General features: G+C 43.4%; 38 protein-coding genes (2 of these 38 running past the window's edge). 30 read left to right on the top strand and 8 right to left on the bottom strand.

From position 1 onward, the window contains the following. Both BLS59_RS05830 and BLS59_RS05835 read left to right on the top strand, forming a co-directional pair. Positions 1 to 1,016, top strand: the 3' portion of a protein-coding gene (locus BLS59_RS05830) for a valine--tRNA ligase (RefSeq protein WP_091146053.1). The gene continues 1,762 nt to the left of window position 1, outside the view; only the last 1,016 of its 2,778 coding nucleotides appear in the window; its start codon lies beyond the left edge, outside the window; it ends in the stop codon at positions 1,014 to 1,016. A gap of 107 nt (positions 1,017 to 1,123) precedes the next feature. Further along, positions 1,124 to 2,926 (top strand): ATP-binding protein, encoded by a 1,803-nt coding sequence (locus BLS59_RS05835; RefSeq protein ID WP_091146055.1) that lies wholly within the window; start codon positions 1,124 to 1,126, stop codon positions 2,924 to 2,926. Here the strand turns inward: BLS59_RS05835 and BLS59_RS05840 are convergent. Next, positions 2,923 to 3,378 carry a type I restriction enzyme HsdR N-terminal domain-containing protein gene (locus BLS59_RS05840; RefSeq protein ID WP_091147366.1) on the bottom strand — a complete coding sequence of 152 codons (456 nt, stop codon included), beginning with the start codon at positions 3,376 to 3,378 and terminating at the stop codon, positions 2,923 to 2,925. The genes BLS59_RS05835 and BLS59_RS05840 overlap by 4 nt on opposite strands. A 428-nt stretch (positions 3,379 to 3,806) precedes the next feature. Here BLS59_RS05840 and holA point away from each other — a divergent pair, with 428 nt between their 5' ends. Continuing rightward, positions 3,807 to 4,829: a DNA polymerase III subunit delta gene (gene holA, locus BLS59_RS05845; protein WP_091146058.1), complete on the top strand. Its 1,023-nt coding sequence runs from the start codon at positions 3,807 to 3,809 to the stop codon at positions 4,827 to 4,829. Positions 4,830 to 4,864: 35 nt separating this feature from the next. Here the strand turns inward: holA and BLS59_RS05850 are convergent, their stop codons facing one another. Continuing rightward, entirely contained in the window at positions 4,865 to 5,572 is a 708-nt protein-coding gene (locus tag BLS59_RS05850) for a DNA alkylation repair protein (RefSeq protein ID WP_091146060.1), read from the bottom strand. 903 nt (positions 5,573 to 6,475) lie between these two features. Here BLS59_RS05850 and BLS59_RS05855 point away from each other — a divergent pair. The 14 genes from BLS59_RS05855 to cfa all read left to right on the top strand — a co-directional run bounded on the left by BLS59_RS05855 (position 6,476) and on the right by cfa (position 26,869). Then, complete coding sequence (locus BLS59_RS05855) at positions 6,476 to 7,054, top strand: RNA polymerase sigma factor (protein ID WP_091146063.1); 579 nt, start codon at positions 6,476 to 6,478, stop codon at positions 7,052 to 7,054. Positions 7,055 to 7,243: 189 nt separating this feature from the next. Beyond that, the gene (locus tag BLS59_RS05860; RefSeq protein ID WP_091146066.1) at positions 7,244 to 8,407 is read left to right on the top strand and encodes a FecR family protein; all 1,164 of its coding nucleotides are present in this window, start codon (positions 7,244 to 7,246) and stop codon (positions 8,405 to 8,407) included. Positions 8,408 to 8,632: 225 nt separating this feature from the next. After that, complete coding sequence (locus BLS59_RS05865; protein WP_091146069.1) at positions 8,633 to 12,067, top strand: SusC/RagA family TonB-linked outer membrane protein; 3,435 nt, start codon at positions 8,633 to 8,635, stop codon at positions 12,065 to 12,067. An 11-nt stretch (positions 12,068 to 12,078) separates the two neighbouring features. After that, positions 12,079 to 13,563, top strand: coding sequence for a RagB/SusD family nutrient uptake outer membrane protein (locus tag BLS59_RS05870; protein WP_162842561.1), 1,485 nt, complete (start codon positions 12,079 to 12,081; stop codon positions 13,561 to 13,563). A gap of 11 nt (positions 13,564 to 13,574) precedes the next feature. Continuing rightward, positions 13,575 to 14,405 (top strand): DUF4843 domain-containing protein, encoded by an 831-nt coding sequence (locus tag BLS59_RS05875; RefSeq protein WP_091146076.1) that lies wholly within the window; start codon positions 13,575 to 13,577, stop codon positions 14,403 to 14,405. Between the two features lie 20 nt (positions 14,406 to 14,425). Beyond that, positions 14,426 to 15,850, top strand: coding sequence for a PKD-like family lipoprotein (locus BLS59_RS05880; RefSeq protein WP_091146080.1), 1,425 nt, complete (start codon positions 14,426 to 14,428; stop codon positions 15,848 to 15,850). 15 nt (positions 15,851 to 15,865) lie between these two features. Next, positions 15,866 to 16,792, top strand: a complete 927-nt coding sequence (locus BLS59_RS05885; RefSeq protein ID WP_091146084.1) for a hypothetical protein — start codon at positions 15,866 to 15,868, stop codon at positions 16,790 to 16,792. A 10-nt stretch (positions 16,793 to 16,802) separates the two neighbouring features. Beyond that, positions 16,803 to 17,747 carry a hypothetical protein gene (locus tag BLS59_RS05890; RefSeq protein WP_091146088.1) on the top strand — a complete coding sequence of 315 codons (945 nt, stop codon included), beginning with the start codon at positions 16,803 to 16,805 and terminating at the stop codon, positions 17,745 to 17,747. A 20-nt stretch (positions 17,748 to 17,767) separates the two neighbouring features. Beyond that, positions 17,768 to 18,673 carry a hypothetical protein gene (locus BLS59_RS05895; RefSeq protein WP_091146092.1) on the top strand — a complete coding sequence of 302 codons (906 nt, stop codon included), beginning with the start codon at positions 17,768 to 17,770 and terminating at the stop codon, positions 18,671 to 18,673. Between the two features lie 65 nt (positions 18,674 to 18,738). Further along, positions 18,739 to 19,878 carry a TlpA disulfide reductase family protein gene (locus tag BLS59_RS05900; protein ID WP_091146094.1) on the top strand — a complete coding sequence of 380 codons (1,140 nt, stop codon included), beginning with the start codon at positions 18,739 to 18,741 and terminating at the stop codon, positions 19,876 to 19,878. 7 nt (positions 19,879 to 19,885) lie between these two features. Next, a complete protein-coding gene (locus BLS59_RS05905) occupies positions 19,886 to 21,763 on the top strand; it encodes a protein-disulfide reductase DsbD domain-containing protein (protein ID WP_091146096.1) in 1,878 nt (625 codons plus the stop codon). After that, positions 21,760 to 22,335, top strand: coding sequence for a TlpA family protein disulfide reductase (locus BLS59_RS05910; RefSeq protein WP_091146098.1), 576 nt, complete (start codon positions 21,760 to 21,762; stop codon positions 22,333 to 22,335). The genes BLS59_RS05905 and BLS59_RS05910 overlap by 4 nt, the downstream gene beginning before the upstream one ends. Before the next feature lie 286 nt (positions 22,336 to 22,621). Continuing rightward, a complete protein-coding gene (locus BLS59_RS05915) occupies positions 22,622 to 25,474 on the top strand; it encodes a M16 family metallopeptidase (protein ID WP_091146101.1) in 2,853 nt (950 codons plus the stop codon). 279 nt (positions 25,475 to 25,753) lie between these two features. Next, positions 25,754 to 26,869, top strand: a complete 1,116-nt coding sequence (gene cfa, locus BLS59_RS05920; protein WP_091146105.1) for a cyclopropane fatty acyl phospholipid synthase — start codon at positions 25,754 to 25,756, stop codon at positions 26,867 to 26,869. Between the two features lie 718 nt (positions 26,870 to 27,587). Here the strand turns inward: cfa and BLS59_RS05925 are convergent. From BLS59_RS05925 to BLS59_RS05935, 3 genes are all read right to left on the bottom strand, one after another. Continuing rightward, positions 27,588 to 29,396, bottom strand: coding sequence for a glycoside hydrolase family 35 protein (locus BLS59_RS05925; protein ID WP_091146108.1), 1,809 nt, complete (start codon positions 29,394 to 29,396; stop codon positions 27,588 to 27,590). A gap of 119 nt (positions 29,397 to 29,515) precedes the next feature. Beyond that, a complete protein-coding gene (locus tag BLS59_RS05930; protein ID WP_091146111.1) occupies positions 29,516 to 32,662 on the bottom strand; it encodes a TIM-barrel domain-containing protein in 3,147 nt (1,048 codons plus the stop codon). Positions 32,663 to 32,692: 30 nt separating this feature from the next. After that, the gene (locus BLS59_RS05935) at positions 32,693 to 33,931 is read right to left on the bottom strand and encodes a DUF3472 domain-containing protein (protein ID WP_091146115.1); all 1,239 of its coding nucleotides are present in this window, start codon (positions 33,929 to 33,931) and stop codon (positions 32,693 to 32,695) included. Between the two features lie 1,308 nt (positions 33,932 to 35,239). Between BLS59_RS05935 and BLS59_RS05940 the strand changes: the two genes are divergently transcribed. The 12 genes from BLS59_RS05940 (at position 35,240) to BLS59_RS05995 (ending at position 54,733) form a co-directional block, all read left to right on the top strand. Beyond that, positions 35,240 to 38,212: a SusC/RagA family TonB-linked outer membrane protein gene (locus BLS59_RS05940; RefSeq protein ID WP_205411194.1), complete on the top strand. Its 2,973-nt coding sequence runs from the start codon at positions 35,240 to 35,242 to the stop codon at positions 38,210 to 38,212. Positions 38,213 to 38,333: 121 nt separating this feature from the next. Then, positions 38,334 to 39,782 (top strand): RagB/SusD family nutrient uptake outer membrane protein, encoded by a 1,449-nt coding sequence (locus BLS59_RS05945; protein WP_205411195.1) that lies wholly within the window; start codon positions 38,334 to 38,336, stop codon positions 39,780 to 39,782. 54 nt (positions 39,783 to 39,836) lie between these two features. Next, positions 39,837 to 40,511: a hypothetical protein gene (locus tag BLS59_RS05950; RefSeq protein ID WP_091146124.1), complete on the top strand. Its 675-nt coding sequence runs from the start codon at positions 39,837 to 39,839 to the stop codon at positions 40,509 to 40,511. 11 nt (positions 40,512 to 40,522) lie between these two features. Continuing rightward, a complete protein-coding gene (locus BLS59_RS05955) occupies positions 40,523 to 41,554 on the top strand; it encodes a DUF5007 domain-containing protein (protein WP_091146128.1) in 1,032 nt (343 codons plus the stop codon). Positions 41,555 to 41,589: 35 nt separating this feature from the next. Further along, positions 41,590 to 44,745 (top strand): SusC/RagA family TonB-linked outer membrane protein, encoded by a 3,156-nt coding sequence (locus BLS59_RS05960; RefSeq protein ID WP_091146132.1) that lies wholly within the window; start codon positions 41,590 to 41,592, stop codon positions 44,743 to 44,745. A 17-nt stretch (positions 44,746 to 44,762) separates the two neighbouring features. Beyond that, the gene (locus BLS59_RS05965) at positions 44,763 to 46,274 is read left to right on the top strand and encodes a RagB/SusD family nutrient uptake outer membrane protein (protein WP_240315156.1); all 1,512 of its coding nucleotides are present in this window, start codon (positions 44,763 to 44,765) and stop codon (positions 46,272 to 46,274) included. Positions 46,275 to 46,292: 18 nt separating this feature from the next. Further along, on the top strand, positions 46,293 to 47,012 hold the full coding sequence (locus tag BLS59_RS05970) for a fasciclin domain-containing protein (RefSeq protein ID WP_091146135.1): 720 nt from the start codon (positions 46,293 to 46,295) through the stop codon (positions 47,010 to 47,012). Between the two features lie 34 nt (positions 47,013 to 47,046). Then, positions 47,047 to 48,666, top strand: a complete 1,620-nt coding sequence (locus tag BLS59_RS05975) for a DUF5008 domain-containing protein (RefSeq protein ID WP_091146138.1) — start codon at positions 47,047 to 47,049, stop codon at positions 48,664 to 48,666. Between the two features lie 31 nt (positions 48,667 to 48,697). Continuing rightward, positions 48,698 to 50,425, top strand: coding sequence for a LamG-like jellyroll fold domain-containing protein (locus BLS59_RS05980; RefSeq protein WP_091146142.1), 1,728 nt, complete (start codon positions 48,698 to 48,700; stop codon positions 50,423 to 50,425). Between the two features lie 11 nt (positions 50,426 to 50,436). Continuing rightward, complete coding sequence (locus BLS59_RS05985) at positions 50,437 to 52,362, top strand: M60 family metallopeptidase (RefSeq protein ID WP_162842563.1); 1,926 nt, start codon at positions 50,437 to 50,439, stop codon at positions 52,360 to 52,362. Positions 52,363 to 52,387: 25 nt separating this feature from the next. Then, positions 52,388 to 54,088: a LamG-like jellyroll fold domain-containing protein gene (locus tag BLS59_RS05990; RefSeq protein ID WP_091146148.1), complete on the top strand. Its 1,701-nt coding sequence runs from the start codon at positions 52,388 to 52,390 to the stop codon at positions 54,086 to 54,088. A 294-nt stretch (positions 54,089 to 54,382) separates the two neighbouring features. After that, positions 54,383 to 54,733, top strand: coding sequence for a hypothetical protein (locus BLS59_RS05995; protein WP_091146151.1), 351 nt, complete (start codon positions 54,383 to 54,385; stop codon positions 54,731 to 54,733). A 63-nt stretch (positions 54,734 to 54,796) separates the two neighbouring features. Here the strand turns inward: BLS59_RS05995 and BLS59_RS06000 are convergent, their stop codons facing one another. The 3 genes from BLS59_RS06000 to BLS59_RS06010 form a co-directional block, all read right to left on the bottom strand. Then, the gene (locus BLS59_RS06000) at positions 54,797 to 55,828 is read right to left on the bottom strand and encodes a LacI family DNA-binding transcriptional regulator (protein WP_091146156.1); all 1,032 of its coding nucleotides are present in this window, start codon (positions 55,826 to 55,828) and stop codon (positions 54,797 to 54,799) included. Positions 55,829 to 56,166: 338 nt separating this feature from the next. Then, positions 56,167 to 56,352: a hypothetical protein gene (locus BLS59_RS06005; protein WP_091146158.1), complete on the bottom strand. Its 186-nt coding sequence runs from the start codon at positions 56,350 to 56,352 to the stop codon at positions 56,167 to 56,169. 241 nt (positions 56,353 to 56,593) lie between these two features. Continuing rightward, entirely contained in the window at positions 56,594 to 56,974 is a 381-nt protein-coding gene (locus tag BLS59_RS06010) for a hypothetical protein (protein ID WP_091146161.1), read from the bottom strand. Between the two features lie 198 nt (positions 56,975 to 57,172). Here BLS59_RS06010 and BLS59_RS06015 point away from each other — a divergent pair, with 198 nt between their 5' ends. Next, a protein-coding gene (locus tag BLS59_RS06015; RefSeq protein WP_091146165.1) for a metallophosphoesterase family protein crosses the window boundary here: on the top strand, positions 57,173 to 57,671 show its 5' portion. The gene runs 401 nt beyond the window's last position; the window shows 499 of its 900 coding nt (coding positions 1–499); the start codon lies at positions 57,173 to 57,175; its stop codon lies beyond the right edge, outside the window.

Genomic DNA, 57,671 nt, shown 5'->3' on the forward strand with positions numbered 1-57,671 from the left:
TGGGCTTAATTGAGCAATACGGTGCCGATGGGGTAAGGGTTGGCATGCTGCTTTGTTCGCCTGCCGGTAACGATTTAATGTTTGATGAAAGCTACTGCAAACAAGGCAGCGGCTTTGTAAATAAAATATGGAACGCCTTTAACCTTATAAAAGGGTGGGAGGTTGATGAAAGCTTATCAAACCCCAACGAGGTAAGCATCAAATGGTTCGGCAGCAGGTTTAACCAGGCCCTGGGCGAGATTGAGGAACAGTTTAAACAGTTCCGCCTGTCAGAAGCGCTTATGAGCACCTATAAGCTCATCTGGGACGATTTCTGCGCCTGGTACCTGGAGATGATAAAGCCAGTTTATCAGCATGGTGTTGAAAAGCAACGCATTGATGCCGAAACGTATAAAGCAACCATCGCGTTTTTTGAAGATATATTAAAAGTGCTTCATCCGTTTGCCCCTTTCATAACCGAAGAGTTATGGCATGACGAGCTTTTTGGTGAGCGCGGCGAAAAGGATTGTTGTATTGTTGCTCAATTGCCAAACATTGGGGAAATAAATACTCAGCTGCTTAATGAGGTAGAATTGGTGCAAATAGTTCTTACTCAAATTAGGAATATTCGTAACACAAAACAAATTTTACAAAAGGATGCGCTTAAGCTTGCAGTAAAGTCAAACTCGGGTATAAATTACCAGCAGTACCAGGCTATCATAGCCAAATTAGGTAACATAAGCGAGTTTACTTTGGTTGATGATAAGCTTAACGGCGCGCTAAACTTTATGGCATCTACCGATGAATTTTACATTCCGTTAAGCGAAAACCTTGATCCCGTTGCCGAGCGCGCAAGGCTTGAAAAGGAAAAGGAATACCTTTTTGGCTTTTTAAAATCGGTAACGGCAAAGCTTAATAATGAGCGTTTTATGGCCAACGCCAAGCCCGAAATTATTGATGTGGAACTGAAAAAGAAAGCAGATGCTGAGGCCAAATTACGGATCATAGAACAAAACCTGGACGATTTGGCTGACTAATTGCACTGTTAATTGAGGCCACCATAGTTTACGACAACACCATCTGAGTTTTTAGATTTTTTTTGCGGTAAATTATGCGTGGCATAAATTAACACTGCAGGGTAGGCATGGGTAAAAACATAAGTTTCTTTAACTTATCAATCTATAAAATTTTATTCAAGGAACATTCGTTTCTTGACCAGGCACGCATACGCTTGCTGTATTACGGCTTTTTCCTGGTGTTTGTAGCCTTGTGTACGCTTTTTATGAGCGTTTACTTCCAGGGTCAGTATCTGCTTGCTTATACCTGCGGCTTTTTAATGATAACCGTGGCGGTACTGTTTAAGTTTTTAACCTACCGGCCGCGTTTTAAACTCATTTCACACTTACTATTAGTGGCAGGTACGCTGGTTAATGCCAGCATTGTATATGTATCTGTGCAAAACCTGAATATTGTAACCGTGCAGGTGGTAATACTGATTATTGTATTTAGCTATTATATGCTTGGGCAAACGTATGGCCTCATTTACTCGCTGCTAAATACGGTGCCCATATTGGTGTTCATGATAATTGAGTATACCCACGGTTATGTAATAGGCGTAAAGCCCGATAAGGTTGATCAATCTACCATTATCATAAGCTTGTTTGCCAATTTTATACTCATTATTTTTATCCATAGCCATTTTTATACGGCATTTCTTAAAAATATAAAACAGCTTAAGGAAAGTGCCAGTGAGCAGGTAAAGCTTAACTCCAAGCTGGAAATGGCTATTGAAAAGGCCGAAAAATCGTCACATGCCAAATCCGAGTTCCTGTCTACCATGTCGCATGAAATTCGTACGCCGTTAAACGCGGTTATAGGTATGAGCGATTTACTCATCATGGGCAATCCGCGGAGCGATCAAAAGGAAAACCTGGATGTATTAAAGTTTTCGGCTAATAACCTGCTGGCCATTGTAAACGATGTGCTCGATTTTAACAAAATAGAATCGGGTAAGGTGGTGTTTGAGCGTACCCGCTTTAACCTTATCGACCTGATGAACAATATTTGCGGCGGCCAAATTATAAAAGCCCAGGAAAAAGGCCTCGATTTTAGGCTGGAGATGGATAGGTGCCTGAAAAATAAGGTGCTGTTTGGCGATCCTACCCGTATTACGCAGATCATTTATAACCTTATCAGCAATGCCATAAAGTTTACGGCAAGAGGTATGGTATGGGTTAAGGTTAACACGGTAGAAGACAGGCACAATACCGTAACCATTAAGTTTGAGGTAATGGATACCGGTATTGGTATTGATGCCAGTAACCTTCATACCATATTTGAGCCGTTTACGCAGGAATCATTAACAACCACGCGTCAGTACGGTGGTACAGGTTTGGGCCTGGCCATTGTAAAACGGCTGCTTGATTTGCAGGGCCTGCACATGGAAGTAGCCAGCAAGCCGGGCGAAGGATCGGTGTTTTCATTTAATATGGAGTTCCAGGTATCAACCGGGGTTGCCACCGAGGTTATGGATACTGCGCCGGTGCTGGAAGATGAATCAAACTCAATGTCGTTATTAAAGGTGCTTATTGCCGAGGATAATATGGTAAATGTTATGCTGATGAAGAAGCTGCTGTCAAAATGGCGCATAGTGCCTACCATTGCCGAAAACGGCGAGCGTGCTGTTGAACTGATGCAGTACGGTAATTTTGATATTATACTGATGGACCTTCAGATGCCGGTAATGAACGGTTTTGATGCCACCATAGAGATCAGGAAAATGGCCGATCCTAAAAAATCGGCTGTGCCTATCATAGCGCTTACGGCTTCGGCCCTGTTTGATATAAAGGATAAGGTTTATGAGGCCGGGATGAACGATTATGTATCAAAGCCGTTTAAACCTGATGAACTGCTGGAGAAGATCCACAACCTGGTGCAGTTTGTTTAAATGGGCTTGCTGTACACGGGCAAATCTTCAATAAAATTATAGGTTCTGTTTTCAATATCAATGTGGCAGTAGTAATGCTGCAGACCGTTGCTTACCGCCAGTAACGATACCTTGTGCACCATGTTGTACCGCGCCACCTGGTCGAAAGTTTTTTGATCAATAGCTACCGATGGTGCTTTGCACTCCACAATCATTATCCTTTTTCCTTCGCTGTTAAAAACAACAATATCTGTACGCTTTTGCAGGCCGTTGAGCTTTAGGCCACCCTCAAGCCTTATAAGCGAGCGCGGATAGTTCTTTTGCCTGATAAGGTATTGTACAAAATGCTGCCGTACCCATTCTTCGGGCGTAATGATGATATTCTTCTTACGGATCTCATCAAACAGGGTAAGCTGCCCGTTATCGTCGCTTATTTTAAAAGGATAGGGTGGGAGATTAAGCGGCTGGAGCATTTTTATTAATTCAAAATTCAAAAGTAAAAATTCAAAAATAGGATTAATGCCTTGGTTTAATTCAAAATTCAAAAGTAAAAATTCAAAAATCCGAGGGATCGAAATATTACTTTCAACATAAATGCAATTGGCACTGTTTCTCAATCCTATTTTTTTAATTTTGAATGTTAGAAGCTGTCTAAATTTGATTCAGACTATTTAAGTATCCTATAAAATTCATTGCCGTTGACTTTAGTCAACGGAACAATGACTGGAAAACGAGGGCTTTAGCCCAAATGCCACCTGGATAATTGGGCTGAAGCCCTCGATAATGCTTTCTAATACCGTTGACTAAAGTCAACGGCAATGAATAACTTTCATTTTTAGACCGTTTCTTAAAACCCCAAAAGTCATTTTGAATTTTGACTTTTAAATTTTGACTTAAAAAAATGGCTGCTCCGGATATTATAAAGGATCTTAAAAATAAAAAGTACAAGCCCCTGTACCTGCTGCATGGCGAGGAACCATATTTTATTGATCTGGTGAGTAATTATATTGAGCATAACCTGCTGTCGGATGCCGAGAAGGGTTTTAACCAAACGGTGGTATACGGCAAGGATACCGAGATCATGGCCGTGCTGAACGCCGCCAAACGCTACCCCATGATGTCTGATTACCAGGTAGTGATGGTAAAGGAAGCCCAGGATATGAAATGGGGTAAGGATGATGATAATAAAAAAAGCATCGACCCATTGCTGAGCTATCTTGAAAATCCGCTGCCCAGCACCATACTTGTTTTTTGCTATAAGTACGGCAAGTTTGATAAAAGGAAAAAAACCTACAAGGCAATTGATAAAAACGGGCTGATCTTTGAATCGGCACCGTTGTATGATAGTAAGGTACCAGCCTGGATAGAGGGCTACATCAGCGATAAAGGTTACAAAATAAACGGACAGGCATCGGCCATGTTATCTGAGTACCTGGGTAACGATCTGTCGAAAATTGCCAACGAGCTTGAAAAGCTGATGCTGAACGTTGCCGCCGGGCAGGAAATTACCCTTAAGCACATTCATGATAATATTGGCATAAGCAAGGAGTATAATGTATTTGAGCTGCAAGCCGCGCTGGGTAAAAAAGATGCCTACAAGGTAAACCAGATCATCAATTATTTTGAGGCCAACCCCAAGGCCAATCCCATTGTGCTGGTGCTGGGCAACCTTAATAACTTTTTCAGTAAGGTGCTGGCCTATCATTATGTGAAGGATAAATCGCAGCAAAACCTGGCGCGCGAGTTGGGGGTGAACCCTTATTTTGTAAAAGATTATGAGCTGGCCGGGCGTAGCTACAACTATCCCAAAACCATGCAAATTATCAGCTACCTGCGCGAGTACGATCTGAAAAGCAAAGGTGTTGACTCAAACGCCCCGCATGGCGAACTGATGAAGGAACTAATGTTTAAAATTTTGCATTGATGTTTACAGGATGGGAAGCGTAAACATCTGGCGCTTCAGCATTTTACTGTTTTCTTCTTTTTACCTATTTGACCCTTATCCTCCATTTTGGCTATGTATTCAACAGCAGAAGGTACTTTACAGGCTGTTCCGTTTTTTTCTACCGTTACGGTACCTATTTGTTTGGCGGTGGCAATAGCATCGCTGGTAAGCGCAGCCACATAACCGCCTGCCGAAATTAAAAATCCATTCATAGTATACCTTACCCTATCACTTGCCGACTGGATATTTTGCGCTGCCCTTTGCAGCAGTTGCTTTAACGCGGGTATATCCAGTTCATCATCGGGTTTAAGGGCCGCCAGGTTACTAAGCGTGGCCCATCCCGCTGCTGCAATGTGCGGTTCTGGGCTATCTATCCATTCAAGGGCCAGTTCAAAACCGTAATTGCTGCCGGCCGCAACCCAGGGAACAGTGTATTCGCTTATGTTGTTTGACACTGCCTGCTGCACCCAGGTTTGCAGATCCGCTTTTGTCATTTGTTTATCGTCGGTTATGAGGCCTGCAAGGTACATGGCATCGGCATTGCCGGTGGCGTAAAGTTCTTTAGCCAGGGGATAATCGGTTTTGGTTTTCTTTTGGATGGTTTTCAGGTGCTCTACCTTTACGCCAAAAAGAGGTTCCTTTATGCCATGTTTCAACAGTATTTTCTTGATGCTTTCGCTGCCGAATGCTTCCAGCTGGGACATTACTTCCTGTACGTTCATGAGTGTTTACTTAAAAGAGGTAAATAAAATTATAAAAAATTGATGGCTTTCCCCGTAGAGACGCAATTATGCGTCTCTACGGGAATCACCATTTTTTTTCATGTAGAGACTCAATATTTTGCGTCTCCCACCATACAGGCCTGCGATTGGTTGCGCTGACTATACGTAATTGATTTGCTTGCGGGAGACGCAATTATGCGTCTCTACGGGAATCACCACGTTTTTTTCATGTAGAGACGCAATATTTTGCGTCTCCCACCATACAGGTCTGCGATTGGTTGCGCTGACTATACGTAATTGATTTGCTTGCGGGAGACGCAATTATGCATCTCTACGGGAATCACCATGTTTTTTTCATGTAGAGACTCAATATTTTGCGTCTCCCACCATGCAGGTCTGCGATTGGTTGCGCTGATTATACGTAATTGATTTGCTTGCGGGAGACGCAATTATGCGTCTCTACGGGAATCACCATGTTCTTTTCATGTAGAGACGCAATATTTTGCGTCTCCCGTTATAAAGGTCTGCGATTGATATAGTGATTATAGGTGGGTGATTATGTTAGGTGATTTGCATGCGGGAGCTGCAAAATATTGCGTCTCTACGGGAATTGCCGATAATTGCGTTCTCCTCAATACCCCATCGATTTCCATAAATGATAAAACCTTTTATCGATTATTGTAAAAATAACAACCATTTTCTGCGGATTATGGGTTTTGTTTTATGTAACTGCCTTATAATCTTGTATTTGTAATTAAAAATTTCTGTAACACAATCGATACCACAATAATTATAAAATATTATCTTTGGTTTTGGGAGCAAGCTATTGATTAAACTTAAAAATCCCATGTTGTTTTATTTGCCGGATTTGTGCTGCGCATCTGAAAGAAAGATTAAAACACCATGATCCAGAATAATTTGTATGGTACAGATGATGCCGGGCTTTTGCTGCAGCTAAGCGAAGGCAATAAGCTGGCTTTTGATATTTTGTACAACAAATATTGGAAGCAGGTGTATAACGCTGCCTACAAACGACTTAACGATGCCGAACGCGCGCAGGACATTGCCCAGGATGTTTTTGTACAGTTATGGATAAGGGGCACCAAAACACCGATAGAAAATCTTCCGGCCTATTTATTAATTGCCGCCCGTAACGGAGTTTTTAAACACATGGAAAAGGAAGGCAAGTACGCCGCCCTGCCCGATGCTGCCCAGGAACTGGAAAGTCCGCTTGGTTTTGCAGATGCTAATATTCTGCACGCCGAGTTTTTGAAAGCTTTTAACGAATTAATAGAAACATTACCCACCCAGCAGCGTATTATTTTTAAAATGCGCTTTAATGAAGGTCTATCCAGTCAGCAAATTGCCGATCAGTTACAAATATCGCCAAAAACAGTGCGCAACCAGATGGGGAAAGCCCTCACAACTATCCGGCGGTCGCTTATTTTATTACAATTGCTGTTTATTTTCTATAACAAGTAGCTGTCGGACTGCTTAAAGCAGCTATGTTGCTTATAAAGTATGGATTATTCACTCTTTTCGCTTGTTTGTTACGTTAATTTCAGCCTTAAATGTTTGTTATTGCCTTTTTATTAAATAAATATTAAAAAAAGTTTAACAATGCGTGGGCTATTTGAATTTTTTTGACTCATGTAGTTATAATAGGCTATAATGAACGAACTACAAAAAGAGTACTTTGTAGGTATCTTAACAAAATACCGACTGGGTACAGCAACTAAAGAGGAAATAAACTTCCTGGAAACATACTATAACACGTTTGAACTTAGTGAAGATCTGATCACCGATGAAAATGAAGAAAGCTATCTGCAATTAAAGGATAGCATAAAGCTTGCTGTTGATAAGCGTATAACTCCGCGCGCCCCGGCTATTGTTACCAGTTTACGCTTTGCGTGGGTAAAATACGCGGCTGCGGCTTTAATTTTAATCAGCCTTACCATTGGCGGCTTTTTGCTGGTACGTAAAAACAATAAGCAGCAATTGGCAGCCAATGAATATAAAGGAATAGTGCCGGGCTCCAACAAAGCCATGTTAACCCTCGCCAACGGCAAACGTATAGCACTTGATGATGCCACCAAAGGCGAAATTGCCAAACAAGCCGGCATCACCATTACCAAAACCGCCGATGGCCAAATAGTTTACCAGGCTGCCAGGAACACCGGCAGCGATGAGGCATTTCAAAATACCATAAGCACCCCAAAGGGCGGCCAGTATAAAGTTATCCTGCCCGATGGTACCCAGGTATGGCTTAATGCGGCATCGTCATTAAGCTATCCAACTTTGTTTAAAGGGAACGAGCGCATGGTTACTCTTAACGGCGAGGCCTATTTTGAGGTAACCAAAAATCCGGCAATGCCATTCAGGGTAAAATCTGGCGTGCAGCTTATACAAGTATTGGGCACCCATTTTAATGTTAATGCCTATGCCGACGAAAGCACCATAAAAACCACCCTGCTTGAAGGCGCTGTAAAAATTACTGCCGGGGCCAATACCAGTATTATAGCACCAGGACAGCAAACCGAGGTTAACCAAACAGGGGAGGGCGCTATTGCCAAACACCAGGTTGATGTAGATAAAGAAACCGCCTGGAAAAATGGTGTGTTTTCTTTTGCCGGCGACGATATCCGCTCAGTAATGCGCCAGGTTTGCCGCTGGTACAACATTGATGTGGTTTATGGCGATAACCTGCCCAAAGAAAAATACTATGGAGAAATTTCCAGGAACAGCAGCCTCGGCGGCATCTTCAGGATTTTGGAACTCAATAATGTAAAATTTGAGGTTGAAGGAAAAACGGTAAAAGTATCCTCAGCCAAATAACAACCCGCTATTAGCCCTGTACCTTATCATACCACCCAATTAATTAACTAAACATTGAAAACCCTAAAACTAAACTATTGATATGATCAGACAGCTACGATAGATTCTCCCCACATATTAGCGACAAAAAAAGCCGGAAGCCTCTCACCGCTTCCAGCCTTAAAAAGGTCAGCAGCACAATGTTGAAGGCATGCTGCGTATTATTAACCCATCTTACTCAAAAGTATGAAATTAACTTTTCTTTACAATGCCGTATGCGCAATACGGGCGGTAAAGTATAAATTCCTTTTAGTGTTGAAAATCACTACGATATTATTACTTGTCGGCGCCATGCATTTGTCGGCCGCAACCTATTCGCAAACGGTTAGTATCTCTAAGAAAAATACGAACCTTGAATCTGTTTTCAAGAATATCAAACAACAAACCGGGTATTTGTTTTTCTACAGCGGAAAAGTAAATTTAAGCGGCAAAACCCTTAATATTGATCTGAAGGACGTATCGCTTGAAGAAGCGCTAACCACCTGCCTTAAAAACTACAACCTTACCTATAACATTGTTGATAAAACAATTGTAATACGTAACAAGGCGCCCGAAGATGATGTAATATCGGCCGTTAACGCCGTTATGAACAAACAGTTTATAACCGGTAAGGTAATAGACTCGGTTGATAAGGCCGCCATACCCGGCGTAAACATCTCCCTGAAAAACAGCAAAGGCTTCATAGGCCAAACAAATGCAACCGGCGATTTTGTTGTATCTGCCGATATAGGCGATGTTTTGGTTTTTAGTTTTATAGGTTATAAGCCAAAGGAAGTTAAGGTTGATGGCAAGCCCATAGTGGTAAAGCTATCGCCGCAGGTTAATGCCATTGGCGATGTTGTGGTAACCGGTTACCAGGTTATTAAAAAGGATAACTATACAGGTAGCGCCATTATTGTAAAAGGCGATGACCTGAAAAGGGTAAACCCCAATAACCTGATCCAGAGTTTGGCCACTTTTGATCCATCGTTCAGGATAGATCAGAATAACCTTTTGGGGTCTGATCCTAATGCCATGCCCAAAATAAACGTGCGCGGCTCTACCACGCTGCCATCTATCAACGGCGATATCATCGACAGGAATAATCTTTCCAGCTCGTACAATCTGCCCATATTTATGCTGGATGGTTTTTCGGTTTCGCTGCAAAAGGTAACCGATCTGGATATTAACAGGATAGCCAGTATTACCATTTTAAAGGATGCCGCTGCAACGGCTGTTTACGGTTCAAGGGCAGCAAACGGGGTTATTGTTATTACCACCAAAGCCCCTATAGCTGGTAAACTGCAAGTACAATACAACTACGATTTAACTGTTACCGCACCCGACCTAACCGATTATCACGTACTTAATGCCAAAGATAAGCTGCAGTACGAAAAACTGGCAGGCCTGTACAGTGCGGTTAATAATACTGCAAACACACAGGACGAGCTGGATCAGCAATATTACAGTAAATTAAAAAACGTGGTGAGCGGCGTAAATACCTATTGGTTGTCGCAGCCATTGCGCAACACATTTGGTCACGCGCATTCCCTGTATGCCGAGGGTGGCGATACCACGTTCAGGTATGGTGTTAACCTGCGTTACCAAAACACGCCGGGTGTAATGAAAGGCTCAACCCGCAACAGGTACAGTGGCGGCATGAATTTTAATTACAACCCAACCCGCAACCTGTTATTTAAAAACGAAGTAACCGTTACCCAGGTTGATGGCGTAAATTCAAAATACGGCAACTTTGCCGATTACGTAGCTATGAACCCGTATTATCCTATAAGGGATGACAGCGGCAACATCCTGCGCGAGGTTGCCAACTGGAAGGTTGATACCCACCAGAGCGGCGCGGCCCAGTATAAATCAATCCCGGTGTACAACCCGTTGTTTGAAGCCGGTTTGGGTAACTTTGATAAATCGGGCTACCTGGAAGTGCTGGATAACTTTTCTATCGACTGGAAACTTACCCCTGCTTTACGCCTGATAGGTTTAATCAGCGTTAACGACAGCAAAAGCACTGCCGATACATTTGTATCGCCATTCAGCAACTCTTTTTTTAACGGCCCAACTGCCGATATCCAAAACAGGGGAAGCTACACGTACACAGCATCAAACTCACTTTCGTTTGATGGTAACATCAGGTTTGTTTACAACAAGCAAATTGGCGATAACTCGGTTAACGCCGTGTTCGGATCTAACGTAACATCATCAAAAAGCGATTATAAATCATTCCAGGCCAGAGGTTTTTCTAACGATAAGTTTACCAACATTGGTTTTGCCCGTACCTATACACCAGATTCGGCCCCGGGCGGCGACGTATCTAACAGCAGGTTGGTGGGTACGTTTTTTAATACCAGTTACGCTTTCAAAAACAGGTATCTGCTTGATGCATCTTTCCGTTTGGATGGTTCATCGTCATTTGGTGCCAACCAGCGTTTCGCGCCTTTCTGGGCCGGTGGTATAGGCTGGAATTTGCATAATGAAAGCTTTATGCACGAAAATTTCCCGGCCATATCAAGGTTTAAATTAACAGCCACGGCAGGTTTAACCGGTTCAGTTGATTTTCCGCCGTATTTGTCAAAAACAACTTATACCTACCAAACATCAAACTGGTACTCAACAGGTATTGGCGCTTTGGTTAACGGTTATGGTAACGAAAACCTTAAATGGCAAAAAACTACCGAGTATGATTATGGCCTGGATATGGGCTTGTTTAATGATCGTGTGCTTATTAACCCACGTTACTACCACAAGCTTACCAAAGGCCTGCTTACCGATATTAATATAGCGCCATCAACAGGTTACACCACCTATAAGGAAAATCTGGGCGATATGAGCAATAACGGTTACGAGCTTTATGTGGTTGTAAACGCTTACAAAAGCAAGGATCTGAATGTGAATTTTACTGGTAACCTGGCACATAATAAAAACACCATTGTTAAAATTTCAAACTCGCTGAAATCATACAATCAAAGTGTTGATGATTACCAATCAAACCCGGATAATAACGCACAGGGCAGACCATTGCTGCGCTTTAACGAGGGCCAGTCATTAAATACCATTTACGCGGTAAAATCAAAAGGCATCGATCCTGAAAACGGTAAAGAGATCTTTATAAAAAGGGACGGCTCATTAACCTACGTTTATGACATAGCCGATACCCAGCCCGTTGGCGATGAAACACCCAAAGTTGAAGGCTTTTTTGGCAGCAGCGTAACCTACAAGCAGTTTTTATTAAGCTTTAGCTTCCATTACCAGCTTGGCGGCGAAACCTATAACCAAACCCTGGTTGACAGGGTGGAGAACGCCGATCCGCGTTTTAACGTAGATAGCCGCGCGCTTGACCAACGCTGGAAACAACCCGGCGATGTTACTTTTTACAAGAATATTGCCGATCTGGGCACCTCGTTTGCCTCTTCGCGCTTTGTGCAAAAGGTAAACCTGGTTGAGCTTAAATCAGTGTACCTGTCATACGATCTGAAGAAAAGCGTTGCGCAAAAACTGGGCATGCGCACTTTAAGGGCGGGTATAACGGCCAATGATATTTTCAGGGCTTCGAGCATTGAAATTGAGCGGGGGATCCAATATCCATACGCCCGCAGTTTAACATGTTCATTAACAGCTACATTTTAACAATTACTGAAATGAAGAAATACATATACATAATAGCGGTGATAATGGCATTTACATCATGCAAAAAGTTTTTGGATGTAAAACCCGAATCGCAGATTGACAGGGATGAACTGTTTAAAACCGAGCAGGGTTTTAAGGAGGCACTTAACGGGATTTATACGGCTTGCGCGTCGCGGTCGCTTTACGGCGGTAACCTAACGTTCAGCAACCTGGATATCCTTGCCCAAAACTACCAGTTTGGCAGCGATGTAACCTCGCAAATGATAGCCAATTTTGATTATACACAACCGGCTGTAATTGCTAAGAATAACGATATATGGGCATCATGTTACAGGGCCATTGCCAATTGTAACTACATACTTACCGCCATTGACGATAAGAAAAGCTTATTTACCGGCACCAATTATGAGCTGATAAAGGGCGAAACCCTAACTGTTAGGGCCTACCTGCATTTTGATTTGCTGCGCATGTTTGCAACCTCATTTAAAGCGGGGCCAAATGCAAAGGGCATCCCTTATGTAACCACAATAGGCACAACCAGCACGCCGTTTTCAACCGTAAGCGGTGCGCTTGATAAGATCCTGACCGATTTAAACGCGGCGAAGGTTTTATTAAAAAAGGCCGATCCCATTATCTCATCAAGCTATGTGGTAGGTTACCCGGGCGATGTTACAAGTACCGAAACCTCCAGCACCGATCTGTTTATGCAAAACAGGCGTCACCGTATGAATTACTATTCGGTATGCGGCGAGCTGGCCAGGGTTTACCTGTATAAAAACGACCTTACCAACAGCCTTACCAACGCGCTGGAAGTTATCGATTCAAAAAAATTCCCCTTCACCAACAAGGATGATATCATTCAAACAGATATCACTAAAAAGGATCGAATTTTCTATAAAGAATTGGTATCCTGCTGGTTTGTTGATACCAAGGATATCAATAGCCAGTTACAGGCGCTGTTCAGCAATACTGCGCCGCAATACAGTGGTACGGTAGACCAGGTAAATGATATTTACGAAAAAGCACAGTCTGGCGCCGATGATTTGCGGTTAAAGCAATGGTTTGTATCTACCGCGGCAGTAACCGGCGGGCCAGACAGGGCAGTTTTGCAAAAGTATGTTAAAAATGAGCTTCCACTTGTTAACCTGCATCCCCTGGTAGCCCCGGCCATCCGCCTGAGCGAAATGTATTATATAGCCGCCGAAGCCACTTTTGATACCGACCCTGCAAAGGCGCTTGATTACTTTAATACGGTACGCATGGCCCGTAACATTGGCAATAATGTTACTCCCGGAGATTTAACAGGTAAAGACGATTTTATTAACCTGCTGTTAAAGGAAGCACGAAAGGAGTTTTACGGTGAAAGCCAGATGTTTTACATGTACAAACGCTTAAACCACAGTGTTACTATCTCCTTAACCCAATCTCAACCGGCGTCAAATTCAATATTCGTATTCCCGTTACCGGTAGACGAACAGGCTTACAGAAACAACTAATAGCAACTAAAATGAAAAGAAATTTATTATTTGTCTTTATTATTTGCGCTGCAATGTTCGGCTGTAAAAAGGATAGTAAGCTTACTTACAATTCTGCGGATAATATTTACCTCAACTACAAAAATACCGATAACATTGTATTCTCATTTGCCTACAATCCGGGTATTGACAGGGATACCATCTGGATCCCGGTAATCATTTCAGGAAACAGGGTTAACCACGACAGGAAATTTGCCCTGGATGTTGACCTGGGCGGCACCACCGCCACCCGCGCGCTGCACTACGAACCACTTAAACCTTTTTACATAATGCCCGCAGATTCGGGTACTACGCATGTGCCGGTTATTATTAAAAATATTGATACGGGTTTAACCAGTAAATCGGTTACGTTATCGGTACGTGTATCTGGCGGCGAAGATTTCGGCAGCAGTCTGCCCGGCGGTATCCGCAGCAAAACCATCACGTTTTCAAACCGCCTGGAAGAACCGGAATGGTGGAAATACTGGGGCGATTTAGGGGCCTACAGCCGTACCAAGCACCAGCTGTTCCTGATCTCATCGGGCACTATTGACCTGGTTATCCCCGGCTCATCGCCAGATTGGTATATGGAAATTCCGCGTACGCTTTATTATATCCAGAATTTCAGGGTGTTTTTAACCTATCCGTTTGATTGGGTTAAGGAAAATCCGGATAAGGGTTATGTGCTTACAAAAAGGGCCAACGGGGTGGATTATGATTTTTATAACATAAACGCGCCTACCAAAAAATATTTGCTGCAATACTTTAAGGCGGCAGATAAGTACGTGTTTATTGACGAGAGTGGGAACCAGATATTAATATAAACCCCCGTAAAATTACGATCATGAAATTTAAATCGATTTTCATATATATGTTACTTATCCTTTCCGTTTACTCGTGTAAAAAGGATCTGGGTAATTATAAATACAACGCCCCTTCTGAACCCGTTCTTGATAATTTCGAAGGGTCGACAGTGAATGCGCTGGTAGGGGATACCCTTACCATAAGGCCCTACGTGGCTTTGGAAGGTGCCGATCCTTATAAGGATCTTTCTTTCCATTGGGATATTTTGGTTGATGAAGAAGCAAGGGAAGCAAGCTACGATGGCTATCCGCTTAAAATAGTTTATAACCTTGCCCCAAAACTGCGTACGGCAAAATTAACCATTACCGATAACCGTAACAGTATTAAGTATTTTTACAATTTTAAAATACAGGGCGGTACCCAGTTTTCAACCGGTAAAACGGTATTGAGTATTCAAAACGGTATCACAAAGCTTTCATTTATTAAGCCAGATAATAAAACCATACTGAGCGACCTGTATGCCACACTTAACGGCGAAAACCTGCCCAACAATCCCTTGCAGCTATTTGCCAAACCACTGGCTTACCAGCCCAACACCGTTGAAGATTACTGGGTAATTTGCGACGAGCCGGGTAAAAACAGCGTAATAATTGACGGTAGCACCATGCTCAGGAAAAAGTATTTTAATGAGCAGTTCTTTAGTCCGCCGGCCGTAATTGTTCCGGGTAGTTTTGAAGCATCAATGGGTACGCCAACAGCGGTTATTAATGGTAAACTGTACATCAGTATAACATCAACCGCGCCATTTGCACCAGATTTTGGTAAGTTTTCCAACTTCCAGTCGGGCACATATACCCTTTCAAAATTCTTTACCCGTGCACCGGCATTTTATTTTGGGTTTGATCCTGTTGCCCAGGCTTTTATATCATTTGATGGCGGCGGTAACTACATGGGTTCCGATTATACGGTTACCGGCAAAAACGCATTCGACCCAAAAAACATCGGCACAAGCGATATTGTGTATATGCAGGCCATCCCCGGTATTTCCTACGCGTTTTTTAGAGCGACAGACGGCGGCGGCATATTTGAACTATCCTTCAACGTAAACATGATGGATTACAACCAGCGTAAAATAGAAACCATTTACAAGCGCGTGTTCAAAGGTTCGTCGCTGGTAATGGCCGATACAAAATGGCAGCGCTCTGCGGTTGATATCTTCTACTTTACCTCAAACGATAAAATATACCGCTATAACCCGGTTAATGAAGATCTGCGCGTGCTTGATGCCAATTTTGGCGGCAAAAAAGTAACCATGCTGCAGTTAAGCCAGGATGGCAATACACTTACCGCCGGTGTAGACGGCAGCGTGATCACCCTGGATGTAAGCGTAGGTAAAAACGGTGTTATCACCAATACAATAAACGGCATTCCCGGTGCTCCGGTTGATATAATTATCAGGAAATAAAAAAACAGTAACCACATGAAATTCATACAGAAAATAATTTTAGCTGTTACCGTAATAGTAGCAGCCGGGGGCTTATCGTGCAAAAAATCAAAAACAGCAGGCCCCGTTACCGACCCTCCCGGTGCACCGCCTAAAACCTGGCAAGAACATTGGTTTCAGCATGATTTGCTGGTAAATCGTGTTTATTTTGACCAAAACGTTGCCTTTTATGAAGATGACGATGTAACAAAATCGGTAACATGGCCATTTGAAACCATGAGCAAGGTTTGGAGCTATGTAAAGAAAACCTACGGTGCCTTTGGCGATTCAACGCGTCTGTACGTTATTTTTCACCAGGGCAAACTGGGCGGCGGTCACCCCGCGTCTTACTTCGACGAAAGCCATGACTACCGCAATACCATTGATTGCGGTTTAGATAGCTGGAACCTGCCAACAGGCGAAAAAATTGGCGTTCCCATTCACGAAACAGGTCATATTGTATGCGGTGCAAGTCACGGTGTACAAGGCTCGCCATCTGATGTTTTGTGGGGCGACAGCAAGTTCATGGAGATCTACAACTATGATGTGATGATGAACATTGGCCGCGAAGATGAAGCTGCCCGTGTTTACGATGAAATGCAAACCCAAACAGATACGTTCCCGGTTGCCGGCAGCCAGTGGTTTAAAAACTGGTTTTACCCTATCTATTCAAAATATGGTCATGCAGCGGTGCTTAATAAATACTTTCAGCTGCTGGCAGATAATTTTCCCAAAGTAAAAAACGCACATGGTTACCAGTACACCCGCAATTTAAATTACGGTGAGTTCATTCACTTTTGGAGCGGTGCGGCCGGTGTAAACCTTAAAGCGCAGGCAACAATTGCCTTTGGCTGGCCGGATGAATGGGAGCAGGAGTTTAACCAGGCCAAAATTGATTTTCCTAACGTAAAATACACCAACTAAACCTACGCAAATGAAAAGTTTTAAAAATATGAGCCTCATTGCCTGCCTGTTGGTTATGGCAATATTTAGCGCATGCAAAAAAAACAACAATACCACACCCGCCATAAAATATGGCGGACCGCCGCCCGCAACATGGCAGGAACATTGGTTTGAGCACGATTCGTTTTTGAAAAGAGATTTTTACAACCAGGATGTAGCCATTTACCATGATGAAAAGGTTGATGCCAACATTACCTGGCCTGATACCCTGTTTACCCAGGTTTGGCAATACGTAAAGAAAAACTACGGCGCCTTTGGCGATTCGACACGGCTTTACGTGATCATGCACCAGGGCTTGTATGAAGGCGAAGGCCACCCGGCATCGTACTTTGATGCCAGTCATGATTACCGTAACGTGCTTGATGTTGGCGCAACCAGCTGGAAAGATAACAGCTATGCAAACATCGGTGTACCTATTCATGAGATTGGCCACATTGTATGCGGTGCCAACAATGGCGTTAAAGGTTCCCCGTCTGACTATCAATGGGGCGACAGCAAGTTCATGGAGATCTTCATTTATGACGTACTGTTGAACATCAACCGACCGGATGATGCCGCCAAGCTTTACCAGGAAATGGAGGCTCAAGACCCTAACGCTCCGTTCCCGGGTAAAATTTATCCTAATGTGCGCTGGTTCATCAACTGGTTTTATCCAATTTATCACCAGCATGGTGGTGGCGTAGTGTTAAGTAAATACTTTAAATTGCTATCGGAAAACTTCCCCAAAAGACCCATTACCGGTGGCTTTGAATACACAAGGGATATCAACTTTGGCGAGTTTGTACATTTTTGGAGCGGTGCGGCAGGTGTAAACCTTAAAGACCAGGCAACCATAGCATTTGGCTGGAGCATGGAAAGGGAGCAGCAGCTTAAAAACGCCCAGGAAGATTTTCCAAACGTTAAATACAATTACTAAGGCCGGGAGGCTAAAACAACATGAACAAAACAACAACAACCAAGGTGTTAGTATGGAGTTTGATAGCTATATCATTCTCCTTTTACTACGGTAAATGTTTACAAACAGGTACCCAGGCCGGTGATCCGCCAAAAAAATGGAAGGAACATTGGTTTGAACATAAGCTAACCGTATCGCTGGTGTATTATGATGATAATGTGGCGGTATATTACGATAAGGATGTTGATAAATCGGTTACCTGGCCTTTTAAAACCATATCTGATGCCTGGGGCTATGTAAAGCGTACCTATGGCACCTTTGGCGATTCCACAAGGTTGTACACTATATTTCACCAGGGAAGGTATGGCGGCGGTCACCCGGCATCGTACTTTGATGCCAGTCATGACCACCGTAACACTATTGATTGCGGCCTGGGCAACTGGGAAAAACCTTATGGCGAGCAAATAGGCATGCCTATTCATGAGATGGGCCACATTGTAAGCGGTGCCAGTCATAATGTTAAAGGTTCACCGTCGGATGCGCTTTGGGGCGACAGTAAGTTCATGGAGATATTCAATTACGATGTGCTGATGAATATTGGCCGCGAAGATGAAGCCGCAAAGGTTTACGAACAAATGCAAACCCAGCGGGATGATTTTCCGCGTGCGGGCAGCCAATGGTTCAAGAATTGGTTCTATCCAATTTATAAAGATCATGGCAAAGCTGCGGTGCTCAATAAATACTTCGAACTGCTGGCAGTCAACTTCCCAAAAAACAACCGCCACGAATTTACCCGCGATTTAAACTGGGGCGAGTTTGTACATTTTTGGAGCGGCGCAGCAGGGGTTAACCTTAAAGAGCAGGCAACCCTGGCTTTTGGCTGGCCCGCCGAATGGGAAGCACAATTTAAAACTGCCCAAAAAGAGTTTCCAAACATTAAATATTAATTGAACATGGGCTATTGGGCGGTAATCGTACTCATAGCAATAACCACATCCTAAAAAAAGGAATTATGAAATTTAAATTATTAATACTGGCTGCTTTGGCTCCGTTCCTGGCATCGGCACAAGCGCCAAACTTTACTATAACCGGTAAAATAGGGACTATAGGCACACCCGCCAAAGTATACTTTGATTATATGGATAATGGCGCAAGCCATGAAGATTCGGCACTGGTGGTTAACGGGGTGTTTAAATTCTCGGGCACCATCAGCGGCAATGTTACCAGCCGCATGGCTTTTGACCACACCGGCCAGGGCAAACCCCACGCTATTTATGCGCCTGGTAATGATGTTATCTATTTTTTCTTCGGTAGAGAGAAAATACAGATTACTTCTGCCGATTCATTGAGCAATGCCAAGGTTACCGGATCAAAGGTTTACGATGAGTTTGTGGCCTATAACAAACAAATTGGCGGTACAATTATGGACCTTACCAAAGCCGTAAATGCCGATTTTAACAGCGGAACCCCCGAGCAGCAAAAAGATACCGCTTATACGAAAGCGGTAGATGCGCGCTATCGTCAGAATATTGCAAACCGCAGCCTTAAACAATTGGAGTTTGCCAAAAACAATCCTAATTCATTCTTCGCGGTTGTGGCCCTGTCCGAGTCGGCAGGTACCAAGGTTGATGTGGCCAAGATCCAGCCCATCTTCAACGCGCTGAACCCAGCTTTGCGTAATAATGATTTTGGTAAAGAACTGGCCCAGCGCATAACCGCCGCCACCACAACCGGTGTAGGTGTACAAGCCCCGGCCTTTACCCAAAACGATGTGAACGGTAAGCCGGTATCATTAGCCAGCTTAAAAGGTAAATATGTTTTAGTTGAGTTTTGGGCATCATGGTGCGCTCCTTGCCGCGCAGGCAATCCTAACCTGGTAAAACAATACCAGTTGTATAAAGATAAAGGCTTCGAGATTATATCTGTATCGCTTGATAGTGATAAGGCAAAATGGCTGGATGCTATAGCAAAAGACGGTCTGCCGTGGATCCACGTATCCGATTTGAAAGGTTGGAACAATGAAGTTGGCCGGTTATACGGCGTAAGGGCCGTACCGCAAAGCTTTTTGCTTGATCGCGATGGAAAGATCATCGGCAACACATTAAGGGACGAGTCGCTTAACCAGAAGCTGGCCGAAATAATGAAAAACTAATCATCGTATGAAAAGGATAGTTTCTATTTTGCTGTTGCTGTTTGCCTGCACATTAGCATTTGGCAGCACATTAAACGGCGCAGCCAAAATACCGCTGAAGGTATTATATGTAGGTTACGATGCTGCTAAACCTATGCCCGCCAATGTGGTGTATTACAGTACATCTGTCCCGGCGGTTGAAAAGGTTTACAAAACCCGAATGGCCGATTTTAAGGCTTTTTTGGAAGAACGGTTTGATAAGGTGGAAGTGGTTGACGTACGGGATTACCAGCCATCCATGTCAAACAACGTGGATGTTACCATTATGGATGCCGGGCCGGTAAAACTCCCTGCCGATTTTGATCGCCCCATGATACTCATGCACGCCATGGCGCCGCTTGTAGGTTTACCCATCGGCTTAAAATTTGATTGGTATTGCCAGTGTCTGGAAGACGATGCGCTGAACATCAACACCAAACATGAAATTTTTAACGCACCCAACAAGGTAAAGCTTACTATGGTCACCAGGCCTACGCCCGGTTCGTTCTTTAACGGCTGGCAAGGTGCCAAAACACCAAAAGAAATGCCTATGTGGAAGGTGGTAAAGGAAGATCCCGCGTTTAAGGATAAATACATTATTGGCATGGTTGCGCATGGCGAAGGCTTTAACGATTCGCCGGATGCCGAGGCTATCTCTGGTGGTGTATGCCTTAAAAATGCCGAGGCCGTGGCTTTGGGCAGGCAGGGCAACTACTTTATGTGGGGTTTCTCGGCTTCGCCGTATTACATGACCGATGAGGCTAAGGATGTATTCGTAAACACGGTTTGCTACATCAAAAAGTTCGATCACATGCTGCCTATCGTAAAAAAAGTGCAGATTGAGAACCGCGAGTATGCCAATGAAATGATCTTCCGTACGGATAAGGCTTTGTATGAAAAAGCGATTATTTCCCGTCGCGAAGGCAACGCGCGTTTATTGAAAATGCAGCAGGACCTTAAAGATCGCAAGGCAAAAGGTGAGGACATAGGCAGGGGCAACGAAATGTTCCTGAAAATGCCCGTTACCAATGATATGGAAAGCTTTGACGACTATCTGAAAACCTGGGCCGGTAAGGATATGTTTGAAAAGTTTGGCAATGATACCAAGCAGTACCACAAATACTACCGCGATAACTATGAATATTTTTATCCTGCCGACGCTTATTCGTTACAGCTTGATACCGATGCAAAAAAGTTAGGCATCTCTAACCGTAAGGTAGAATTATTAGAGAAATGCATCCAACTGCTGGAGAAGAATGAAGATGCAGCTTTGGCCCAGCGCGTACTGGAGCGCTACACTACCGAAAAATTCAACACTGCTGCCGAGTGGCGCAACTGGCTAACCAAAAACAAGACTAACCTGTTTTATACCGAAGCAGGCGGCTTTAAATTTATAGTGAATACGTATAAAAACACCACTGCTGCAGTAAAAACGGTTTCGCCCGTAGCAACAAATATGGCGGGGGCGGCAGTACCCACCACGGCCGATCCGGTTGTGGTAACGGCACGATTGGTTGATGGCGCTACTGCCGGCAAAAAACAGGTTGTTGTTGATGCTACCATTTTAAAGGGCTGGCATATTTACGCCTTTGTGCCGCAAAACAGTCCGTTCATACAAACGCAGGCCATTCTTGAAATGCCTGCCGGTACCGGGAAAGATGCGGAGTGGCAAAGTTCGGCAGGGATACCTTTTACTGGCGGCGAGGGGATGTATGTTTGGGAAGATAAAGCCAACTTTAAAACCGACGTAGATACATCAGCATTAACCCCCGGTTCGGTAATTAAATGCGGATTGTACTACCAGGTTTGCGACAACAACAAATGTTATCCGCCTAAAAGAAAAATAGTGGAGCTTAAAGTTTTATGAGGAACGGTTCAATAAACATCGGCATAAAAAAAAGCCTGGTACTGGGCTTGCTTATTGCGTTTGCAGCTGTAAGTAATTGCAAAGCCGCAGTTGTAAGTAAGGCTATTACCCAGGCAGATACCGTATTGCAAAATCCCAATCTCGCGGCAGGAAAATCCCTGCCCGAAATTATCATGCAAACGGCCGATGGAAAACCCCTGAAATTATCATTCCTGAAAGGCAGGGCCGTACTTATTGATTTTTGGGCATCATGGTGCATGCCATGCCGGGCATCTATTCCGCATCTTAAAGAGCTGTACAAAAAATACCACGATAAGGGGTTTGAAATTGTAAGCGTGTCCATCGACCAAAACGACAAGGCCTGGAAAAACGCTATGCAAAAGGAAGCCATGCCCTGGCAGCAGCTTATTGATAAGTATGAGGCGGGCAAAGATATATCCGTTGCTATGGAGCAGCTGGGTATTCAATCGGTACCCTTTGCCATACTGCTTAACGCCAATGGCACTGTACAAACCATTAACCCCGAAGCCACAACGTTGGATGGAGAGTTGAAAAAGGTATTTGATAAATAATAAGTATATAGAAGTGGAGGGGGGAATGTGCGATTCCCTCCCAACGGGAGGGTGTAGGGAGGGGTGCTGCACAAACAAGGCGAATAGACCCCTCCCTACCACTTTACAGCCCAATACAGGAAAATAGAGAGCACAGTAAAGTCCTCTCCTTTGGAGAGGATTTAGGTGAGGCCAAAGAAGCTTTAATTAGCAGTGTAAGTTCAGTTTAGTTAATTATGGGGAGCCGGCGCTATGTCGGCTCTTTTTTAACACCGGGGATTTTATATCTTTAGGTTTATTTAAAACGATGAAAAATATAGGAAATAAAATTTTACTTACCGGATTGGGCCTTGCCCTATCATGGTCGTTTTCGGCCAACCACGTAGCCGCGCAGGTTGCCAAAACAAAGCCTGCTAAGGTAGCAGGCGTAAAAGCATTGCCCCTTGATGCCGAGGTGCGTACGGGAAAGCTGCCCAACGGCTTTACCTACTACATAAGGCATAACGAGGAGCCCAAAAAACGTGTTACCTTTTACCTGGCCAACAAAGTAGGTTCGGTATTGGAAGATGATACGCAGCGCGGGCTTGCTCACTTTATGGAGCACATGAGCTTTAACGGTACAACCCACTTCCCCAAAAATGAACTGGTGAACTACCTTCAAAAATCGGGCGTACGTTTTGGTGCCGACTTAAATGCTTACACCAGTTTCGACGAAACGGTTTATCAGTTGCCAATCCCGTCAGATAATCCGGAGATTCTGAAAAACGGTATCCAGATCATGCGCGATTGGGCACATGGCGCAACGCTCGATCCTACAGAAATAAACAAGGAACGCGGCGTAGTACTGGAAGAAAAACGCCTGGGCAAAGGCGCGCAGGAACGTATGATGCGCGAGTATTTCCCGGTTATCCTTAACCATTCGCGCTATTCGCTGCGTTTGCCTATCGGTACCGATGAAGTACTGAACAATTTTAAACCCGAGGCTATCAACCGTTATTACCATGATTGGTACCGCCCGGATCTGCAGGCGCTTATCGTAGTGGGCGATATTGATGTAAACGAGATGGAGAAAACCATCAAAGCCAAATTTGGTGATCTTAAAAACCCGGCCAACGAAAAGCCGCGTACAAAATATACCATTCCGCTTACCGGTAAAAACCAGTTTATTGCTGTAACCGATAAGGAAATGACCGTTACCGTTGCACAGGTAATGATCAAACAACCGGCATTAAACCTTATCACCGCTGCAGATTATCGCCAGAGCATCATCCGCGAGTTATTTAAAAGAATGATTGGTGCCCGCTATGCCGAATTACAGCGCCAGGCAAACCCTCCGTTTATACAGGGTGGTGCCGATTTAGGCGAATTTTTAGGCGGACTTGATAACTACAGTTTGTTTGTAGTTGCCAAACCCGGCGAACTGGAAAGCGGCTTTAAAGCCACCTGGCGCGAATCTGAAAAAGTTAGGCGCTTTGGCTTTACCCAAACCGAACTTGACAGGGCTAAAACAAGCTACCTGAGCGATATGGATGCTTCTTTAAAAGAAAAGAACAAAACCAACTCTGATAGCTACGTGAACGAATACCTGCAATACTTTTTAAAGGGTACAGCCGCACCGGGTATCAGCTATGAGTATAACCTCGTTAAAAACGACCTGCCGGGCATCAACCTAAGCGAAGTGAATATGCTGAGCAAATCGGCCATAAAAACCACTAACCGCGATGTGTTATTGCTGGCACCCGAAAAAGATAAAGCCACCCTACCATCAGAAGCTACGGTTAACAGCTGGATAGCAGCTGTGGAAGCCGAAAACCTTACCGCGTACAATGATGAAGTGAGCAAACAGCCTTTGCTAACTGCACAGCCAACCGCCGGTAAAATTGTATCTGAAACCAAGGATGCGGCTTTAGGTACTACTACGTTAACCTTAAGCAATGGCATAAAAGTTATACTTAAACCAACCGATTTTAAAGATAATGAGATACTGTTTGCAGGCTCGGCACCCGGTGGTACTTCGTTGTACAGCGATGCAGATTACCAATCGGCATCAAATGCCAGCGGTATGGTATCGTCATTTGGTGTGGGTAACTACAATCCAACCCAGTTAGAAAAATACCTTACAGGCAAGCAATTGGGCGTTAGTCCGTACATCAGCGAGCGTTCACAGGGTATTAACGGCAGCGCCACGCCAAAAGACCTGGAAACAGCTTTGGAGCTATTATACGGCTATGTAACCGAGCCCCGTAAAGATGCCGACCTGTTTACCGGCATTATAGCACGTTCAAAAGCGGGCTTGGCCAACAGGGCAAATGATCCGGGCAGCGTATTCCAGGATACTGTTACCGCTGTTTTAGGTAACCACAGCATCCGCCGTACCGGGCCGTCAATTGCCAAGGTTGAGCAAATTAATCTTGACAGGGCTTACGATATCTATAAAGATCGTTTTGCCGATGCATCGGGTATGACATTTACTTTTGTGGGTAGTGTTGATATCGAAAAGATAAAACCACTGATTGAAAAATATATTGCCTCATTACCAGCCACGCATAAAGGCGAAGAAGCCAAAGACCTGGGCATCCGTATTCCCGATGGCCAGATAACCAAAGCGGTTTACATGGGCACCGAGCCAAAAGCTACTGTTGATTTAGTATGGTCTGGCGTGTTTGATTACACCCCAACCGAAAAGGTAACGTTAGATGCGCTGAAAGAATGCCTGGAAATTCGCCTTATTGAAAGATTAAGGGAAGACGAAAGCGGTGTTTACTCGCCGGGTGCTTACAGCAGCGCCGGTAAATTGCCAACCCCGCGTTATTCGTTAGTAGTTAACTTTGGCTGCGGACCTAAAAACGTTGACAAACTGATAGCCTCTACCTTAGATGAGATCAGCAAACTAAAATCGGCCGGACCAACACAAGTTAACATTGATAAATGGCGTGCCGAAAGCCTGCGTACCAGGGAAACCGGCATGCGTACCAATGGCTGGTGGTTAGGTTATATCAGCGGTCAAACTACTGATAAGGAAGATCTGCACCAGTTTGATAGCTATACTAAAGAACTGAACGCCGTAAGTATTGAAAGCGTTAAAGCCGCTGCTCAAAAATACCTGAGCGGTAAAAACTATATCCGCCTAGTGCTTTTACCGGTAGAGGGTACTAAGTAATAAATTATACTTTAAGATGGCGGGCCCCAAGCCTGCCATCTTAATTTTCTGTCATTCTTATACCACCGCGTCAAAGACGTATTGGGTTATCGTCCTTAAAAAAGGTGTCATCCTGAGCACCGTCGAAGGATAGCGGGTAAAGGCCTCTGCGCATGAGTCTTCGACAAGCTCAGACTGACAGGCTCTCCACCTGATAATGAACCTTTCCCACCTAAATATCACCCCTTCCCGGCATATTTAATAAAAAACATATAAATTCAACCCGTAAACTCTCTAACTATGGGCTCATCAAAAACACTCGTTGAAAATATGTTTGCAGCGGGCGGCATCACAATAAACGGCAGCAATCCCTGGGATATACAGGTACACAACCCCAAAACTTACGACAGGTTGTTGAGCGGCGGTTCATTAGGTTTTGGCGAAGCCTATATGGATGGCTGGTGGGATTGCGAAGCCTTAGATGAGTTCTTTTTTCGGGTGCAATACCATAGGGTAGATAAAATGATTCCGCGCGATTGGAATACCATAAAATATGTTCTTAAAGCCAAGTATTTTAACCGGCAAACAAAATCCAGCGCTAAGGAAGTGGCATACAAACACTACGATATAGGTAACGATCTGTTTGAAAAAATGCTGGATAAACGGATGACGTACTCATGCGGTTACTGGAAAAATGCCCAAAATTTAGATGAGGCCCAGGAAAATAAACTCGATCTGATTTGCCGGAAGCTGAAGCTTAAACCCGGGATGCGCCTGTTGGAAATAGGCTGCGGCTGGGGTGGCTTTGCTAAGTATGCCGCCGAAAAATACGGTGTATCGGTAGTGGGTATAACTATTTCTGAAGAGCAGGCGGTTTTGGCCAGGGAAATTAATAAAGGCCTGCCGGTAGAGATAAGGATACAGGACTACCGCGACGTAAATGAAAAGTTCGACAGGGTGGTTTCCATCGGCATGCTGGAACATGTGGGTTACAAAAACTACCGCGCTTATATGGAAGTTGCAGAAAAAAACCTGACCGACGATGGCATTTCTCTTTTGCACACCATTGGCGGCAACTATTCTACAAAAATTACCGACCCCTGGATAGAGAAATATATATTTCCCAATGGAATGTTACCCTCGGCAAGTCAGCTTTCAAAGGCATGGCAGGGCTTATTTATTTTAGAAGACTGGCACAATTTCGGTGTTTATTATGACCGCACCTGCATGGAATGGCTAAAGAACTTTGAGCAAAGCTGGCCGCTGATCAAAGACCAGTACGATGAAACTTTTTACCGCATGTGGCGCTATTATCTATCGGCCAGCGGTGCATCGTTCCGGTCGAGGAAAAACCATTTGTGGCAAATTGTATTAACCAAGCCCAAGCACCTTGGTTTGTATGAAGCAGAGCGGTAAGTAAAAAGCAGATCAAAAAGCATGGGGTAAGTGCGATTCCCCTCTTGAGAGGGTAATAGCCCATGAATAGACAGAGATATCATAAATAAGTTTGATAGGCTACATGCCCGCCCCTTCGGGGCTACGTGTTTATAGTTTAATATAATAGAGGCTTGGCTCCGTAGGTGCCTCCTTATTTAACAGGAAGATTTAACAGGAAGCTCCTATGGAGCTATTGATACTCATAAAATACTATAAACATGATACTCCTACGGAGTTAGAAAATCTGATTACGTTTTTATGGCTATTGATGGGCTATTACTCTTGAGAGGGGTGGAGGGGTGTGTTTCTTGCCGCAGAACACACCCCTGCCATCGCGCAATTCCCCGCGTAGCCCATGAAAAGACAGAGATATCATAAATAAGTTTGATAGGCTACCTGCCCGCCCCTTCGGGGCTACGTGTTTATAGTTTAATATAATATAGGCTTGGCTCCGTAGGTGCCTCCTTATTTAACAGGAAGCTCCTATGGAGCTATTGATACCCATAAAATACCTATAAACATGATACTCCTACGGAGTTAGAAAATCTGATTACGTTTTTGTGTCTTTTCATGGGCTATTACCCTCTCAAGAGGGGAATTATTAACAAAACCTTTTAAGGCAAAGGTTATCGCCGTAATAAAAACACAAAAGCCACCCCAGAAAACTGAGGTGGCTTTTGTGTTTAAGTCTTAAATTTTATTTAAGCGTTGCTACGGTTGCAACATCGGCCGGGGTTGACGATTGCATATCGAAAACAGTGATTTCGTTTTTACCTTGTTTTAACCATGATGCAGGGCAATACAAATGCTTTTGCGGACCGCGGTTCCAGTAACGGCCAAGGTTGTGGCCATTCACAAACACCACACCTTTGGCATATTTACTCATGTCAAAATAAGTATCGCCGGTTTTGGTGATGGTGAACTCTCCCTTAAAGAAAGTGCCTTTGTTGTTTGGCGCGGTTTCGGCAGATGTTTTGAGATTGCTTATAAACTGCTCATCAAGCGGTAACTTGAAAATGTCCCAGTTCATCAGCGTCATGCCGTTAAGTACTACACGGTCGGTAATACCTTTTCTGTCAATAATGTACTGGGCAAAGTTAATGTGGCCCATACCTTCAACCAGGATATCCAAAACAGGATCTTTGACATCGCTTTCGGGCAACTTAACCGACCATTTGCCGCCATCGCGGTACACACTGTCAATATATTTTCCGTTTAAAAATACCAGCGCGTAATCATGCGGCTCGGTAATGGTTAACCAGCCGCTTTTGTGGCCTATTAATTTGGTACGATAAAGTATCAAACCCTGGTTTTGGTCAAACGCTTCCATTGGTTTTGGCTGCGGCGACTGGATAGCCGCAGGCAGGTTTTGCCATATATTGCTATACACCTGCATTTTAATAGCCGGGGTAACAATGGTTTTAACCGGCTTAGGAACGTCAGGAATTTTATAACCAACGTACTGACCGATAAGCTTGCGCATCATGTAATATTTAGGTGTTGCGTTGCCTTGCTCATCTATAGGTGCATCATAATCATAGCTGGTAACATCGGGCTGGTATTCGGTTGCTTTGCCGGCGTTTGCGCCTGCTGTGTAGCCAAAGTTTGTACCGCCATGCACCACATAAAGGTTAAACGATTTTTTGTTTTTTAACAGGTAAGTAAGCTCTTTCCTGATGCCGGGGGTATCAGCAGTAGCCCAGTTTTCGCCCCAGTGGGTTAACCAGCCCGGGTAGGTTTCGCTGCTGAACGCTGGCGCTGTTGGGTCGGCTTTTTTAGCTGCATCAAAATCCTCGTCGCCGCTGCCGCTGTCAAGTCCAACTGCTGCGCCGGTTACGTGGCCGGCATCAAGCATATAAGGCGTGGCACCATCGGCAGTGTAAAACGGCACTTTTATGCCGTTATTCAGCCACATATCTTTAAGCGTGTTCAGGTAAGTTTTATCGTTACCGTAGCTGCCGTATTCGTTCTCAATCTGTACCATTAAAATAGGGCCGCCGTTTACGCATTGTAATGGGGCAATCTCTTTAGCCAGGCTGGTAACATATTTGGTTAATGGTTCCATATAGCGCGGGTCCATACACCTTACCTTAATATCCGGAATTTTTAGCAGGTAGGATGGCAGGCCGCCAAAATCCCACTCGGCACATACATAAGGGCCCGGACGCAGCATCACCCACATACCTTCTTCCTTACAAATTTTTATAAACTCGGCAACGTTGTGGTTGCCGGTGCTGTAATCAAACACGCCGGGGCTTGTTTCCTGGTAATTCCAGAAAACGTAGGCGGCAATGGTATTACAGCCCATAGCCTTAGCCATTTTTATACGATGGCGCCAGTATTCATGCGGAATACGCGCCGGGTGCATCTCGCCGCTGATGATCTGGAAGGGTTTGCCATCCAGCATAAAACCTTCGGGTTTTAACGTAAACTGGTGCGTGCTTTGCGCCTTAACCGTTGCAACCGCAACAAAAAGACTAATTAAAAGCAGGGTGATTTTTCTCATTTTTAATAGTATCTGTGATTAGTTTTTGTAATTATTTGGCCTCACCCTACCTCTCCAAAGGAGAGGGTTCAAATAAAGTCCTCTCCTTTGGAGAGGATTTAGATGAGGCTAAACAGTGATTAGTTTTTTACAATAATTTTTTGATCGTCCTTAACACTTAAATAATCTGTTTTTATGTGGATGATGCCTTGCTGCTCGGCAGCATTGAAATAATAACCGGTTTTAGCTTTGTTAAACTTGGCTAAATCGCGGTATACCTTAAACTTTTTACCGTTAACCAACACCTGTGCAGGGGCAGCGCTGCTGTGAATCTGTAACAGGTAAACACGCTCGGTAAGCTGGCCTTTAAACGTGCCTTTGGCCGCGTTAATGGTTACGGCGAGGTCTTTATCTTTATCGGCCTGTATCAGGGTTTTGGCAAAACCGTCGGTCTTGTAATCGCGGGTTAGGCCGTCATCTTCGTAAAGGTTAAATGACGATTTTCCTGACGGATAAATAGCCACTGTAAGGCTGTCGGTTTTCTTTTCGCCGTCGTAATTCATTACCGGGTACATCGGGATAATTGCGCCTGCCTTAACAAACAGCGGCAGCTTATCCAAAGGTGCTTCGTAACCGTTTAACCAAGTGCTGCCTTCCATGCTTTTACCGCTCCAGTAGTCATACCAGGTGCCTTTTGGCAGGTAAATGCTATCGCGTTTGGCCTCGTTCTTATAAACAGGAGCAACCAGCAACGACTCGCCGTTCATGAACTGGTATTGGGTAGCTTTACCTTGCGCAACCGGATCGGTAGGGTACTCCAGCACCATAGCGCGGGTGGTTGGCACACCGGTATCGTATGATTCGCGGCAGTAGGTGTACATGTATGGTGTAAGCTGCATTTTTAACTGCAGGTATTTTCTGTTGATGGTGGTATAAGGTTCGCCGTAAATGTAGGGTTGTTTATCTTTTTTAGCCCAGCCGCTCATGGCCATAAATACTGGGGTAAAACACTTCCATTGTAAGTCGCGGGTATAAGTGTCGGCACCGCCGCCAAAAATACCGTCAACATCGCCTGTAGCCGCATTTTGTGCCGATAAACCCGCACCTATGATGGTAGGGATGTGGAACCGGATGTATTCCCAGTTACCAGATTGATCGCCCGTCCATACGGTTGAGTATTTTTGCGTACCGGCCCAGCCCATAACGCTCCATACAAAACCACGTTCATTACTGTTACTCTCAATGCCGTTATAGGCAGATTTGCAGGCATCAAGCGCAAATTTGTAACCGGGGCCAACCCAGGCCACATCTAACTTACAAACGCGTGAACCATATTCGCCAACTTCCTTAGCTATCTTATCTATGCCATTTTCCGTCCATAAGCCGGTGTAAAAACCGCGTTTATGCAGCTCGGCAATGGTTGAATCAAGTTTGGTGTAACCGCAACCATAGCCGTCATTAGGCAAGATCCAGCCGCGAGGCATGTTGTTTTCAACATACTTATCGGCAACAAGTTTAATCACATCGGGCGTGGTGCCGGTTGTGCCTGTGCCTTTATAGTTTTTTGAATCGTCGCCTTTGGCACCACGGTTGTAGCAGTTGGCATCGCCCATGCTCAGCGCCCAGCGCGGCATTAAAAACGGGCGACCGGTAGTTTCGGTATAGCCGTTAAGAATTTGTTTTAACGATGGTCCGTAAAAGTAAAAACAATCAAAACGGTTTTCGTTGTGCGAGAATTGCAGGGTATCCTTGAAAGAATAAGCACCTACATCAAACGTGTTCCTGAATGCACCGTAACCGGCCGTCGACATGTAGAAAGGGGCGGGGTTTGGCCTGCCGCCATTGTCCCAGCCGTTGCCTTTTTCAATAAGCACGTTGGTGCCGCGGTGCGAGAAATAACCGTTTTGCATACCGCCGCCATAGAAATACTCATCGGCGTGGCGGCTCATGGTTTGTACGGTTTTAGCACCGTAAGTTAACGGTTTCGATTCTTCCCAAATAGGGTGTGTATCGCTTTCGTCATACATTGCAAAGCGCAGCGGTTGTTTGTAAACGCGCACTACACAGCTTTTGCTTTTTATCTGGTAGTAAGTCCCTTTATCTGTTGAGGTAAGGGTTGGGTTTTTTATGGCGAAGCTTTCTACAATATCATTGCCTGCGGGATTGGTAAACTCGCCATCGGGCGCCATCCAGATCCTGAAGATATCGTCTTGGTAAAATATCACCTTAAACTTACATTGACTGGCGGCAATATTGGCCTCGTTTTTATTAAGTTCGAATGCGGTGACATTTTGAACTGCAGATTCCTTGGCGGTAATTTTAAGCGAAAGCGTATTGTTGGCCGCCAGTTCATCACCCGGATAATCCAGGCTAAATTTTACGCTATGCGCCGAGCGCTGCGAAAGATCGGCAGGAGGGAATACCACGTTGTATTCTTCGCCGGGTTTTAGCGGTTGTTTTTTTGCGGGTACAGTTACCGAAAGGTTAAGGCCGTTATCTAATAAGCATTTAACTTTAAAATCGTTTTTAACGGTTTGTGTACCGTTGTTTTTTATCAGCACGCTTAGTTTATCCTGCTTGCCGAAGGTGTTGCCGTTTTCGGTATTGGAGGTAATGCGGTTGATGCTCAGATCTGTTCCGTAGGCCTGACTTAGCTCAATATCATCAATCATCCAGTACCAGCTGTAATAGCCTTTCCAGTAAAACCTGATGTATACCGTTTGCTGATTGGCGGCAACCTTGCTAATGTTAAGCTCCTCATTTATTGGGGTAAACATATCCGTAGCCGGGGCAATGTTATTTTTTACGTCAAAATCCGTCCATGTTTTACCGTCGGTACTTACACCTACGGATAGGCCTGCATCGGCTCTTGCGTGATCGGCATTGTAACGGAATGTTTGCTGGAAATGTAAAATAACCGACGATCTGTCCTTGCAATTAATAGCCGGTGTCTGGATCCAGGCATCGGGATATTCCTTTTTTTTAACCCATGAAGGCTGGTCCTCATCAATAATATATCCCGGCTGAAACTGCAGGTAATATCCACGACTTTTTGAAGCTATGGGCGGCGCCTGCTGCTGGTATTGGTACGAGCCGGGGTAGGGCTGGTTGGTAACTATCCATTGGATATCTTTTTTACTTACATCAACATTCGTCCATCCATCGGGTAGCTGGGCCTTTTTAAAGCTCTCGCTCCAAAATACCTTGGTGTCGGCTTTTTTTACCTGGGCATTTAATGACGATGCAGTGGCTGCCAGTGCAAAGCAAAGCAATTGTAATTTCTTCATTTATGTTTTTGGTGGTTGTAGGTAATAGTTTTATTGTTGTGGTAATGCGTTAAAATCAATAGCGGGAGGGGTACCATTGGCAGGCCTGGTTATCATGGTTCCGCGCGGGGTGGTGCCCACGGTTTTAAATCCGCCAGAGAACATGTAAAACCATTTGCCATCTACACCGCTGCCATAATCAAATCTTGGGTGTTTTACCTTATCGGCCGTGGTAGTGAAACGGGCGGTAGTAAGCTCCATCCATTTACCGGATGGTGTGCAGATCCATTGGTTACCATATTTTGCCGAAAAGTAATCCATCCCATTATCGCCAAAATTTTCAACGAATGAATATAGGCCGCTAAGCAGCTTGCCGCCGGTTTTGGTTTTATCCCATTGAGCTATCAGTTTCCAGCCGCCATTTTCGGGGGCGTAGTAGTAGGCGGTAAAAATGGTATGGTCGCCGGCAGGTTTTGCGCCTACCAATAATTTGTAAACAACATCTGCTTTCCAGTTAAACACCAGGTGGCTATGACCGCCCGAACCTTCGTTACCAAATTCGCCGGTGAAAACGCCTGCACCCTTTTTAATTAGGGTAATAGCGTAATCAGAAGGGATCTCCTTTGGATCGTTGGTGTTATAATTACTCCAGATAGAGAAAATAAACCGCTTCTCGTTTTTTGAATTATGCTGAATACCCATGTAGCCGCCGTTGAAACCATTAGTTTCGTAATAAGCGTTAACCGTACTGTCGGCAATTTTAGGAACCAACACTTCACTGTAAAACCATGCGGCAACGCTGTCGCCGGGTACTTTATAGGTAAGGTGGGTGGCAGGTGCGCCTTTATATTGGCTGTTGTTGAACTTTACATCCTTTGCTGCCGGGCCCGATAGGATGGCCTCAGCAATATCGGGCAGTTTATTGCCGCTTGTTTCCTTTACCTCAATAAAGTGGTAACCGCTTTTGGCAACGGTATAAGTTGCAACCGGCACAATGCTATAACCGGCAGATGATTTTACTTTTATGGTTGTTGGTTTGCCATTGGCATCTAACCGGCAAATTAATTTTGAGCCGTTTTCATCTTTTACTTTAAGCGCCACCTGCAGCGGGCCGTTTTCCTGGGTTAAGAAATAAACCCGGTAGGCATTGTTGCCAACGGTGTAACCGCTGCCAGATACAGGTACGGCAACGCTATTGGTGGTATCGGCGGTTTGTGCACTGGCCAAACCCGGTGCAACCAGGCCGGCAAAGGCAATAGCTAATAAAGAGGATGTAAATAATCGCATCATAATTAATGTTTACTTTTTAAGTTATTTACAAATGAAATCATTGCAGCCTAAATACGGCATTAAACCTTTGTGCAAACGTTAGCATAAAGTAGGCAATAAATACCAAACCCTGTTATTGCCTGCCTGTACAGGCCCCTAAATCAATAAATCAGGGAAAAGTGCAGTCCCAATTTCAATTAAAGTAAACAGCAACGGGCATATATTCATTTTATTAACTATTAGGAAGGTGGGGGTTGCCAATAATTAGTGCTGACTAAGAGCAATTTCAAACGTTTGCGTAGCAATTGTTAGTTTGTTGCGTAAACAGTTAATGCATGTTATCAGGCCTGTTTTTGATGTGTTTTTTAATAAAAGTAAAAAATGCTGCCCCATGGCCAACTTGTGCCGTAATTTTTGATATTTAAAGATAGATAAATGTAATTGCCTTTAATTAAGCTGTTTGAAGTTTTTGCAGTGCCATGCTGCCATTTCAGGAAAACACAAACGTTTGCGTTATCTTTTTACCTTTTTTTCTACTACTTGGTTAGGCGTTTAAACGCGCAAATTTTACGCTAAACCTACTTTTTTTATCGTGATAGCGTTTTTTTACCTCCTTTGGCAACATTCCGGAAATAGCTGTTTATTAACAATATCTTAAATAAATATTACCTATTTAATTTATACAAACGGTTGTGTAACAATTAAAAGTAAGCTGGCATACTTGTTTTTAATGCTATGTAAAACTCCATTTTGGCCCAAATAGTAAATTGTATTAAAAAGTGAGTATTTAACTAAAGAATAATTTTTATTCTTTTAATGACATTGATTAAATGTCATTTCTACGTCTTTTTGTTGGGGTTGACACAATAAACGAATTACGCAATTTTTATATCAATCGTTTGCGCTGACATATAAAAATTATTCTTAATGCAATTATTTAGTTTTAAATAATGCATCTGGATACTTGTGCATTATATAATAAGGTGATACAAGTTTTATCCCTCATTATATTTTAAAAAAGTATTATAAAGCCAGTGCCCGGGCAAAAAAGGCCCACGCTGGTTATAACCGAACAGACCCAACTTAATAAAACATACAATATGATTCAAACTTCTACTCTACAGAGTTCAAAAACCAACGTTTTGATCTTACAACGCCCAAGGGGCGGCATTCATCTATACGGATAACGGATATCATTTCCGTTTACATCCGGCGCTAACAATCTTACTTCAGGACCCCAATTGTCTTGTACCGTGAATTGCTATGCCCTAAAAGTTCAAAAATAGTTCAACCACGCTTTTATCAATAAATTAATTAACGCTAATGAAAATGATCCGAATTAGTACAGTCATTATTTATATGGCCCTGCTATTACCTTTTGGTATTACCAAAGCGCACGCTGGAGCATATAAAGCTGCTACTTTTAATTACAGTATCTGTTTTCAACAGGATACCGCCGATACCGTTAAAAAGAAACTGGATACGGTAATTGTTACCCCTATTAATCGTGCTTTACTTAAAGGGTTTGCCGATTCTTTAAATGTTAAGCTTTCAACGCTTACACCCAACGCATCAATTCAGCAAATGTTAAAGGGTAACATTGCCGGTGTATACGTACAGGAAACTACCGGCGAGCCTGGCACTGAGCAAAGCATGATAATCCGTGGCTTGTCTTCGCCATTGTTCAGCAAAAATGATATTTACAATCAGCAGCCAATGGTTTATGTAAACGGTGTGCCGCTGGTTCAGGAAAGTTCATTTGTATTTGATATTCAAAAATATGGCTTTAACCGTATCGGGCCCGCTACCAACTTGCTGGCTGGTTATGATATTGGCAATATAAATTCAATTGAAGTTATTAAAGACCCGCTGGAACTGGCTAAGTTAGGGCCCAATGCGGCTAATGGTGCCGTTTGGATAACTACTAAAGGTGCAAGGTCTGGTAACAGACAGTTGAGCATTAACAGTTATTTTGGCTTTGTACAGGCCAGCAAGGTAAGTACTACCAACGCGGCTTATGAAAACCAGTTTCGTAAGCCATTTTATCAGAAATACGCTACCGAAAGCGATTATCTGAACTATCCGGGGTATTTAAGAGATTCAACCAATGCCGATTATTATGGCCCGGCAAGGTGGAATGACCTGTATTACCAGAATACCGCAGTGCACTCTGTTGATCTGGGTTTAACAGGAGGATCTGACAGGGCAAACTTTCGTTTCTTCGGATCGGGAACTACCAATGCCGGCAATGCCGATAATACCGCGCTTAACCGTTACACAGCTTCGTTCCAGATTAATATGCTGCCTTTTAGCTGGTTAACCGTGTCAAGTAATGTTAACGCCAGCCGTATGGACAGGGACAGGAACCGCAGTCTGCGTGATCGCTTTGCTGAAACCCGTTATATTCCGGATTTGTACAACCCACTGCCGCCAAGCGAAAACACTTACCAGGCCTTATTAAATGAGGATAGTAAATCAATTGATAATAATAAGACTACCGCGGTTAACGGCTACCTGTCATTAGGTGTTGATTTTAACAAGTTTAAATTTGTATCGCGCTTAAGCTTTGATTACAATCAGGGTACAAGGGATGTGTTTTATCCATCAACCTTAATGGAGGGTAATAACTATGTATCAAGCTACCTGGGTTATAACCAACGTTTTAGGATAGATAACAGCTTGAATTATACCAGGGAGTTAAATAAAGATAATAAAGTAGTATTCACTGCAGGCCAATCATACCAAACAGATACGCATAAATATAACTATGCCAACGCCTACAACGGCCCCAATGATTTTATCAAGATTAACGTTGTTGAGGGTGGTACCGATTCGGCCACTTACCTGAAACCTGTAGGTTACCTGGTTTACAGGTATATTGATAAGGAGCAGGCCCGTTTGTTTTCGGTTTACGGTTCGGCAAAATATGAGTATAAAGACCTGTTATCCTTCTCGGCATTAATACGTGATGATGGATCATCAAATGCGCAACCGGGAAGCCGCTGGTTTATTGCACCAGCGTTTAGCGGTCAATGGAACCTTAAAAACCAGTTCCTTAAAGAAAGCAGCACTTTTGATGATCTTACGCTTAATGCTTCATGGTCAAGAATTGGTAAGCCATTTACTGACGATAGGTTTGCCGCCGGTCCGCAATACCGTGTAGAAATTGGCTGGGATGCCGAGCCTACTATTCCTGGTTACAATGGTGTAGCAGGAATATCAAGGCCTTATACCAGCGGTTGGGTTGGCTATAACTTAAAATGGTCATATACCGATGAACTGAACGTAGCCTTAAACGCCTCGTTGTTTAAAGGCAGGTTAAACGCATCGGCCACCTATTATATAAAGGATGATAAAAGGATGTTGCTAAGCATCCCTGTACCGCAGGAGTATGGTTTTGAAAGCAGCTATGTAAGCGGGATGGGTGTAAGAAACACCGGTATTGAGCTTGGCCTACAAGGCAGCATTATTAAAACCAGTAATGGTTTAAACTGGACATCGGGTATCAATGCCAGCATTAATAAAAACAAATTAACTGCGTTACCAAACGGTTTAGATGAACTGGTAATTGGCGACAGGAAACTTAAAGTAGGGCAGGCGATAGACCAGTTTTACATATTCCAAAACCAGGGCATCTACAATTCAGACAGCGAAGTGCCGGTTAACCCTGCAACCAACAAACGCATGACCTTTGAAGGTACCACGCTTAAAGCAGGCGACCCTAAATGGCAGGATTTGAACGGCGATTATGTGATTAACGATGCCGATAAAGTATTAAAGGGCCATTCTATGCCAAAAATCACTGGCGGCTGGTCAAATGATTTCCGTTATGGCAACTTCGATCTGAATTTCAATATCATTTTCGCGGTTGGTCAAAAAGCGCTTAACCAGGTGGCATCGTCACAATATGATTTTATCAACAGAGAATCTGGTAATGATATTAACTCCATTAAGGAGATCTTTTCATGGCAGGTAAATGTTGATGCTTCCAAGTATCCAATTTACAACCCATGGAGCAGCGTTGTTCCTTACCGTTTAGATCAGGATTTGTTTTTAGAAAATGCATCATATGCTAAATTAAGAACCGTATCTGTAGGCTATGATCTTTCAAAATCGGCCATGTTCACTAAATTAAAATCAACTTTTAAGAGGGCTTATATTTATTTAACTGCCAATAACCTGGTAACGGTTTCTCCCTTCTCTGGCAGCGACCCTGAATTGATTGATTATAACGGGATATACACCGGTTACGGCATGGCCATACCGCGTACCTATATCATTGGTTTAAAGTTGGATCTATAGTATTAACAAATAAAAATTACTGGATATGATATCTTTTATAAATAGACACATTCAAGCAAAAAAAATCACCGGCATTTTTGTGCTGGCTGTTGCGGTGTGCCTGAATATATCGTGTAAAAAAATGCTTGATGTTGACTCAAGCAGGCTTGCAAAAGAAGATGGCCACTGGACATCGCTGCAGGATACCCGAGCAGGCTTAATGGGTAGTTACGGTTTAATGCGTGCAGCCCTGGCCAACAACAATGCGCACTGGTTATGGGGCGAGTTCAGGAACGGAGATTTCCAGGCCACCAGCCGGTCAGATCTGAAAGCTGTTGTTAACGGCGATCTGAACGCATCATACCCGCTGCTGCAAAGCATCACCAGTTGGCGCGCTTTTTACGCCGTTATTAACAGTGCCAGCTTACTTATTGAGCGTGCACCCGAAGTATTAGCAGCAGATAAACGCTATACCGAGGTGAATTATAAAGTAGATGTGGCGCAGGCACGTGCTTTAAGAGCTTTCGCCTACTTCTACATGGTGAGGATCTGGGGCGATGTTCCGCTGATCACTTCATCGCACGATGGTAGTTTTGAAATGAAACCCCGCACCGATCAGCAAAAGGTATTAGTTTTTGCCGAATCGGAATTGGTTGCCGCTGCTAAGGACCTTCCTTACGTATACGGTGCCGATGTGGACGACCTGCTGCCGGGCCTGTATTATGGCTATAACGCCGACCGTTGGAGAGGTGCTTTATTCACCAAGATATCGGCTTATGCAGTATTGGCTCACATTGCCGCATGGCAGTCACATTACATTGATGCAGCTGTATATACAGACTTCATCATGAAAAACTATTCAAAATCAAACATTGCTTACTCTACTATAAGTGATTTAACCAGTGCCGATGGTATTTTCAACGGGGCATCAAACAACCCTATCATTTGCTTTGGCTTTAATGACCTGTACGGCGAATCGACAGCTAATGGCCACATAGAGCAACTGGTATTGGCCGCGCCGCTTATTGACAAGCAAACACCGGATTTGTATGTACCTAAAGACACCATAGCCACCGCCTTTACCGATCCTAACGATCAGCGGTTTGGTTTGGATACCATTTCTGGCCTGTCGCGTACCAACTACTTTGTGAATTACAGCGGCGAAACCCCGGTATTCAGCAAGATCAAGGTATTAAAGGGAGGATCTACCAATGGCAATTTCGCTATATACAGCTCTAATATCATTTTCACCCGGTTAGAAGAAATTACCCTGTTACGCGCCGAAGCATTGGCAGTATTAGGTCAGCGTCAGGATGCCATAACCCTGTTAAATCTTATTAAGAAAAGCAGGGGCGTACAAACCTTTGCCGATGGCCCCGATAAGGACCTGGTTAAAGAAATATTTGACGAGCGCCGCAGGGAGCTGATGGGCGAAGCCTGGAGATGGTATGACCAGGTGCGTTACAACAAAATAAAGGCCAGCAACGCCGCTTTTAACAACCTGATAAGTAAGCAAGGGATTTACTGGCCAATAGCTGCCGATGTACTGAGCGCCAACAGCCTGCTTACTCAAAATAGCTATTGGAAGTAACAGCAAACCTATAAATGATATTGTCACAAATTTTATTCTTAACACCATATTCAGATGAGAAATAAAAATGTTTTTTTCTTCCGCACACTGCTCGCAGTACTACTAAGTACTACGCTGTTTGCCTGTAAGAAAACTGATCTTGCTTACTATAATTATGAAAATAATTTAAAGGATTATAAAGGCAGCGCCCTGGAGTACATTAAATCGCAGCCGGGTGTTTATGATTCATTGATGGTAGTGCTTGACAGGTTGCCTGCTCTTGAAGATTCATTGCAAAACGAAAACGTAACCCTTTTTGCGGTAACCAATAAAAGCTTCCAGATTTCTGTAGAGAGCCTTAACGCAGTACGTAAAAAAACCAACAAGGCGCCAATTTACCTGGCCACCGCCGATCTGGCCCAGCTGGATACCATGATGTGCAAATACATCATCCCCGGAAAATTAACCACCGCCGATTTTGAAAGCTACTCAGACGGGTTGCTGATAAAAAGCCTTAAATACCAATACGCCATGCACGTTGCTTACAAAAAAGCAAATGCATCGGGCTTTAACGGGGGAGGGCCGGCCATTATCACGTTTACCGATCCTAAAAATTCAATTTTCGTGAGGTACTGGCAAAGTACACCAACCAATGCTGTAAACATAAAAACCAGTAATGCCGTGGTAAACGTTATCGCGCCCGGTCATGATTTTGGTTTCGGCGATTTTGTAACAAGGATTAACCATTAAGGCTTAAAAAAATGAAATATAAATACAATTTAAAAGCATTTAGCATTCTTTTAACTGGGCTGGCATTGCTCATAAGCGCCACCGGCTGTTTAAAGAATTTGCCGCAAGACAGGGAATCTATAGGCACAGATACGCGCTTTACGCAAACGGTTTACGCCCCGGTTTTAGGCAGAAATACCTTGTTTTCCAATAACTTTTTTGTTGGTAGTTCATCCCAGCCGCTAACCTTCGCAATTATTAACATGCGTAACAGGGATGGCTCGCCGGCACCGGAACTTACCGAAACCTTCCCAATACAGGTTTGGACACAACCCTACCTGGGCGACGAAAAATCCATAGCCGAAATTGAGGCCAAACGTAAAGTTGAAAACCATCCTTTGTTTGAAATAAGGGAACACTCGGGTCAGTTCCTGATGTGGTCTGCAGCACAATCCAGCTTTGTGAAAACACAGCCCGATTCTGGTTACGTGTTTGATGTGGAAATGTCAAACAGCGGTGGCCGCAGGTACTTTCGTGATTTTAGGCTGATGCCGCTGAAAGAGCGTTCGTTTGAGCCATCTACATTAAATGCCATTACCGGCCTATCGCAGCATACCGGTTTATCATCATCTGATGTGGGCAATATTAACGGTGCCAAAACCAATAAAATACTGGATGGTAATGATATTGAGGTGCAGTTTCACAAAGTTGGCGCAGGCAATTCATTAACCTTCAAGTTTGTGGATTCATTGTACAACCCTATTGACCCAAGTAGTTTTAACCTTACCAAATGGGATAAGCTGGTACACGGGTTTGATATGGTTAAAACCAACGAATCTGTTAAATACACGGTTGCCTACCCGGTTCCATTAATCGCTTATAAAACAGCCTATACTAATGCCGTGGGCGATAAGGCCCATGTTCTATTCTCTTATGACAGGCAGGGCTACGGCAATATAAGGCAGGTTTCCAGCCTCTCGCTCGACTTTGCAATTTTTGAAAAGGGCGATTGGGAGATAACGTTCTGGTTCAAGAACGAGAGTCCAAAGTTTGCTAACGATTAATAACATACAGCATTAAAATTTATATAAGATCTAATATGAGATATTCAGTTATAATATTTTCTTTGATTTTGTTGCTCGGCTTCCGTAACGAAGCCCGGGCCCAGCAAAAGAAAGTTGTAGTTAAGGGAACTGTAATTGACAAAACAGAAAAAAGACCGTTACCCGGTGTAATGGTATGGGGCGGCAAGCCTGCTGTTGTGTTGGCACAAACCGATGCTAAGGGTAATTTTAGCGTAAGCGTTGATCCGGATGGCGAGCTTAGCTTCAGCTTTTTGGGTTATAAAAGAATTACCCGCAAAATAGAGGGCGCCACAATCATAAACATTATTATGGTTGAAGAAGTGAACGCGTTGAAAGAAATCACTAAAATCGGTTACGCTATCAAAACCAAGGAAGTATCAACCGGATCGAGCGTTGTTATTACCGCTAAAGAGATCCAGGATGCACCGGTTGCCAACGTAATGGACCTTATACAGGGTAAAGTTGCCGGTTTAAATATCCAGAATAATAATGGTACCCCTGGTATGCGCGGTTCTGCTAACATCCGCGGTGTATCAAACGTTAACGTAACAGGATCGGGCTTTTTAACACCAACATCACCGCTGTTTGTGGTAGATGGTTTTCCTACTGATGATAACAGCAATTACTCATACGGTTTTGACCAGGCCAGCCCGGGTTTAAGCCCTATCTCGCTGATTCCTGTAGAGGATATTCAAAGCATCGAAATTTTGAAAGATGCGCAGGCTACCTCGCTATACGGCTCGCGTGGTGCTTATGGTGTTATTTTAATAACTACTAAAAGAGGTAATTCAAAAATTCCGATTATTAAATACACCGGTGCCTTTACTTTCTCGCAGCCGCCGCCTTTAAGAAAAGTGATTGGCGGTAAAGGCGAGCGGTTAATGCGTATTGACGAGATCATGCAAAATGATACCAATTATTATCACGGGCTAAATACGGTTAACAGCACGCCGTTCCTGTCTGATAGTTTAAATGCTTTCTACAATAACGCTACCAACTGGCAGGCGCAGTATTACAGGAGCACCTTTAACCAGGATCACAACGTTGAAATGTCGGGCGGCGAAAGCAAGTTCAACTACAAGGTAAACGCTGGTTACTATGACCAAAAAGGTATTGTACAAAATACCGATTTTAGAAGGTATACCCTGATCATGAATACCCTGTACCAGCCTAATGATCGGTTTAAATTGGCGGCTGCTGTTAACAACCAATTGGCTTATAATAGCACTGGTGGTGGTAATAGCATAACACAAGGAGGCGTGGGTACCACTGGTGCATCATCGTCGTTATTACCCGCGCCATCGTTGTTTACAGCAAGTAACGGTTTGTTAAATACTTTAGACATTCAAAATGAAAACAAAACGGTTAACATTACAACCAACCTTGATATCGACTTCCTGATTGTTAAAGGCTTGCGGGTAACCAATTCATTTAGCTTTAATTATTTAACAATGGGCAATGAAAAGTTTAAACCCGAGGCATTAATTAATGATGTTAGCGGGCTTAAACCGGCAGATATTTATCAGATTTACAATTACTTCGACCGGAAAAATACTTTATATGACAGAACAGGGCTGGCTTATGATAAATCCATTAATAGTAAGCATAACTTCAGGGTTAACATTTTTAGCGAGATAAACAGCACAAATTACAGGGCCGATGTTATACAGCAAAGCAGCACTCCAAATGATCAGATCAAAGGCCCGCTGGGTTATGATTGGTATAACTCATCTGGCGGTACGCTAAATAGCCTCACCGATCTGAAAACTGCTTCACTGGCAGGTTCATTTTCTTACAACTATAAACAGATTTATGTATTAGACCTTTCCTATCGTATAGATGGTTCATCAACCAACGGACCCGATGCCGGTTACTCAAAAAATCCGTCGATAGGTTTACGCTGGAACTTTAACAAAGAGAACTTCATGCAGTCATTAAACTGGTTAGATTATAGTTCTTTCCGTTTTAGTTACGGTAAAAACATTGTGCCAACCGGTTCTGTATACGATGTATATGGCCGCTACACAGCCGGTACCAATTACAACCAGGATCCTACAGTTCAGTTAGATTACGGAACTATACCCAACACTGGTTTAACTCCCACAACTACCACACAATACGATGGTGGTTTTGATGCCGGTTTTCTTAACGGCAAGTTTTCGGTAACGTTTGATGCCTACTACAAACAGGTAGATAATTTGCTGCGCCAGAAGGATATTGCTACCATAAACGCCTTTCAAAAGGTAAGTACAAACGAAATGAGTTTGGTGAATTATGGTTACGAGCTAACCTTAACAGCCCGCCCATTGCCAACAGATAGTAAATTATCATGGCAGATATCTGTAAACGGTGCCTTTAATAAGGATATTATGGCTCACCTGCCTGATAACGCCAGCCAGCTTTTGGTAGTTGATCCGTCAACAGGGCAAAACATCCTGTATCGTTTGGGCCGTAATAGTTTAACAAACGTATTGTTGAACACCAAAGGTGTTTACAGTACTAACTCAAGCGTTCCGGTAGATCCGATGACCGGTTTAAGATATCGCACCGGCGGCCTAAGCTACACCTACTTTAAACAAGGCGACCCTTCATGGACAGATGTTAACGGCGACTATATTTTAGACCAGAACGACTTTGTGGCTGCTGGTAACTCACAGCCATTGATAACCGGTGGTTTTAGTTCATCTATGCAATATGGCCCGTTCTCACTAAACATCAGCGGTTCGTTCACAGCCGTTAGGGATATATTAAATAATGACCTGGCCTCACGCTTCCAAAGCTTTGCAAATCCTACTAACCAAAGCGGGCTGGTTCCGTTAACGGCTTATAACTATTGGAAAGCAAGCGGTAGTAATGCTACTTACCCTAATCCTTATGATTATACCAGGGCATCGCAAACTTCGCCCTTCAGGTATGACCAAACCCTGTTCCAGGAGGATGGATCTTATCTGAAAATTAACCAGGTAACCTTTTCTTACAACTTTAAGAAACAAGTGATCAAACGTTGGGGTATATCATCGGCACGTATTTACTGTACTGCATATAACGTGCACACATTCAGTAATTACTCAGGTGCAAATCCAGAAAGTGTAACTGACCTGGGAAAAGATATTTCGGGTGGTTATCCTAATCCACGGAACTACACGTTAGGCCTTCAAGTTCAATTCTAATTTTAAAAATGAATATTATGAAACGATTTTTTAGTGCATTTTTAATTTTACTTACCGGGAGCCTCATCTTTTCGGGCTGTAAAAAGTTTTTAAATGTTACACCGATAGATAACCTGTCTGGTAATAATTACTGGCAAAACAAAAAAGATGTGGAGTCTTTTACGCTTGGGATATATAACCAATTCAGGGAAAATACCTTGAGCTCGGCCTATTTTGCTACCACCGGCGATCTGCGTTGCAGCCCTGCTATAATGACACCGGGCCTTGGTCGTGACTATATTACCTATATCGCCACAAATAATCTGCGAACTCTTTTAGGTAATCCAAATGATTATTACTCACAAATTTTTAATTACGTGGGTTTAACCAAATGGGATGGCTGGTATAAAATGATCCAGTCGGCAAATATCCTGTATGTTAAAGCCAATGATGTTCCTTCGCTTTCGGCTACCGAAAAAAAGCAATACCGTGCCGAGGCTGTATTTTTGCGTAACCTGGCCTATTTGTTTTTAGTGCGCCAATTTGGCGATGTGCCGTATTACACCAATGCTTACAACCAGGTAGCATTGCCAAGAATGCCCCTGGTACAGGTACTGAACAACGGTATTGCCGATATGATGGCGGTAAAAAATGACCTGCCCTGGACTTATGAAGATCCGTCGCTGGTAGGTATACGGGCTATGCGCGGCAGTGCCGATGCCCTGCTTATGCACATGAACATGTGGGCAGCCGGTTTTGATGATGCCAACAAAACAAAGTATTATACCGCCGTTAATAGCCTGGGTGCCGAAATTATGGGCAACAACAGTTATGGCCTGTTACCACTTACACGTACCAAAGAGATTTTTAAAGGGCGTACTAAAGAGAGCTTATTTGAAGTACTACGTAGTTTAAATTATGGCGAATACTCAACCGGTAGTTATGAGTATAACACTTTTACTGATATGGTTTTGCACTATCCGCACAAACCGGTAAAGTCAATCACTAAAAGTTACATCTATTACGACAACAAATTTATTACCAAGCTTTATCCGCTTAATACACCTGATAAAAGGGCTACTACCTGGTTTGATCCGGCAACCCTTTACTCAACCGATGGCAAATGGGAACTGCTGAAATTCGTAAATATTTTTGCCGCCGAAGGTGAAGACGTACTACCAGATGATGACCTGATGGTTTTCCGTTTACCAGATGCCATACTGCTGCGTGCCGAAGCACAGGCCGAACTTGGTGATGATGAAGGTGCCAAAACAACACTTAACGTAGTTAGGGCCAGGGCCGAAGCCGATCCGGTGACAGATATTGGTAAGGATTTGAAAGATGATATATGGTATGAACGCGCCCGCGAACTTATGGGAGAGGGCCATTATTACTATGACCTTGTGCGCACCAAAAAAATCCTGGATAAAGAGTATTGCTACCACCCAATTTCGGTAGAAGATTTTAAGGCTGGTGCCTGGGCATGGCCGCTTGATAAAAGCGCCCTTACCAATAACCCTTACGTTACTTTAAACAACTACTGGCAATAACATTAATCAAAAAATATCATGTATAAATTCATAAAATCAGCTATAGCAATATCCCTTGTTGCTGCCTGTTTACTGGCAGGTTGCAAAAAGGACAGCTACTTTTACAATACCGGCTTACACCAGGCTAAGTACGATGGTACCATATTAGATTATCTTAAAGCTAAGCCGTTTATTTTCGACAGCCTTACCATGGTGGTTAAAATTGCCGGCATGGAAGATCTTTTCCAAAAAGAAAACGTAACCTTTTTTGCACCGCCAAGTTCATCAATTCACCGGGCGGTTGTAAACTTAAATAACGATTTACGCAGCAACGGAAAAGATACCGTATCGCAGCTGGAGCAGGTAGCGCCGCAGGTGTGGAAAGATCTGTTATCTGAGTATGTTTTTAAGGGAACTTACTTGTTAAAGGATATTCCGCAGATTGATACTGCCGCCATGAATGCCTTCCCGGGCCAGGGCTATGTTTCATACGGAGGCAGAACCATGAACATCGGCGTGTTTTATAACAGCGCGGGCGGTGTAAAATATGTGGGTTACAGGCAGCTTATCTTTTCTTACATCCCTGATTTTTCAAACCCAACCATAAATTTAATTAACACACCGGTTGCTACATCAGATATTCAGCCAACTAACGGGGTTATCCATGTACTGCAATTCCAAAACCATGTGCTGGGGTTTGATAGCCGGCGATTTGTTAACGCCGCCGAATCTGCGGGTATAAGTAAAGCCACCGAGTAATTATTAAGGTTAATTGTATAAATATTAAGAAATTATGATTTCAAACTATATAAAAAGCACAGGCCTTAACCTCATAAAAGCATCTTTGCTGTTGCTTTTATTTGTGCAGGTTTCCTGTAAAAAAACAGCTGTACTGCAGGCAGATCCTTACGGCGGCGGTAAATCGTCTTTAGGTATTAAGTTCGTTGCCGAAGATCCTAACCCTAACAGCGGCAGTGCCGGCGACGCGGTTACTTTTAAAGTAACCGGCTTATTAAGCCATAAAGGTAATTTTCAATTCCTGGTGAATGAAATTGAGGCAACGGTAACTGATGTAAGCGATAGTACAGTAACAATCACCATTCCCGAAAATGCAAGCTCTGGCGGTACTACCGTAATAGCAGATGGCCAGTCGTTTTTTGGTCCAAGGTTTACCGTAGATGGTAAGGTTTCTATTGATGCATCATTTAAAGCAGTGAATGGTACCAATGCCGCCATCAATGATTTGTTTGTAACAAATGATGGCAGTTATCTTATGGTTGGCGCTTTTACCAACTTTGAGAGCCAGGCACCAGCCACACCGGTTAACCGTATTGTTCTCATTTCCCGCGATGGCCAGTTTCAAACCGATTTTAATGCTGGTGCAGGGGCAGGCGGTACGCTGCAAACCATAAACCGGTTAGATAACGGGCAGTACATTGTTGGCGGCTCTTTAGCCACCTTCAATAACCGTAAAGGTATTAACGGTATTACCCGCTTAAATATTGATGGATCTTTAGATTCGGCTTCCATAGAGGTTATCAACCTTAAACCAACTATCCCGTCGCTGGGGCTTGATACTGTTGCCACCTTTAATGGCGGTGTGTACGGCAGTGTGGTAAAAAGCTTTGTACGCAATGGCAAAATAACCATACTGGGTAATTTCCAAAATTATGTAAAGTATTTTTACTTACGTTCAACCCGTGATTTTAAGGTAGCTGATGTTACTAAAATGAACCAGATTGCCCGTCTTACTACCGATGGTACAATGGATTCAACCTTTAATTACAACCCCGTTACCCGCCAGGGTTATGCAGGTGGTAATGGCGATATTAACGATGCCTTTATGCAAACCGATGGTAAAATAGTTGCTGTAGGTGCTTTCTCAACCTTTAACGGTGTATCGGCCAACCACATTGTTCGCCTCAATTTAGATGGCAGTGTAGATGAAACCTTTAAAGCAGGTGCAGGTGCCGATGGCGCAGTAACCTCGGTACGCTACAATACCACTACAGGCAAAATTATATTGGCGGGCGCATTTAAAACCTTTGATGGCAAAAACAAAAACGGCGTAGTGCTTTTAAATGCCGACGGCAGCACCGACGATACCTTCCAGTTTAGCGAGCTTGTAGGTGGTGTGCCCAACTTTGCAGGTCAGTTAAATAACGGCAAAATACTTGTATCCGGAAACTTCAATAAATACAACGCTATTGTAAGGCAAGGTTTCATGATCCTTAATGCCGATGGGTCATTGGCTGCGGGATATAACAATACTGGTGCTTTTGAAGGGAAGATAAACAAGGTAATTGAAACAACATCGGCATTGGGCAACCCTGCCGTGGTTTTAGTGGGCGATTTTGTGAAGTTTGATAATACCAGGGTTGGCAACATTGTACGTGTTGAATTGAAAAAATAAGTTGGGATACTAATAATTAGATAGTAACAAAATGAAAAAATATACCCGCAAAAATCTGGCGAAAAGCATAGCAGCCGTTACGGCCCTTGCACTTGCTGCAAGTATGCTGTTTACCTGTAATAAGGATTTTCCAAACAAGCTAAAGGAATCGACAAAGAACGATACCCTGGGCATCAACATTAAAAACCGCAAGGTGCTTTACATTATTATTGATGGTGTAAGAGGGCGTGCATTAAGATCGCTCAGCGCACCAAATATTTCAAAAATAGTTAAGAACTCCATTTACGCTTACGATGCGCTAAGCGATTTTGGAACAGGTACAGTAACAAATGCCGGTTCATGGGCAAACATGATAACCGGTGTAACTGACGATAAACACAAGGTTGTTTCTGAGGATTTCGCCGGGAATAACATTGCGGCTTATCCAACCTTGTTTTCGCGTTTAAAACAAGCAAATACCAATTACCGCACGGTATCAATAGCTGCTACGACAAGCTTTAACACTAACCTGGCTGCCGATGCCACGTTTCAAAAAACGTTTGATAATGACGACGCTGCCGTTAAAGACGCTGTTAAAGATGAGTTGAATAACGAAGATGCCAAACTGGTAGTTGCCCAATTGCACAGCGCCGAACTGGCCGGGGAAAGCAGCAGCTTTGAAGATACCGATACCAAATACACAGATGCCATTCTTAAAATTGATGGCTATGTAGGCGAAATGATGGCAGCTTTAACCGCCCGTAAAACATACGCTTCAGAAAACTGGCTGGTTATAATAGCATCAAACAAAGGCGGTGCTATTACACCCGACCCTAACGCTACCGATTTTACATCATATGGCGATGCTACAAGGAATACTTTTGTAGCGTTTTACAACCCCCGTTTTACCACACTGTTTGTTCCTAAGCCCGAAACTAATAACATTGCTTATACAAACACCAGCATAAATTTTGGTTATGGCGGCTCAAAAATTACAAACGCAACACTGCAGGATCCAAACACTTTTAATTATGGTGTATATCCAAATTTTACGGTTCAGGCTTTAATAAAAACCCCGCCCGACGCATTCTATTATCCAACGTTTCTGTCTAAACGTGTTGAAACGTTTACCGGTCCGGGTTGGAATATGTTTTTGGAAGACGGTAACTGGACGCTGAATACATCTGTTTCCAGCCAGGCACATGGTACTGCTTTAAATGACGGTTTGTGGCATAAGGTTACTGCCGTATTTGATGGTAAAAATCGCCAGGTTAGGGTATATACCGATGGTGTACTGAATGAAACACAAACTATGAATGGCAATAACCCCAATAACGCGGTTCCATTTAAAGTAGGTTACACAACGGGCGATGATGATGATAACCTATCAATATTGATGACTAATCTGCAGATATACAATGTGGCCTTAACAACGCAGCAGGTTTCTGATTATGCCTGCAAAACCAGTATCGACGATACAAATCCAAACTATGCAAACCTGGCCGCTTACTGGCCTATGACCGAGGGTTCAGGAAACAAACTGAAAGAACAAACAGGCAAAGGTGCCGATCTTTTGGTGAGCGCAACTGGCAGCTGGGAAAACTTCAGCGACCTGAGCCCTGCCCTATGCCCTGATATCAACGCATCGTTTTTCAGGTTGGTTCCTAATAACGTTGATATTCCTTTTGAAATTTATCAATGGATGAGCATCAATATTCCTGAAACCTGGGGATTGGATGGCAAATCATGGACACCGGTTTATTCAGACATCAAACCATAAATTATAAAGAAATGAGAAAGATATATTTAAGTATCCTTTGTGCGGTTTTGCTGTTGGGCGCTTTATCCTGCAGAAGAAATAATAAGAAATTTGAGGATGGCTATGACAAACCAAGTACTGCTCCCGCAAGCGACCTTACAATTGATACCTCTATGTCGCGTGTCGACAGATCAATGTATTCCCGCGCCCGTATCTTCCCCGGATTGATCGATCCGGCGGAGCCGAGGGTAAAGGACGAAAAATTCACTTTAAACCTAAACTTTTCATCGTCAAACGCATCTATACTGCGTATTTCTGTAGCTCCCGAACCGCAGTTTAGCACAGGGTACTGGGCACCGGCCGGCGAGCTGATTAAAATAGTTGTTCCTGCCGGAGCCAGTGGATTAAGCGTACAGGTAGGCGGCCACACAGATGATTTAACAGGCCAGCTAAGCTTACAAAGAGATCCGCTTATTTACACAGTAAAAGCTTTATTCCCTGGTGTAAACTATGTACGTAACCCGTATGGTGGTACCATTTACATCCGTGCATCATTTGCTATAGTGCAGCCTGTTGAATTTACTATTACAGGCGCCGCAAAAGCACCTGATTTTGTACTGGGTACCACTAACAATGCCGCGTGGGTGGCGCAGGTAAAAGCCTCAACCGTTCCGTGGCTGGAGTTGCGCTCAAATCGCGTTATATTTTTGATCCCAAGAGATTTCCTGATCAAAAACTTTGATTCGGCCAAACCGCTTACCGATCCAACGGCTTTAATGACGGCATGGAATAACGTGTTTGAGCTGGATTACAACGGCTGGATGGGCCTGTCGGACGAGAGCGCGGATGAAAGGGACAGGAGCCCGCAGGGTGCCTGGAGAGAGGTATTGGATATTCAGCCAAGCGTTGGCTATGGTCATAACGGCTTCCCGGTGGTGGCTACTATGGATAACGAGTGGTTTAACAGCGTTGTTAGTATAGATCAGCTTTTGCATGGTGCCAACTGGGGTACTTACCACGAGTTTGGCCATAACTGCCAGCAGGGTAATGTTTGGAGCTGGAGCACACTTGGCGAAACTACAAACAACCTTTTTAGCTTTAAAGTAGCCAACCGTAACGGCGCCGATTTTTCCATACAGCATGAGCCTACTGATTATGTTCAGCCTGCATTGGATTTTGCTGCTACCAATAACGATCCAACTAACTTTAATACCATAACGGTAATGAACGATCCTTTCAGGAGGATGATCCCTTTCCTGCAGATCTTTGGAATATATGGTTACGATGCTATGCCGTACTTGTATACTGCTGCCCGGCATGCGCAGCGCCTGTCAAACACAGACCAGGACAAGCAGGATTTTGTTTATGAGCGTTTCTCGGAATTTGCCAAAACAGACTTGAAACCATTTTTTGATGCATGGGGTATCAGTGTTTCTTCGCAGTCAAAAGCTGCAATAGCTGCTAAATATCCATTGCTAACTAAACAAATATGGACGTATAACCCTATGACCAAAGAGGGCGGTACAGCTCCTATCACCTACAAAACAACCGTTACCGTAAGCTCCGAAGAAACAGAGGGCGAAGGCGCGATCAACGGCCATGCCGCTGCTTTAATTGATGGCGATAACAATACTTACTGGCACTCGCAATGGTATCGTGCAACAGCTGTATATCCTTATACAATTGTGCTTAACACCGGCGGCCCGGTAACTGCCAAGGGTATTTATTTTGTACCAAGAAACAGTACTGCGCAAAGACCTAAAAATGCCGATGTATACACCAGCACCGATAACGTGAACTGGACGCTTGTTGGCTCAACTGTAATTGGTAATGCATTTGCACGCTCGGAGTATTTATTCCCGGCCAGCAAAACCGTTCAATATTATAAAGTGATCCTGAAAGATGCCTGGACAAATACACCAAACGCGGCATTAGCAGAAATAAACGTTATTAAATAATTAACAGCAAATCATTAACAACCAAATGATGATAAATTATAAAAATAAAAGTATTGCCCTTTGCAGCATGGCTTTAGCACTGCTTACGGTGCTTAATGCTTGTAAAAAATACAACAACCCTCCCCAGATATTTGAAGAATACGGATCGGGTTTAAACGGGCAGGCCGAGCGGAAAGTGCTCATCATTACCATTGATGGCCTTGCAGGCGCCGAGCTGCAAAAAGTTAGTCCGCCAAATATTGGTGATCTGGCCAAAACAAGTAAATATACTTATAACGTACTTACCGATGCGGTATCGTCAGATGCCGCCACCTGGGCAAGTATGCTTACAGGTGTATCGTCGGCAAAACACGGTATAGTTAATGATAGCTATATCCCGGTTGCAGATCAGGGCGATCCGGATGCGCCAACACCAATATTTCCTACATTTTTGTCGCGGTTACTTGATGTAAGGCCAGAGTTTAAAACGGTAACCATTACTACCGATGCTGCACTAAACAAGTACATGATACATGCAGATCATCGCATACTGCCGGCTAATGATGCAGCGGTTAAGGATTCGGCTGTAAACATTGTTCAAAACAACAGTGCCAAAGCTATCCTGGTTGATTTCAGGGATGTGGAAGCCGCCGGAAAAGCAGTTGGCTACAGCGCCGATAACGCCGAATATAAAACGGCCATCACTAAAACCGATGAGTATATAGGCGCAATAACAACCGCTTTAAAAACCCGTAAAAATTATGCTAATGAAGATTGGCTGGTTATTGTAACCACCAACCGCGGCGGCAGCGATACCAACCCAAAGCCAGGTTTTATCATCTGCTCAAATCCAAACTTAAAACAGGGAGAGGTAACCAAATCGGGCTTTAACACCATGCACTTTACCGGTACTACAACAGATGCATATGTTAAGAACGATAATGGTTTATATGATGCCGGAACAAATAAGGATTTTACTGTACAGATACAGGTGAAAATAAATTCATCAAGCTATTATCCTTGCTTTTTTTCGAAGAGTACAGGGATTAGCGGATCAACCATCACCGGTTGGATGATCTTACAATCAGGAACTGAATATGGTGTTGAATTTGGAGGATCGGCAAACGGAGGTCATGGGAAAATTCAAATAGGGGGTAACGCTATTGTTGATGGTAAATGGCATACCATTACCATAACGGTAAAACTTAGCAATGGCGTAAGAACGGCAACTGTGTATACTGATGGGATACAGATAGGGTCTGCCGATATTACGTCTACAAATAATATAAGTACGCCTAACCCGCTTACCATAGGGTACAGACCTGGCGACATCGCGAACGCTTATGCTGATTTCTATGCCGGGGATGTGGAGTATTTTAACACAGCTTTGGATGGTGCAACTATATTGGCTAATATAGGCCTGAAGGATATCACCAAACACCCTAACTACGGTAATTTAACCGGTTATTGGCCAATTGACGATGGCGGCGGCGCTGTTATATCAAACCTTGCGCCAACCGGCTACAATATGCTGATGAAAGGCCCTGCAACCTGGGATGCGCTTGGAAATGATATTCCAATTAGCCGTACCCCGCAAAATGTGGTTGACGGTGCCGTATCCATAGTAGCTACCGGCCCGGATGTAGCAGGTTTAACCTTCTACTGGCTTAAAGTGCCGGTATCCAGCGATTGGAGCCTGGATGGCGTAGGATGGTTATCAAACTACGAACTGGAGTTTATAAAATAAAAGCCACCAAATAGCAAAAAGGAAAGCGGGATGATTTTAATCATGCCGCTTTCCTTTTTTAATAGCATCGTATAGATGCACCAATTTTTACTTCAGCGGATTTTTTTCAAAAAATAGCCTGTACACGCAAATGGGTTCTCATAACTTTCTAACCAATTAGTTCGGATTATTTTATCATAATCATTAGTATTGTGTTTTAAACGTGTCATTTAATTATTACAACGTATTTTTGGTGGAACAATCAATATAGGTTCTAAAGAAATTCAAATCACAACCGCACTAAACCTTAATAATATGGATGGATTAAAAATATTAAACTCTTTAACTGATGATCAAAAGAGTGCTATTACCCAAAAGTTTGGCAGCATAGGACAGCTTTATAAAAAAGTGTTCGATTTAACTAATCAAGAATATGTATTGCGAAACAGTAACAGGCAAGTAGAAATTCAAGATCAGTTATTTGACATAGAAGATAAGTTAGATGAAATTGGCCTTGACGGACATTATATAAAATCGCAAATATCGAGCGATTTTGGAGAAATTATTGTAAACAAGGCCATTAAATCACTTGATGCTGAATTGAAAAAATTTGGAACTGATTATGAAACCATGAGGGATTGGATGAAAGACAAATATGGTATTTAAAAAAGTATCATTTATTACATTCAAAACCCTTCAATGTTGTAATAGAGCCTGTTCATACCAATTTTAATCCTCTTTGTTGTTCTCAATCAATTGCGATTCAATGGTGATATTGTAAAAGGCCGCCTGTTTAACCGAGTTCCGTTCTTTGTTTGCCAATAGTTCAAGCAAAATATCGGTAGCTTTTTGCCCCTGTAAATAAGGAAATTGCTCTACCGATGCTACCGGTACATGCTCCATATAGTTAATGAGCGGCAGGTTGGCATAACTCACAAATTCCAGGTTTTCATTAGCCGGCAACTGTAACGACCGGGTTTGCTTTATGGCAAATAGCGCAATGTAATCGTTAAAAGTAACTATAGCGGTTACTTTGCGCTTATTGGCTAATAGTTCGGTTAGGCAGCGCTCGGTATCTTTTTCGGTGAGGTCGCAGTTAACAATAAGGGAGGCATCAAACTTTAAACGGTTTTTTTGGATCGCTTTTATATAGCCCTCCTTGCGTTCGCCGCTGGCAAAAAGTGTTTTTGGTCCGTTGATCATACCTATGGCGCGGTGCCCTTTTTTTAGCAGGTAGTTAACCGCCTCTATAGTACCGGTTTCCATGTTGCAGGCCACCGAATGAATGTTAGGCAACGGCGGAATCCTATCGAAAAAGACCACCGGGATATCGTATTTTTTTAAACGCTCAAAGTGTTCAAAGGAGCAGGTATTTTTTGCCAGTGATACCAGCAGCCCATCAACCCTATGGTTCTTCATTTTTTCTACCAGTTCTATTTCCTTTTGTGCGTTATCATGTGACTGGGCCAGGAGTACGGTGTAGTTTTTCTGATAGGCGGTTTCTTCAATAGCACTTGTTGCCGATGAAAAGAAAGCTTCGGAAAGCTCGGGCAGTATCACGCCTATGGTAAACGTTTTGCCTTTCTGAAAAAACACGGCTGTTTGGTTGGGCTCATAATTCATTTCGGCGGCAACACGCTTAACTTTTTGTCGGGTGGTGAGGCCAATGCTCACATGGTCATGCAGTGCCCTTGATACGGTTGAAATAGAAATATTTAATTTCCTGGCTATCTCTTTTAAGGTGGCAGGTTTTGATAACATAATAAGGAATTAAGATTAAGAAAATAGAACCCCGGTTTGATAGATCCTGGCGAATATATCACGCCTCATATTCAATGAAATGTAAGATGCATAAAGGTTTATAAACGTTGTCGAAAACCACTGCGCAACCGTTTGCGCGAAAAGTTGCGTAAATACTTTTTAGGGCGTTTTATGCACCGCAGGGTAAAGTTATAGGGCTTTGGGAATGGTAATTACCGGCAATGAGAACCACCTGTAGGATGGTTTGCATCAGGAAACCGTTTGGTATTTTAATAGATGCCGGTTTTTGTTTTGCCGGCTTAAACTCCGCAAACGATTGTGTTTAGGTTTGTGCGGACTTATTGCTGTTTCGCGGGTGGCTCAGTAGGTTCTTTTGGGGTTGGCGGTACTTCTTCAGGTGTTTCGGGAATATCTCTTGAAGGTATCTCGGGCTCTTTAGGGTCGGATGGTTGCTGTATCTCCGGGCGTGCGGGCTGGGCAGGCATTTCGGGTTGCTCGCCGGGGAAAGTATTGTGCTTTTTCATGGTATATGCGTAAATGTTTGCAGGGAATGCATATGATCGCAGTTTTCTTAATCATCTATTCCTTCCCACTGTTTTAATATCATTTCTGCAGGTTTTGTTTTACTATTTTGAGCGCTTACGTTGTTTTGAGTTTTCATGTTGTTGATTTTTTATTGTTGTTGATTAAACAAAGGTGCTGAAGAACAAGAGCCGGGAATTAGCCGCATCGTGGTAAGTTGTAGCCAAAACGGTCTGCGCTGTTTTAATTTACCTCGGGTTTTGGAAATACCGGTACAAACAGGCCCATGTAAGTGCTCAGCATAACTATCATATGTCTTGAAATGGCCTGGCCTATTTCATCAATCTCCTCCTGGTAAAGCGGACTTTGGTAATCGGAATTACATGGATTTGGGTCGGCCTCAAAATATTGCAGGTGCCAATCACCGTCAGATAGGAGGGTGTTTCTGTCGTACCATTTACCATGCAGTAATTGCAGTGTAAGGGTTATAAATTTTTTGCCATTATAAAATTCAATAATAAATTGCGGTGTAAAAGGCATATCCCATTGCTCAGGCGGCACTTCATCCACCTGTAACCGTGCTATGCCCCGGCTCAATTGCACATCAATGTAAAACTCTTCCATAATGTAAATACAAATATAATGCTAAAAATATTAGTATTTAGGTATCTTTTTAAATAAAATTTTAACATTAATTTTTTACAGAATAGCCTTGAAAATTATCAGTGATAATATTTAATTAACAATAGTGAGCATATAAACACAAAATAGCTTTTTACTTTTGCGGTTCGTAACGGGGCAACAATCCGCACGAATAAAGAAATGGAAAGAAGATCAGCAATAAAAAACCTGGGCGGTTTATTAATAGCACCTGCCGTTGTACTTAATGGTAAAAACACCAATAAGCCGGTTTTAAGGATAGCCCACCTTACTGATGTTCATTTAAAAAATAAATTTGATGCACCGGCCCGGTATGCAAGGTGCCTTCATCATGTTCAAAACCAAAAACCCAAAGTTGATTTTATTATGAACGGGGGCGATGTGGTGTTTGATATGAATAAAGAAAACCTTGGTACGCTTGAGGAGCAATGGAAACTAACCCATCGCATCATGAAAGCCGAATGTAATTTGCCGGTTAACTATTGCCTTGGTAACCATGATATATGGTGGAACGAGAATGATAAGGGTCAAACACTGTACGGCAAAAAGTACGCGCTTGATCAGCTGCAATTAGCTAAACCCTATTACAGTTTTAATAAAAACGGCTGGAAATTTATAGTATTGGATAGTGTACACCTGGATATTGATGATACCTGGTACA

This window comes from Mucilaginibacter pineti (assembly GCF_900101875.1).
In the GTDB taxonomy this organism is placed as follows: Bacteria; Bacteroidota; Bacteroidia; order Sphingobacteriales; family Sphingobacteriaceae; genus Mucilaginibacter; species Mucilaginibacter pineti.

Excerpts from the sequence above, each read along its gene's own strand:
- BLS59_RS05835 (WP_091146055.1), top strand. The coding sequence starts at position 1,124 with ATGGGTAAAAACATAAGTTTCTTTAACTTATCAATCTATAAAATTTTA.
- BLS59_RS05840 (WP_091147366.1), bottom strand. The coding sequence starts at position 3,378 with ATGCTCCAGCCGCTTAATCTCCCACCCTATCCTTTTAAAATAAGCGAC.
- holA (WP_091146058.1), top strand. The coding sequence starts at position 3,807 with ATGGCTGCTCCGGATATTATAAAGGATCTTAAAAATAAAAAGTACAAG.
- BLS59_RS05850 (WP_091146060.1), bottom strand. The coding sequence starts at position 5,572 with ATGAACGTACAGGAAGTAATGTCCCAGCTGGAAGCATTCGGCAGCGAA.
- BLS59_RS05855 (WP_091146063.1), top strand. The coding sequence starts at position 6,476 with ATGATCCAGAATAATTTGTATGGTACAGATGATGCCGGGCTTTTGCTG.
- BLS59_RS05860 (WP_091146066.1), top strand. The coding sequence starts at position 7,244 with ATGAACGAACTACAAAAAGAGTACTTTGTAGGTATCTTAACAAAATAC.
- BLS59_RS05865 (WP_091146069.1), top strand. The coding sequence starts at position 8,633 with ATGAAATTAACTTTTCTTTACAATGCCGTATGCGCAATACGGGCGGTA.
- BLS59_RS05870 (WP_162842561.1), top strand. The coding sequence starts at position 12,079 with ATGAAGAAATACATATACATAATAGCGGTGATAATGGCATTTACATCA.
- BLS59_RS05875 (WP_091146076.1), top strand. The coding sequence starts at position 13,575 with ATGAAAAGAAATTTATTATTTGTCTTTATTATTTGCGCTGCAATGTTC.
- BLS59_RS05880 (WP_091146080.1), top strand. The coding sequence starts at position 14,426 with ATGAAATTTAAATCGATTTTCATATATATGTTACTTATCCTTTCCGTT.
- BLS59_RS05885 (WP_091146084.1), top strand. The coding sequence starts at position 15,866 with ATGAAATTCATACAGAAAATAATTTTAGCTGTTACCGTAATAGTAGCA.
- BLS59_RS05890 (WP_091146088.1), top strand. The coding sequence starts at position 16,803 with ATGAAAAGTTTTAAAAATATGAGCCTCATTGCCTGCCTGTTGGTTATG.
- BLS59_RS05895 (WP_091146092.1), top strand. The coding sequence starts at position 17,768 with ATGAACAAAACAACAACAACCAAGGTGTTAGTATGGAGTTTGATAGCT.
- BLS59_RS05900 (WP_091146094.1), top strand. The coding sequence starts at position 18,739 with ATGAAATTTAAATTATTAATACTGGCTGCTTTGGCTCCGTTCCTGGCA.
- BLS59_RS05905 (WP_091146096.1), top strand. The coding sequence starts at position 19,886 with ATGAAAAGGATAGTTTCTATTTTGCTGTTGCTGTTTGCCTGCACATTA.
- BLS59_RS05910 (WP_091146098.1), top strand. The coding sequence starts at position 21,760 with ATGAGGAACGGTTCAATAAACATCGGCATAAAAAAAAGCCTGGTACTG.
- BLS59_RS05915 (WP_091146101.1), top strand. The coding sequence starts at position 22,622 with ATGAAAAATATAGGAAATAAAATTTTACTTACCGGATTGGGCCTTGCC.
- cfa (WP_091146105.1), top strand. The coding sequence starts at position 25,754 with ATGGGCTCATCAAAAACACTCGTTGAAAATATGTTTGCAGCGGGCGGC.
- BLS59_RS05925 (WP_091146108.1), bottom strand. The coding sequence starts at position 29,396 with ATGAGAAAAATCACCCTGCTTTTAATTAGTCTTTTTGTTGCGGTTGCA.
- BLS59_RS05930 (WP_091146111.1), bottom strand. The coding sequence starts at position 32,662 with ATGAAGAAATTACAATTGCTTTGCTTTGCACTGGCAGCCACTGCATCG.
- BLS59_RS05935 (WP_091146115.1), bottom strand. The coding sequence starts at position 33,931 with ATGATGCGATTATTTACATCCTCTTTATTAGCTATTGCCTTTGCCGGC.
- BLS59_RS05940 (WP_205411194.1), top strand. The coding sequence starts at position 35,240 with ATGATCCGAATTAGTACAGTCATTATTTATATGGCCCTGCTATTACCT.
- BLS59_RS05945 (WP_205411195.1), top strand. The coding sequence starts at position 38,334 with ATGCTTGATGTTGACTCAAGCAGGCTTGCAAAAGAAGATGGCCACTGG.
- BLS59_RS05950 (WP_091146124.1), top strand. The coding sequence starts at position 39,837 with ATGAGAAATAAAAATGTTTTTTTCTTCCGCACACTGCTCGCAGTACTA.
- BLS59_RS05955 (WP_091146128.1), top strand. The coding sequence starts at position 40,523 with ATGAAATATAAATACAATTTAAAAGCATTTAGCATTCTTTTAACTGGG.
- BLS59_RS05960 (WP_091146132.1), top strand. The coding sequence starts at position 41,590 with ATGAGATATTCAGTTATAATATTTTCTTTGATTTTGTTGCTCGGCTTC.
- BLS59_RS05965 (WP_240315156.1), top strand. The coding sequence starts at position 44,763 with ATGAAACGATTTTTTAGTGCATTTTTAATTTTACTTACCGGGAGCCTC.
- BLS59_RS05970 (WP_091146135.1), top strand. The coding sequence starts at position 46,293 with ATGTATAAATTCATAAAATCAGCTATAGCAATATCCCTTGTTGCTGCC.
- BLS59_RS05975 (WP_091146138.1), top strand. The coding sequence starts at position 47,047 with ATGATTTCAAACTATATAAAAAGCACAGGCCTTAACCTCATAAAAGCA.
- BLS59_RS05980 (WP_091146142.1), top strand. The coding sequence starts at position 48,698 with ATGAAAAAATATACCCGCAAAAATCTGGCGAAAAGCATAGCAGCCGTT.
- BLS59_RS05985 (WP_162842563.1), top strand. The coding sequence starts at position 50,437 with ATGAGAAAGATATATTTAAGTATCCTTTGTGCGGTTTTGCTGTTGGGC.
- BLS59_RS05990 (WP_091146148.1), top strand. The coding sequence starts at position 52,388 with ATGATGATAAATTATAAAAATAAAAGTATTGCCCTTTGCAGCATGGCT.
- BLS59_RS05995 (WP_091146151.1), top strand. The coding sequence starts at position 54,383 with ATGGATGGATTAAAAATATTAAACTCTTTAACTGATGATCAAAAGAGT.
- BLS59_RS06000 (WP_091146156.1), bottom strand. The coding sequence starts at position 55,828 with ATGTTATCAAAACCTGCCACCTTAAAAGAGATAGCCAGGAAATTAAAT.
- BLS59_RS06005 (WP_091146158.1), bottom strand. The coding sequence starts at position 56,352 with ATGAAAAAGCACAATACTTTCCCCGGCGAGCAACCCGAAATGCCTGCC.
- BLS59_RS06010 (WP_091146161.1), bottom strand. The coding sequence starts at position 56,974 with ATGGAAGAGTTTTACATTGATGTGCAATTGAGCCGGGGCATAGCACGG.